At 66.2% G+C, this 54684-nt stretch carries 51 protein-coding genes, 2 tRNA genes and 1 pseudogene (1 of these 54 running past the window's edge); 7 read left to right on the top strand and 47 right to left on the bottom strand.

The window, feature by feature from the left end; all coding sequences use genetic code 11:
* The 4 genes from recC to ABC977_RS04230 form a co-directional block, all read right to left on the bottom strand.
* Positions 1-2382, bottom strand: a 2382-nt coding sequence (gene recC, locus ABC977_RS04245) for an exodeoxyribonuclease V subunit gamma (protein ID WP_369665987.1), incomplete at its 3' end; no start/stop codon positions are given.
* Positions 2383-3112: 730 nt separating this feature from the next.
* Positions 3113-4003 carry a carbon-nitrogen hydrolase gene (locus tag ABC977_RS04240; RefSeq protein WP_369665986.1) on the bottom strand — a complete coding sequence of 297 codons (891 nt, stop codon included), beginning with the start codon at positions 4001-4003 and terminating at the stop codon, positions 3113-3115.
* A gap of 139 nt (positions 4004-4142) precedes the next feature.
* On the bottom strand, positions 4143-6050 hold the full coding sequence (locus ABC977_RS04235; RefSeq protein WP_369665985.1) for an ATP-binding cassette domain-containing protein: 1908 nt from the start codon (positions 6048-6050) through the stop codon (positions 4143-4145).
* Between the two features lie 207 nt (positions 6051-6257).
* Entirely contained in the window at positions 6258-7955 is a 1698-nt protein-coding gene (locus ABC977_RS04230; RefSeq protein WP_369665984.1) for a complex I subunit 5 family protein, read from the bottom strand.
* Positions 7956-8214: 259 nt separating this feature from the next.
* Between ABC977_RS04230 and ABC977_RS04225 the strand changes: the two genes are divergently transcribed.
* Complete coding sequence (locus ABC977_RS04225; protein WP_369665983.1) at positions 8215-8856, top strand: hypothetical protein; 642 nt, start codon at positions 8215-8217, stop codon at positions 8854-8856.
* Here ABC977_RS04225 and ABC977_RS04220 read toward each other — a convergent pair whose 3' ends face one another.
* The 8 genes from ABC977_RS04220 to ABC977_RS04185 all read right to left on the bottom strand — a co-directional run bounded on the left by ABC977_RS04220 (position 8857) and on the right by ABC977_RS04185 (position 15309).
* Positions 8857-9579 (bottom strand): prolipoprotein diacylglyceryl transferase, encoded by a 723-nt coding sequence (locus ABC977_RS04220; protein WP_369665982.1) that lies wholly within the window; start codon positions 9577-9579, stop codon positions 8857-8859.
* A gap of 53 nt (positions 9580-9632) precedes the next feature.
* Complete coding sequence (locus ABC977_RS04215) at positions 9633-10367, bottom strand: S-methyl-5'-thioinosine phosphorylase (protein ID WP_369665981.1); 735 nt, start codon at positions 10365-10367, stop codon at positions 9633-9635.
* A 167-nt stretch (positions 10368-10534) separates the two neighbouring features.
* Complete coding sequence (locus ABC977_RS04210; RefSeq protein WP_369665980.1) at positions 10535-10984, bottom strand: hemerythrin domain-containing protein; 450 nt, start codon at positions 10982-10984, stop codon at positions 10535-10537.
* A 190-nt stretch (positions 10985-11174) separates the two neighbouring features.
* The gene (locus ABC977_RS04205) at positions 11175-11732 is read right to left on the bottom strand and encodes a hypoxanthine-guanine phosphoribosyltransferase (protein ID WP_369665999.1); all 558 of its coding nucleotides are present in this window, start codon (positions 11730-11732) and stop codon (positions 11175-11177) included.
* Positions 11732-12802 carry a beta-N-acetylhexosaminidase gene (gene nagZ, locus ABC977_RS04200; protein ID WP_369665998.1) on the bottom strand — a complete coding sequence of 357 codons (1071 nt, stop codon included), beginning with the start codon at positions 12800-12802 and terminating at the stop codon, positions 11732-11734. The genes ABC977_RS04205 and nagZ overlap by 1 nt, the downstream gene beginning before the upstream one ends.
* A gap of 199 nt (positions 12803-13001) precedes the next feature.
* Positions 13002-13814: an ABC transporter permease gene (locus tag ABC977_RS04195; RefSeq protein ID WP_369665979.1), complete on the bottom strand. Its 813-nt coding sequence runs from the start codon at positions 13812-13814 to the stop codon at positions 13002-13004.
* Between the two features lie 3 nt (positions 13815-13817).
* Complete coding sequence (gene nikB, locus ABC977_RS04190; RefSeq protein WP_369665978.1) at positions 13818-14738, bottom strand: nickel ABC transporter permease; 921 nt, start codon at positions 14736-14738, stop codon at positions 13818-13820.
* A complete protein-coding gene (locus ABC977_RS04185; RefSeq protein WP_369665977.1) occupies positions 14731-15309 on the bottom strand; it encodes a L,D-transpeptidase family protein in 579 nt (192 codons plus the stop codon). The genes nikB and ABC977_RS04185 overlap by 8 nt, the downstream gene beginning before the upstream one ends.
* A 411-nt stretch (positions 15310-15720) precedes the next feature.
* Here ABC977_RS04185 and ABC977_RS04180 point away from each other — a divergent pair, with 411 nt between their 5' ends.
* Together ABC977_RS04180 and dapE are read left to right on the top strand one after the other, a co-directional pair.
* Positions 15721-19011, top strand: a complete 3291-nt coding sequence (locus ABC977_RS04180; RefSeq protein WP_369665976.1) for an SNF2-related protein — start codon at positions 15721-15723, stop codon at positions 19009-19011.
* A gap of 101 nt (positions 19012-19112) precedes the next feature.
* Positions 19113-20243, top strand: a complete 1131-nt coding sequence (dapE, locus tag ABC977_RS04175; RefSeq protein WP_369665975.1) for a succinyl-diaminopimelate desuccinylase — start codon at positions 19113-19115, stop codon at positions 20241-20243.
* An 11-nt stretch (positions 20244-20254) separates the two neighbouring features.
* Here dapE and rnk read toward each other — a convergent pair whose 3' ends face one another.
* The 13 genes and pseudogenes from rnk to ABC977_RS04110 form a co-directional block, all read right to left on the bottom strand.
* Entirely contained in the window at positions 20255-20668 is a 414-nt protein-coding gene (gene rnk / locus ABC977_RS04170; protein WP_369665974.1) for a nucleoside diphosphate kinase regulator, read from the bottom strand.
* 4 nt (positions 20669-20672) lie between these two features.
* Positions 20673-20987, bottom strand: a pseudogene (locus ABC977_RS04165) (EAL domain-containing protein); the annotation flags it as partial.
* Between the two features lie 96 nt (positions 20988-21083).
* Entirely contained in the window at positions 21084-21611 is a 528-nt protein-coding gene (locus tag ABC977_RS04160; protein WP_369665973.1) for an ATP-dependent zinc protease family protein, read from the bottom strand.
* A 77-nt stretch (positions 21612-21688) separates the two neighbouring features.
* Positions 21689-23326, bottom strand: coding sequence for a L,D-transpeptidase family protein (locus ABC977_RS04155; protein ID WP_369665972.1), 1638 nt, complete (start codon positions 23324-23326; stop codon positions 21689-21691).
* Complete coding sequence (locus tag ABC977_RS04150) at positions 23327-24817, bottom strand: SpoVR family protein (RefSeq protein WP_369665971.1); 1491 nt, start codon at positions 24815-24817, stop codon at positions 23327-23329.
* Positions 24814-26082: a YeaH/YhbH family protein gene (locus tag ABC977_RS04145; protein WP_369665970.1), complete on the bottom strand. Its 1269-nt coding sequence runs from the start codon at positions 26080-26082 to the stop codon at positions 24814-24816. Before ABC977_RS04145 ends, ABC977_RS04150 begins: the two co-directional genes overlap by 4 nt.
* A gap of 18 nt (positions 26083-26100) precedes the next feature.
* A complete protein-coding gene (locus ABC977_RS04140) occupies positions 26101-28023 on the bottom strand; it encodes a PrkA family serine protein kinase (RefSeq protein ID WP_369665969.1) in 1923 nt (640 codons plus the stop codon).
* 683 nt (positions 28024-28706) lie between these two features.
* A complete protein-coding gene (gene pgi, locus ABC977_RS04135; protein WP_369665968.1) occupies positions 28707-30353 on the bottom strand; it encodes a glucose-6-phosphate isomerase in 1647 nt (548 codons plus the stop codon).
* Positions 30354-30471: 118 nt separating this feature from the next.
* Positions 30472-31953, bottom strand: a complete 1482-nt coding sequence (zwf, locus tag ABC977_RS04130; RefSeq protein WP_369665967.1) for a glucose-6-phosphate dehydrogenase — start codon at positions 31951-31953, stop codon at positions 30472-30474.
* A gap of 197 nt (positions 31954-32150) precedes the next feature.
* Entirely contained in the window at positions 32151-33725 is a 1575-nt protein-coding gene (locus ABC977_RS04125) for an AAA-like domain-containing protein (protein WP_369665966.1), read from the bottom strand.
* A 238-nt stretch (positions 33726-33963) separates the two neighbouring features.
* Positions 33964-34377 (bottom strand): type II toxin-antitoxin system VapC family toxin, encoded by a 414-nt coding sequence (locus tag ABC977_RS04120; protein WP_369665965.1) that lies wholly within the window; start codon positions 34375-34377, stop codon positions 33964-33966.
* A complete protein-coding gene (locus ABC977_RS04115) occupies positions 34374-34634 on the bottom strand; it encodes a ribbon-helix-helix domain-containing protein (protein ID WP_369665964.1) in 261 nt (86 codons plus the stop codon). Before ABC977_RS04115 ends, ABC977_RS04120 begins: the two co-directional genes overlap by 4 nt.
* 187 nt (positions 34635-34821) lie before the next feature.
* Positions 34822-35031, bottom strand: coding sequence for a hypothetical protein (locus ABC977_RS04110; protein WP_369665963.1), 210 nt, complete (start codon positions 35029-35031; stop codon positions 34822-34824).
* Between the two features lie 186 nt (positions 35032-35217).
* Between ABC977_RS04110 and ABC977_RS04105 the strand changes: the two genes are divergently transcribed.
* Together ABC977_RS04105 and ABC977_RS04100 are read left to right on the top strand one after the other, a co-directional pair.
* A complete protein-coding gene (locus ABC977_RS04105) occupies positions 35218-35499 on the top strand; it encodes a type II toxin-antitoxin system RelE/ParE family toxin (protein WP_369665962.1) in 282 nt (93 codons plus the stop codon).
* A 1-nt stretch (position 35500) separates the two neighbouring features.
* The gene (locus ABC977_RS04100; protein WP_369665961.1) at positions 35501-35761 is read left to right on the top strand and encodes a helix-turn-helix domain-containing protein; all 261 of its coding nucleotides are present in this window, start codon (positions 35501-35503) and stop codon (positions 35759-35761) included.
* Between the two features lie 62 nt (positions 35762-35823).
* Here ABC977_RS04100 and ABC977_RS04095 read toward each other — a convergent pair whose 3' ends face one another.
* From ABC977_RS04095 to ABC977_RS04080, 4 genes are all read right to left on the bottom strand, one after another.
* Positions 35824-36069: a restriction endonuclease subunit S domain-containing protein gene (locus ABC977_RS04095; RefSeq protein WP_369665960.1), complete on the bottom strand. Its 246-nt coding sequence runs from the start codon at positions 36067-36069 to the stop codon at positions 35824-35826.
* 193 nt (positions 36070-36262) lie between these two features.
* Positions 36263-36583, bottom strand: a complete 321-nt coding sequence (locus ABC977_RS04090) for a nucleotidyltransferase family protein (RefSeq protein WP_369665959.1) — start codon at positions 36581-36583, stop codon at positions 36263-36265.
* A 49-nt stretch (positions 36584-36632) separates the two neighbouring features.
* Positions 36633-37613 carry an HsdM family class I SAM-dependent methyltransferase gene (locus tag ABC977_RS04085; RefSeq protein WP_369665997.1) on the bottom strand — a complete coding sequence of 327 codons (981 nt, stop codon included), beginning with the start codon at positions 37611-37613 and terminating at the stop codon, positions 36633-36635.
* A 6-nt stretch (positions 37614-37619) separates the two neighbouring features.
* Positions 37620-37754, bottom strand: a complete 135-nt coding sequence (locus tag ABC977_RS04080) for a hypothetical protein (RefSeq protein WP_369665958.1) — start codon at positions 37752-37754, stop codon at positions 37620-37622.
* Between the two features lie 207 nt (positions 37755-37961).
* Between ABC977_RS04080 and glgA the strand changes: the two genes are divergently transcribed.
* Positions 37962-39503 (top strand): glycogen synthase GlgA, encoded by a 1542-nt coding sequence (gene glgA / locus ABC977_RS04075; RefSeq protein ID WP_369665957.1) that lies wholly within the window; start codon positions 37962-37964, stop codon positions 39501-39503.
* A 177-nt stretch (positions 39504-39680) separates the two neighbouring features.
* Here the strand turns inward: glgA and panD are convergent, their stop codons facing one another.
* From panD to pcnB, 5 genes are all read right to left on the bottom strand, one after another.
* Positions 39681-40061, bottom strand: a complete 381-nt coding sequence (gene panD / locus ABC977_RS04070; protein WP_369665956.1) for an aspartate 1-decarboxylase — start codon at positions 40059-40061, stop codon at positions 39681-39683.
* A gap of 153 nt (positions 40062-40214) precedes the next feature.
* Entirely contained in the window at positions 40215-41087 is an 873-nt protein-coding gene (panC, locus tag ABC977_RS04065; RefSeq protein WP_439849152.1) for a pantoate--beta-alanine ligase, read from the bottom strand.
* Positions 41081-41884, bottom strand: a complete 804-nt coding sequence (panB, locus tag ABC977_RS04060; protein ID WP_369665955.1) for a 3-methyl-2-oxobutanoate hydroxymethyltransferase — start codon at positions 41882-41884, stop codon at positions 41081-41083. The genes panC and panB overlap by 7 nt, the downstream gene beginning before the upstream one ends.
* Positions 41885-41910: 26 nt before the next feature.
* Positions 41911-42447, bottom strand: a complete 537-nt coding sequence (gene folK / locus ABC977_RS04055) for a 2-amino-4-hydroxy-6-hydroxymethyldihydropteridine diphosphokinase (protein WP_369665954.1) — start codon at positions 42445-42447, stop codon at positions 41911-41913.
* A 4-nt stretch (positions 42448-42451) separates the two neighbouring features.
* Positions 42452-43792 carry a polynucleotide adenylyltransferase PcnB gene (gene pcnB / locus ABC977_RS04050; protein ID WP_369665953.1) on the bottom strand — a complete coding sequence of 447 codons (1341 nt, stop codon included), beginning with the start codon at positions 43790-43792 and terminating at the stop codon, positions 42452-42454.
* 160 nt (positions 43793-43952) lie between these two features.
* On the opposite strand from pcnB, the gene ABC977_RS04045 reads away from it, so the two are divergent.
* Positions 43953-44027, top strand: a tRNA-Glu gene (locus tag ABC977_RS04045).
* A 170-nt stretch (positions 44028-44197) separates the two neighbouring features.
* On the opposite strand, the gene ABC977_RS04040 is transcribed toward ABC977_RS04045, so the two are convergent.
* The 13 genes from ABC977_RS04040 to thrS form a co-directional block, all read right to left on the bottom strand.
* The gene (locus ABC977_RS04040) at positions 44198-45115 is read right to left on the bottom strand and encodes a fatty acid desaturase family protein (protein WP_369665952.1); all 918 of its coding nucleotides are present in this window, start codon (positions 45113-45115) and stop codon (positions 44198-44200) included.
* A gap of 158 nt (positions 45116-45273) precedes the next feature.
* A tRNA-Gly gene (locus ABC977_RS04035) sits at positions 45274-45349 on the bottom strand.
* A gap of 38 nt (positions 45350-45387) precedes the next feature.
* Positions 45388-45999, bottom strand: coding sequence for a CDP-diacylglycerol--glycerol-3-phosphate 3-phosphatidyltransferase (gene pgsA / locus ABC977_RS04030; protein ID WP_369665951.1), 612 nt, complete (start codon positions 45997-45999; stop codon positions 45388-45390).
* Between the two features lie 94 nt (positions 46000-46093).
* Complete coding sequence (uvrC, locus tag ABC977_RS04025) at positions 46094-47923, bottom strand: excinuclease ABC subunit UvrC (protein WP_369665950.1); 1830 nt, start codon at positions 47921-47923, stop codon at positions 46094-46096.
* A 20-nt stretch (positions 47924-47943) separates the two neighbouring features.
* A complete protein-coding gene (locus tag ABC977_RS04020; protein ID WP_369665949.1) occupies positions 47944-48588 on the bottom strand; it encodes a response regulator in 645 nt (214 codons plus the stop codon).
* 99 nt (positions 48589-48687) lie between these two features.
* Positions 48688-49059, bottom strand: a complete 372-nt coding sequence (locus ABC977_RS04015; protein WP_369665948.1) for a MerR family transcriptional regulator — start codon at positions 49057-49059, stop codon at positions 48688-48690.
* On the bottom strand, positions 49040-49339 hold the full coding sequence (ihfA, locus tag ABC977_RS04010; protein ID WP_369665947.1) for an integration host factor subunit alpha: 300 nt from the start codon (positions 49337-49339) through the stop codon (positions 49040-49042). Before ihfA ends, ABC977_RS04015 begins: the two co-directional genes overlap by 20 nt.
* Positions 49340-49343: 4 nt before the next feature.
* A complete protein-coding gene (pheT, locus tag ABC977_RS04005; protein ID WP_369665946.1) occupies positions 49344-51722 on the bottom strand; it encodes a phenylalanine--tRNA ligase subunit beta in 2379 nt (792 codons plus the stop codon).
* A 100-nt stretch (positions 51723-51822) separates the two neighbouring features.
* Positions 51823-52854: a phenylalanine--tRNA ligase subunit alpha gene (pheS, locus tag ABC977_RS04000; RefSeq protein ID WP_369665945.1), complete on the bottom strand. Its 1032-nt coding sequence runs from the start codon at positions 52852-52854 to the stop codon at positions 51823-51825.
* 148 nt (positions 52855-53002) lie between these two features.
* Entirely contained in the window at positions 53003-53365 is a 363-nt protein-coding gene (rplT, locus tag ABC977_RS03995; protein ID WP_369665944.1) for a 50S ribosomal protein L20, read from the bottom strand.
* 29 nt (positions 53366-53394) lie between these two features.
* Positions 53395-53592 (bottom strand): 50S ribosomal protein L35, encoded by a 198-nt coding sequence (gene rpmI, locus ABC977_RS03990; RefSeq protein WP_369665943.1) that lies wholly within the window; start codon positions 53590-53592, stop codon positions 53395-53397.
* A gap of 46 nt (positions 53593-53638) precedes the next feature.
* The gene (gene infC / locus ABC977_RS03985) at positions 53639-54172 is read right to left on the bottom strand and encodes a translation initiation factor IF-3 (protein ID WP_439849155.1); all 534 of its coding nucleotides are present in this window, start codon (positions 54170-54172) and stop codon (positions 53639-53641) included.
* A gap of 68 nt (positions 54173-54240) precedes the next feature.
* Positions 54241-54684: the final stretch of a threonine--tRNA ligase gene (gene thrS, locus ABC977_RS03980; protein ID WP_369665942.1), read on the bottom strand. 1476 nt of this gene lie beyond the right edge of the window; only the last 444 of its 1920 coding nucleotides appear in the window; its start codon lies off the right edge, out of view; its stop codon occupies positions 54241-54243.

The raw sequence follows: 54684 nt of genomic DNA, 5'->3' as shown, positions 1-54684 counted from the left end.
GTGGTCGCGCAGCTGCCCGACCAGCACCGAGGGCGGGCGCTCGGCATTGTCGCGGACGCTGCGCCCGACCCAGCTGATGACCAGCTTCTCGCGGGCCGACAACAGGGCCTCGAGAAACAGATAGCGGTCGTCCTCGCGCCGCGAACGGTCGCCGGGGCGTTCATCGTCGGCCATCAGATCGAAGTCGGCCGGCCGGTGGCGGCGCGGGTAGTCGCCATCGTTCATGCCCAGAAGCCAGATCTGGCGGAACGGGATCGCGCGCATCGGCATCAGGGTCGCGAAGTTCACGGCCCCGGCCAGGAAGCGCTGGCTCAAGGTCGGCTCGTCGATCCGCGCGAGCAGCGCCTCGCGCACCACATCGAGCGGCAGGGCCTCGTGCGCCACGCCACCCTGTTCGCCGTCCTGAAGCCACTGCTCCAGGGCCTCGCGCACGCGGTAGAGAATCCGCTCGTCGGCCTCGCTCGCGGGCTCGAAGAGGTCATCGAGCAGGCCGCCGAGCCGCATCGCCCAGTCGCCCGGCGTGCCGGGGTCGCGCAGGCATCGCGCGTGCCGCGCCAGGGCCTCGAGCAGCTGCGTCAACGGACCGACCAGCGCCGCTTCCAGGCCGCCGACCTCGTCGAACGGCTCGACGTCCCGCCACGGCGCGCCGCGGCCGACGGCGAAGCCGAGCAGCATGCGCTCGAGGCCGAACCGCCAGGTGTTCTGCTCCAACCCGGGGGGCAGACCGAGACCCTGGCGCTGCTCGGCATCCAGCCCCCAGCGCACGTTGGCGCCCTCGATCCAGGCCCGCAGCGGGGCCAGATCGGCCGTGTCCAACCCGAACCGCCGGCGCAGCGCCGGGATGTCGAGCAGGTCCAGCACCTCGCTGACCGAGAACCGCGCCTGCGGCAGATCGAGCAGGCGTTCCAGACCGATGAGCAACGGCAGGCGCTGCCGCGGACTCTGGTCGGCGATGTGAAACGGGATGCGGCGCCCATCGCCGGGCGGCAGCCGATCGAACACCGCCTCGATGTGCGGGGCATAGGCGGCGATGTCCGGGACCATCACCAGGAGGTCGCGCGGGGCGAGCGGCCGTCCGGCCCGGTCGGCCTCGGCGAAGGCGTCGAGGAGCTGGTCGTGAAGGATCTCGACCTCGCGCTGCGGGCTGTGGGCGACCAGGAATTCGAGGCTCCGGTCCCGGCGCGGGTCGATCGCCGCGGCCAGCGCCCGGCGCTCGGCGAGCGGGCGCAGCTCGAGGATGTCGTCCTGCAGCTGTTGCAGCAGGGTGTCGCCGCCGGGCGATTCGAACAGGTCGATCGCGAGGTCGTGGGCCGCGAAGTGCGCCTCGTACTGCGCGCGGTCATCGCGCTCATCGAGCAGCCGGAGATAGTCCCGGCCCTGCTTGCCCCAGGCGGCCAGCAGCGGATGACCGTGAAGGTGCAGCGCGTCGTCGTCGAGCGGCTCGGGGACCTTGCGCGCCGCGGTGCGCCGATAGGGGCCGCGGAACAGCTCGCGCCCTTCGATGAGATCGCCCCAGTAGTGACGGCTCGGGTTGTGCACGAACAGCATGACCTGCGCGACCGGGGCGATGGCCTCGAGCACCTCGATGGCCTGGCGCGGCAACGAGGACAGCCCGAAGACGATGACCCGGCGCGGCACGCCGGCCGGGCGCGGGCGTCCCGCCAAGCCCACCGCCTGGGCGAGAAAACGCCGGTGGATCTCCGCGCGGTTCACCTCGCCGCCGGGCTCGTTCGCCAGATCCTGCACAAGCCGCCGCCACAGCAACGGCTGCCAGCCTTGGCCGTCGGGCAAAGGCTCGCGCCGGCCGTTCGGCCGGATCAGCCGATCCTCCCCCTGCTGCCAGGCGATCAGCCAATCGGCACGATAGACCTGGTACTGGTCGTACAGGTCCGCGACGCGCGTGGCGAGCTGATAACGGCGGCGCGGGTCGCCATCGCTGGCGAGAAAATCGCGCAGGGGCACAAGCCAACCGGCCTCGGCGGGCGTCGCGGCCAGCGCGTCGAGATCCCCGAGCAGGCGGTACAGGCGCCAGCCGAGCGGCACCTTGTCATACGCGGAGGTCTCCGGCAGGTCGCTGAGCAACCCCCGATAGGCCCGCCACAGGAAGCGACCCGGCAACATCAGGTCGATCGCCGCCGCGATCCCACACCCGCCACCGGGCGCCAGATCGGACCCCGCCTCCCCGGGCGGCGCCGCCAACCCGAGCTTGAGCCACTGACCAATGCCGTTGCTCTGAACCAGCACCACCTCGCTTTCCAACGGCCGCAACGGATAGCGCTGCAACCAGGTCCCAAGCAACCCGCTCAGCACCTCCAGACGATTGCCCTGAATCAGCATGAAGCCGGTGGGCCAACCCTCGATGTCGTCGGTATCCTGATCCATGCGCAGGCTCCAGGTGCTGATTTGTCGGCTATTTCTCCTGGCCTCGACCGGGAAAGGGCACCTGCGTAACGAATTCGGAGGTATCAATCGTCCCGAAAGTAATCGGAGGCGGCTCGCGGCGACCGTCGGTGGGAGGGATCCCGCCGTCGAGCTGACACGGATGTCCTTGCAGCGTGTCGCAGCGAGCCGTCTGCGATGACTTTTGCAAGCCTCGATAGCCCCAAGACCGAGGGGGCATTGCCAATAGTAATAACATATCACTGAAAGCGATTTCGGGATCGCAGGTCGCGACGCTGCGCGGCGCCGCCCGCCACAGGTTGCAACCAGTCGGGCCAGCCCCGGTTCAGGCAAGAAAGGTTGGCTAAAACGGACTTAAGGACAACCGCGGATCGGAGGGCCATTTTCGCCGTTTCGTGGCGGTCGATGCGACCGCATCGGGATGTTGGTTTAGGCAACTCCCGCGAGATGAGATACCACGTCAATCGCACAATCAGTTTCCAGCCGTCTGCCTCCAGCGCAGGCCAGCCAGCGCCCTCACGACAGGCTGCCAAGCGGCAGCTCAATCAGCGGTGAAAGGCGCACTAGGTGCGGCTTCGTCCGCAACGCGATTTGCCCAGACGGGCACGGCCATGGTCGCCTTCGTGCGGCCGAAGCCGCACCTACAGGGCGTCAACCGAAAGCCCCGTAAGCCTGGTTCGTTGTTGTACGGGAGTTGCATTAGCCGATCCGATCAATCGCGATAGCGCTTGACGAGGTCGCCGTAGGCGTCGATGCGCCGGTCGCGCAGAAAAGGCCAGTAGCGACGGACGGCCTCGGTGCGGGTCCGATCGATCTCGGCCAGCAACAACTGCGGGGCCTGATCCTGCGCCTCGACAAGGATCTCGCCCTGCGGCCCACAGACGAACGAATGGCCCCAGAAGCGGGCACCGGCCGTCGCACCGCTCGGGTCCGGTTCGAAACCGACGCGATTGCAGACCGCGACCGGCAGTGCGTTGGCGACCGCATGGCCGCGCTGGACCAGGATCCAGGCATCGCGCTGCCGCGTCCGTTCATCCGGCGCGTCGTCCGGGTTCCACCCGATGGCCGTTGGATAGAGCAGGATCTCGGCACCGGCCAGGGCCATCAGCCGCGCCGCCTCGGGATACCACTGATCCCAGCAGACCAGAACGCCGAGCCGCCCGACCGCGGTCGGGATCGGCTCGAACCCCAGATCACCGGGCGTGAAATAGAACTTCTCGTAGTAGCCCGGGTCGTCGGGGATATGCATCTTGCGGTAGGTCCCGGCGAGCCGCCCGTCGGCGTCGAGCACGATCGCGGTGTTGTGATAGAGGCCCGCCGCGCGGCGCTCGAACAGGGATCCGACGATGACGACGCCGAGCTCGCCGGCCAGCCGGCCGAGCCGCGCCGTCGTCGGACCAGGGATCGGCTCGGCCAGGTCGAAACAGGCCGGATCCTCGGTCTGGCAGAAATAGCGGGTATTGTGCAATTCCTGGAGCAGCACCAGTCGCGCCCCGCCGCGGGCGGCCTCGCGGATCGCCACCTCGCAGGCATCGAGGTTCGCGTTCGGATCGCCGCGGTCGGATTCCTGTACCAACGCGAGGGTCAAGCTGTTCTCGGCCATGATTCCAGATCTCTTGGGGAAACGCTGATCTATTGGCCGTCCTGGCCCAAGATCAGCACGGCTCCTGCCTCGCACCGGAAGCGCTGAATCCTTCAGCGCTTCCCTCGACGGAGCGAAGCGCACGGACAGAGCCCATCGGTCACGGATCAGCGGCCGAGCCGCGCGCCTCGAGATCCTCCCAGCGCGCGTAGGCCTCGGACAGTTCGGTTTCGAGTGTGGCCAGACGTTCGTTGAGCTCGACGATCGCCTCGCCACCCTGCTGATAAACGGCCGGATCCGCGAGGCGGCCCTGCAACGCGGCCTGCTCGGTCTCCAGGGCCTCGATGCGCGCCGGCAACGCGGCCAGCTCGCGGCCTTCTTTATAGGTCAGCCGAGCCGACGCCCGGTTCGGCGCCTGTGTTCGGCGCACAGCGGCGGCCTTCGGCTTCGGAGGCACGTGCACGGCCTCGTCGCGTGGGCGTTGCGCGAGCCAATCCGTATAGCCACCGACATATTCGACGACCCGGCCATTCCCTTCGAACACCAGCGTGCTGGTGACCAGGTTATCGAGCAGCGCGCGGTCGTGACTGACCAACAGCAGGGTCCCCTGGAATCGGTCGAGCAGTTCCTCGAGCAACTCCAGGGTCTCGGCATCGAGATCGTTGGTCGGTTCGTCGAGGACCAGCAGATTGGCCGGCTGCGTGAAGAGCTTCGCCAACAGGAGCCGGTTGCGCTCGCCGCCGGACAGGGCCGTGACCGGCTGCCGGGCGCGGTCCGGCGTGAACAGGAAGTCCTTCAGGTAGGACAGGACGTGGCGGTCCTGGCCGTCGATGGTGACCCGGTCGCGGCCGCCGGCGACGTTGTCCAGCACGCTCGCGGCATCGTCGATCTGGGCGCGCCGTTGATCGAAATAGGCGACCTGCAGGTTGGTGCCGAGCCGGATCCGGCCTTGATCGGGCTCGAGGTCGCCGAGCAGCAGGCGTAACAGGGTGCTCTTGCCGGCGCCGTTCGGGCCGATGATCCCGACCCGATCGCCGCGCAGGATCAGTGTGTCGAGATCGCGCACCACCGGCTTGTCGCCCCATGCGAACCCGACACCCTCGGCCTCGACGACCAGCTTGCCGCTGCGCTGCGCCTCGCCGAGCCGCAGCCGGACCTGACCCAATTGCTCGCGGCGTTCATGCCGTTCGCGGCGCAGCGCCTCCAACGCCCGGACCCGGCCCTCGTTGCGCGTGCGCCGGGCCTTGATCCCCTGCCGGATCCAGACCTCCTCTTCCGACAGTCGCCGATCGAAGCGGGCACGGGCCAGGGCCTCGGCATGCTGTCGCTCGTCGCGTCGGCGCAGGTAGTTGTCATAATCACCGGGCCAGTCCGTCAGCACCCCGCGATCCAGTTCGAGGATCCGGGTCGCCAGCCGACGCAGAAAGAACCGGTCGTGGGTGATGAACAACAGAGATCCACGGTACCCGAGCAGGAACTCCTCGAGCCAGTCGATCGCCGCGATATCCAGATGGTTCGTCGGCTCGTCGAGCAGCAGGAGGTCGGGCTCGCGCACCAAGGCCTGCGCGAGCAGGACGCGCCTCTGCAAACCACCCGACAGCTCGGCAAACGAGGCCTCGGGATCGAGACCGAGACGCGAGATCACGCGCTCGGTGCGTTGCTCGATGGCCCAGCCGCCGCGCGCCTCCAGTTCGTGCTGAACGTCGGCGAGCCGCTGCCAATCGGTCTCCGTCGGGGCCTGGGCCACGCGTTGGCTGACGGCGAAGTAGTCCCGCACCAGGGTCCCGATCTCGCCCAAACCGGCGGCCACTAAATCGAAAACCAGCCGCTCCTCACCGGAGGGTATCTCTTGGGCAAGTCGTGCGATCTCGGCGCCCGGGGCGCGCCGCACCTCGCCGCCATCGGGCGCCAACTCGCCGGTCAGGACCTTCAGCAAGGTCGACTTTCCAACGCCATTGCGGCCGATCAGGCAGACGCGCTCGCCTGGCTCGATCGTCAGATCGATGCCATCCAACAGGGGCGGCGCGCCATAGGAGAGTGTGACATTCTTCAGACTGATCAGGGGCATCGGAACCTACAACAGGTGTTCGTGAGCCGGTATGGGATCGGCATCGACCAAGGCTGGGACCTCGCTGTGGTCCCTATGCTAACCCACCGAGCGCGCCACGGACCCAAAACATGAGGTGTCGCCCCGCGCGACCGGTGGTCGCCGCGCCGGCAGCCCTCGAATGCAGCGGACGATCCCGCCAGCCGGTGGCAGGTCCAACACCGGAGATCAGGAGCCGGCAAGCAAACCGAAGAGTCCCAGCATTACGAGGAGCACGACCGCACCCTGAACCTCCCAGCGTCTCAAGCCGATTTCGACCCGCTCGCCGCCCTCCCCGAACGCACGCAGCCCCAGCACTCGATCCACGAACGACCGAGGCTCGAAACCGCCCTGCCATCCTGGCACCCAGCCGTGCAGGACCCGCACCAGTTTGACACTCCCGCGTTCGAGCGGCTCCAGCAGGTCCCCCTCGGGGATCGTCGGGATCCGGGGCACGCGCGGCGATCGAGCAAGCAGCATCGCCGCGAAACCCACAAGCAGACCGAGACCGATCGGCCATGACAGCGACCAAACCTTGTCCAGCGCCAGCGGCGCCCGAGCCGATTCCGGATCCCAAGCCCAAGGCAGCGCGAAGGCCGCCAACGACAACAGCAACCAGGGGCCGACCATCCACCAGGACAAGAGTTTTCTGGGCCCGGCGGAGCGGCCGATGACCATGAAGAAACGTACCATCAGCAGTGTGGTCCCAGCCGCCGCGAGCGTCAGCAACAGGAGCACCAAGGCTGTATCCGGGCGGGACGGATCCTCCAGCGGGGCCTTGAGCGCCAGCTTCGCGACTGCACCGCTGGTCAACGGCAAGCCGGCCAGCGCCAGGGCCGGCCAAAGCGTGACCAGCAACGACCAGCGGCCCGGCGGGCGTTCCGCGATGCCGACACCGAGGAACAGGGCGCCCTTCGCCAACCCATGGTGCAGCGCGTAGAACACCAGGGATGCGATCAGGGCAGGGGCGAGCTCCGGCCACCTCAGCGCCAGGCCGAGCCCGGCCGTCATCAGCCCCATCTGACTGATGCTCGAATAGGCCAGTACGGTCTTGGGTCGCCTCTGCGTCACGCCGACGATGACCCCGAAATAGGCGCCAAGCAGACCGAGCACCAACAAGAGATCACCGACGATGACGAGCGGCTCGCCGGACGGCAACAGGCGCAACCAACCGAGCAGCCCGGCCTTGATCATCGCGCCGGACAATACCGCGCTGGCCGGCGTGGGTGCCGCCGGATGGGCCAACGGCAACCAAACATGAAGCGGCAGCAAACCGGCCTTGATCCCGAAACCCACGATCAGCAGGGCCAGCACGGCCGCCGACGGCGGGACGACCGCAAGATCGGCCAGCGCAAGGCGACCAGCCGCCGCGCCGACCTGCCAGGCCAACGCGCTGAAGAGCGCAACCTCGCCGATGACGGCCAATGCCAGGTAGACCCAACCAGCGCGCCAGCATTCGGGGCGGCCCTCGTGGACGACGAGCCCGAACGATGCCACGCTCATCAACGCGAAGTAGACGAAAAAGCTCACGACATCGTAGGCCAGCACCAGACCGAGGTTGCCGGCCATCGCGAGCAGGAAGAAAACATGGAAACGCACGACCTTCGAGTCGTCGCGATGATAGCCCTGTGCATAGAGGGCCGCAGCGCCCCACAACAAGGCGGACAACACGAGAAAGCCGCGCCCGATCGGATCGAGCGCCAACTCGGTTCCGAGCAGGAACCAGTCATAGCGCGCGTGGGCGCCATCCGGTGCGGCGAAGGCCACCACGAGCGCCGGCAGCACCGCGAGCGGGGTCAATCGCCAGAGTCGCCGAGCCCTCGGTATCGCCAGCATACAAGCCAGCAGAAAGGGCACCGCCGGCACCAGGGCCAGCCATCCAGCCATCGATGTCATCGTTACCCTCGCGCGTCACGAGCCCCTATTGGGGCTGCTTCCTTTCCGTGTACGCCTCGTCGTGCCACTCGGGAAAGGGCGATTGAAGACTTGCGCTGGCGCCCCACCTTCGTCGTGCGACAGGCGAATACCGGACGAAAACCGATCGAAAAAGCCACGTCCCCGCGTCGCTTGATCGGTTACCGCACGCCCCGACGTTCGGCACCCTGATAGAATCGCGAGTCCGTTAAGCACGATGAGGCCGATCCCGATGAGACTCAATGCCATCGTTGGCGACCTGGTCTACACGCTGGAAGTACCCGACACCTTGATCGCCGAGGCCGACGACTTCTTTGCCCGGCTGGATCGCGATATGGACCACGGCTGGCAAATGAGCCGTGAATGGGTGCCACGGCCGACGCGGCTCGAACGCTGCCAGATCGTCGCCGACAAATTATTGACGACTCTCGAGAACGAGGACGACCAACTCGGTCGCTTGATGGCCGGCTATATCCTGAGCCGGCTGCCCGACGTCGCCGCCGTCGAGCCGGACCTCGAAGGCGAGATCCAGAACACTCGCTTCCAGTTCAACGCGCCGCAGACCGACCCTGCGCCCGCACAACAGGCAGCGACCGACCGAACGCCGCGGCCGCGCACGGCGGGACCGGGGCTCGACAAGTTCGCGGCGATGGCCCAAGCGGGCCAGGAGGTGACCCAGGTCTTCAAGGTCGGCAAAGGATATCGCTTTTCGGTCTACGATCCTGCCTCGGGGCGCTGGCTCGAATCACCACAGTTCGTCGATCGAAACGAGGCGGAACGACTTCGGCAGATGGCCTTCAAGGATCGGTTCGAATCCTTGCAACAGGGTTCGGCCCCGGCCGACCAGCCGAGGCCCCGGTCACACCTCGGGTAATCAGGGACCGGGCCAATGATGACCCGGCACCCGGCCTGGCGGCCCGCCGAACCACGGCGGGGCCGGATAGGGATAAGGCCAGTCGGCCCCTCCGAGTCGGTTCATCTCTTCCCAGATCTGGCGCCGCTCCGCTTCGACCGACAGCAGCAGTCGCTCGTAGTCGGCCAGCAGCCGAGCGCGACGCTCGGCCAGCGACAGGTCGCCCGGATCCGCGCGCGGCGCGCTCCGCTCTGCATCGTCCGCGACCGCTGCTCCCGTCACGGCAGGCTCAGTCATGGGCGCCGGATCGGCAGGGATGGAGCGACCCGGTGCCTCGGCCTCGCGCGATGCGCTGCTCGTGGCGTCAGGATCGGCCACCGGCCGCACGTCGGCCCCGGCCTGTTCCGAATCAAGGCGCTCCGGTTCGGCCAACGCACGTTCAGCCACCTCGTCCGCCTGGGGTCCCGCCGGGGCCGGCGACTCGGCGATGGGGTCGAATGACGCGAGCGCCGGCGCCGCGGCGTCGCGATCCGTCACCACGTCAACGGCGTCTGCGCCCTTGTCGTCAGCCCGACTCCCGGTCATCGCGACCAGGTCCGGATCCGGAGGCACGAGGGCCTCGTCGCGACCACCGGCCCCGCGATCGCGCATCGCATTCAGGTACAGGAGGCCGAAGATGATGACCAGCACCCACAAGACGACCTTCGGCCAGGTCGCCCGCGAACCCGATTTCGCTTCCGCCATCGAATAACGCCCCCAGCGGCTGTCGTAACCCAAACCTCGAATCGGCCTTTCGCTCAAGCCTCGGCGAAGGCGGTCAAGAGGCGTTCCACGCGAGCCGCGCAGGCCTTCAGGTTGGACTCGATCTCCGACATCTGGATCTCACCTGCGCCTTTCCCGGCCGCCCAATTGACGACGAAGGCCAGGGCTGCGTACTCCAGGCCGAGCTCGCGCGCCAATGCCGCCTCCGGCATGCCCGTCATACCGACCAGGTCGCAACCATCGCGCTCGAGCCGCCGCACCTCGGCCGCCGTCTCGAGTCGTGGACCCTGGGTCGCGCCGTACACGCCGTGCCCAACCACCGGCATCCCGGTGCGCAAGCCGGCCTCGATCAACCGATCTCGCAAGCTATCGGTGTAAGGTCGCGTGAAGTCGACGTGGACGACCTCCCCCTCTCCGCCATCGTAGAAGGTTTGCGTCCGGTCGTAGGTATAGTCGATGATCTGATGCGGCACCGCCAGCACCCCGGGGGCGAAAGGCTCGGTGACCCCGCCGACCGCGGCGAGCGCGACGATCTGCTCGGCCCCTGCCTCACGTAGCGCCCAGATGTTGGCTCGATAATTGATTCGATGCGGGGGGATCCGATGCGGCGACCCATGGCGCGGCAGGAACAAGACCTCGCGCGACGCCATGGTGCCGCGAGCCACCGGCGCCGATGCCGCCCCATAGGGCGTCTCCGCCGACGACGAGGCCACTTCGAGCCCGGCGATCGCCGAGAACCCCGAACCACCGATTATCGCGAGTCGTCCCATCTACCTGATCGCCCCCTGGGTAAAAGACCTGGTTCAAACCGCGCGGAACGGTTCACCAAAGGGCCGATTGTAGCGATTCAGAGGAACCAAAACCAACGGTGCCCTGGATGGGGCCCGGGACGCCGGCACCGGACCCCGCTGCTCAGCCGCCGGCCGGCGTCGCGCAGTCAGGCGGCGCTCGCGGTCTCGCGGAACAGACCGATTTCGACCAGTTTCGGAAACAGGACCTGCTCCTCGCGGTCGATCCGTTGCGAGATCATCTCGAAGACCTCGTGGCTCTCCGTCAGAAACTCGTCGGTGAAGTTGAAATCGCAGTTCTTGAGCCAGCGTTTGTAGTAGTCGTCGAAGGTCTTGCGCAACGGCTTTTCGCCGCTGATGAAGCCCCACGCGATCGTCTTGACACGGGCGTCCTCGTGGATCAGCAGGCTCGGATAAAGCTCCTGGTCCTCCTGCGCGAGATGGCGCTTCATCTTCTCGCCGAGATCACACAGCAACCCGTAGGCGGTCTTGGCATTGGGGCGGATCTTCAGCTGTTCCCGCGACATGATCGATCTCAAGTCATCGATCATCTGACGAAGTTCTACATGATTATGCCGATAGCCTTCAAGGGATCGCATCACAAGTATCCTCCTATTCCAATCCTGGGCCTGCCGGCCCACGCCGGTCCGCGGCTGTTGCCTCGGAGCTGGCTCCGAAATCAAAGGCCGGGCCTTTTTTTGTTTATATCTACGGCAAACGAGCGGGATAGTCAAAAAGCCTTTGGTTATATTAGCTTATGCGCACATACCGATGCCATCGCGAATCTGGTCAGATATCGACGTCGGCAACCGCGTAGATGCCGCGGGCATTGCGGAAGTAGTGCTTGTAATCGAGACCGTAGCCATACAGGTACCGATTCGGCAGCCGGACGCCGACGAAATCGGCGCGACAGGATACCGGACGCTCGCGCTCCTTTTCCACCAGGACCAGACTGCGAACACTCGCCGCGCCATCCTCTCGACATGCCTCGATCAACGTGTGCAGCGTGATGCCTTCATCGAGGATATCGTCGACCAACAGCAGATGCTGGCCGCGGATCGCGTCCGACGGACGGTGCCGCCATTCGAGGATCCCGCCGCTGGTGGCACCCAGGTACCGAGTCGCATGCGCATAGTCGAGCCGCAGCGGAAAGTCGAGCCGCGGCAGCAGTTGTCCAGCGGCGATGATGCCGCCGGTCATGACGCAGAGCACGAGGGGATCCTGGTCGGCCAACGCGGCCGTCACCTCGGTTGCGAGGCGGTCGAGTGCCCGGTCCATCTCCTCGCCGGTGACCAGGCATTCGGCCCGCGCGGCGACGCCGCGATAGCAATCTGGTGGCAATGTCATCATCGTCTCCGTGTCGTTGGATCGTCCAGATCAAGCATCGGCTCGTCCACGTCCTCCAGCTCGCCGAGAACGCGCACCGCCTGCGGCCAACGGGGATCGGCATGCAACGCCGACCGGTCGATCGGGTGCCGACCGTGCATCCGCAGCAGCCGCAACGCCGCGGTCGGATCCGGCGGCATCGACAGCGTCGCCGCGGTCTCGATCGCCGCCACGCGATTATTGCAGATCAACAGCATATCGCAGCCCGCCGCCAGGGCCGCCGCGACCCGCGCGCGATATTCGCCGAGACTGGCTGCGGCGCCCATCGTCAAGTCGTCACTGAAGATGGCCCCTTGAAAACCCAGTTGCCCTCGCAGCAGGTCTTGCAGCCAGACAGCCGAGAAGCCAGCCGGGCGCGAATCGATGCGCGGATAGGTCACGTGGGCCGGCATGATGGCCTCGAGGCCATCGCCGATCAACCGCTCGAACGGCACCAGATCCTCCGCGCGCAGGCTCTCGAACGGGCGTTCGTCACAAGGCAGCTCGGTATGGGAGTCCGCCGCAACCCCGCCATGCCCCGGGAAATGCTTGCCGACTGCCGCCATGCCGGCGGCATGGACACCCCGCATCCAGGCCGCTGCGAGGACCCCGACCGGCTCGGCGCGATCGGCGAAGGCTCGATCTCCGATCACGCTGCCAAGGCCGCGGTCGAGGTCCAGCACCGGCGCGAAACTGAAGTCGACACCGACCAGGCGCAACTCAGCGGCCATCAACCAGCCCAGGAGTTCGGCCGCGCGCCGCCCGCGGAGCGGATGGTCACGATAGAGGGCACCGATCCGTCCGGCCGGCGGCAAGCGCGAAAACCCGGTGCGAAACCGCTGGACCCGGCCCCCCTCCTGATCCACGGCGATCAGCAGACGCGGTTCGCGCAGGCCGTGGATCGCCTCGGTCAGCGCCGTCACCTGGTCCGGATCGACGAAATTGCGGCTGAACAGGATCACGCCGCCGACCGCCGGATCACGCAGGAGATCCCGCTCCTCGGCCGTCAGTTCCGGGCCTTCGAGGTCCACCATCAGAGGTCCAAGCAACACCTTCAGTACCCCCTGTTCGGATACCCGCGAACAGGCCATTCGCGGAGAACTATTCGATCTGTCAAGGTTCGCTCGGAACCCGCATCCAAGCCATCAATCGCAATATCGCCGGTCGCTGTTTCCGATCCTTGGCAGGGCGTGGTCGCGACAGGCTGCGGGCACGAGACCGACATCAGGCCACATTCAGGCCCCCTGCGCGTCACACGCGATCCCTGGTGCGCACATCGAGCCGATCGCGCAATGCATCGCCGAGCCAGTTGATCGCCAGCACGACGAACAGGATCGCAAGACCGGGGGCCAGCACCAGATGCGGCGCCACCAGCATATAACCGACGCCGTCACGGATCATACTGCCCCAGGAGGCCGCCGGCGGCTGCACTCCAAGCCCCAGGAACGACAGGCCGGCCTCGGCGATCACGGCCACGGCGACGCCGAAGGTCGCCTCGATGATCAGCGGGGCCAGCGCCAGCGGGATCAGATGGCGGCCCAGGATACGCGCGTGCCCGGCGCCGAGCGCACGCGCCGCCCGGACGTGATCGCGCTGCTTCAACGACAAGACCTGCGCGCGGACCAGGCGCGCATAACCGACCCACCCGACCGCCGACAGCGCGATGATGACATTACCGATCCCGGGGCCCAGGATGCCGGCCAACGCGATCGCGAGCAGGATGCCCGGAAAGGCCAGGAAGACGTCGATGATACGCACCAGCACCAGATCGACCCAGCCCCCGAGATAGCCGGCAATCCCGCCGATCAGGGTCCCGACGACCGCCGAGACCAGCACGACCCCGAGTCCTACGACGAACGCGGTCCGCGCACCCATCAGCAGCCGGTCCAGGACTGGCCGGCCGAGATCGTCATAGCCGAGCCAGGCATCGGGGCCGGGCGGGGCCAGGATCCGCGGCAGGTCGATGCTGTACGGCGATAGCGGCAGCCAGGGTGCGGCCAGCGCGGCCACGGCCCAGAGCCCCAGCAGGGTCAACGGCAGCACCATGGGTCCAAGGCCGCGCATGGCTCAACCCAACCGGATCCGTGGGTCGACCCAGGTATAGACCAGGTCGGTCAGCGTGTTGATCAGCAAGTACGACAGGCTGATCAGGAGCACGCAGGCCTGCACGACCGGGTAATCGCGGCCCTGGATCGCCTCGATCAGCAGGCTGCCGACACCGGGCCAGCCGAAGACGGTCTCGGTGATCACGGCCCCGCCGAGCAGGCCGCCGAGCTGCAGTCCGATCAGCGTCAAGACCGGCAGCCAGGCATTGCGCAGCGCGTGCCGCCACAGGACCGCCGCACCGCTGAGGCCCTTGGCCCGGGCCGTGCGGATATAGTCCTCGCCGAGCACCTCCAACAGGCTGCTGCGGACCATCCGCGCCAGCACCGCCGCGAGGCCGGTCCCAAGGGTCACCGCCGGCAGGATCAGGCTCGCGAGGCCATCGCGACCGCTGACCGGGGTCCAGCCGAGCCATAGGGAAAAGACCAGGATCAGCAAGGGGCCGAGCCAGAAGTTCGGGATCGCGACGCCGAGCAGCGACAGGCCCATGGCCCCGGTGTCGATCGGCCCGCCACGATACGAGGCGGCCAACACCCCGAGCGGGATCGCCAACACCAATGCCAGCAGCAGCGCCACCGCGGCGAGCTCCAAGGTCGCCGGGAAACGCTCGCGCAGCAGGTCGATGACCGGACGCTGCTCCTGAAACGAAACCCCGAGATCCAGGCGTGCGAGCCGGCTCAGATAGGTCAGGTACTGTTCCATCACCGGCCGATCCAGGCCCAGGGCCTCGCGCAGCGCGGCGCGGTCGGCCGGCCGCGCGCCCTCGCCGAGCATCGCCTCGACCGGGTCGCCCGGGACCAGGTGGATCAGCAGGAAGACCAGCGTGCAGACCCCGAGCACCACGACCGCGGCCGAGACCAGGCGCGCGGCGACCGCCTCAAGCATTACGTCCGTCCTCGATCTCGACCAGGGTTCCCGCGCGGACCTGCGCGAACAGATCGAGCAGATCGACGTTGCGCATCCGGATACAGCCATGCGAGCGCGGCACGCCCATCGGCTCGCTGTCGGGACAGCCATGGATATAGATGAAGCGGCGCAGGGTATCGACATCGCCACCGCGGTTGCGGCCCGACTCCAGCCCGGTCAACCACAGAATACGAGTCAGGATCCAGTCTCGCTCGGGCCAGCGCACGGCGAGCTCCGAGTCATAGACTTCACCGGTCGGTCGCCGGCCGCGAAAGACGGCTCCGATCGGACAACCGTCCCCGATCCGGATGCGTATCCGGTGCCGCCCTCGCGGCGTACCGCCGCTGCCGAGGCGTTCATCCGGACCCTTCGCCGCCGTCGAGACCGGATAACAGGCGACCGGCCGCCCCTGCGATAGGAGCACCAGCGTCTGGCTAGCCAGCTCGACACGGATCGCATGGCGTTGCACGACCGGGCGAACCCGCCCTCGTGGCGCCACGGCAGCCGGTTGGCGCGCCCGGGGCGCCGGCGCGACATCTTCGACGATCATGCTGATTCGGGGTTCGACCAAGAGAAACCATAGGATCAAAGGGGGCGCGAGGGCCCGGCACACGATGATACATGAACCCCTAGCCGACCGGCGATCGGCGCGAGGCCGGCGGGTCGCTAGGCCGAAAAGCCGCGCCCACAGGGCGGCCAGCCCAACCCCCCAGAACTGCCGACACCCGCCCCGCGGTGTCATGTCTGGGCCCTGGCCTTACGCGCCAGGCACCGCACTCGCCACCGTCACGACCGAAGCCGGCCGCGATGTCCCCCGCGCCCTCACCCGACGGCCGACCCGCTTCAGCCGATATGGCCAATCGGCCGATGGGTCCGCTAACATCCCGATGATGATCTACGAAGCCGGCCATCGGCCCTTTTGTCGCGCGGTGCAACCTGGCCCTGGGATAACGAACCCCGCATGAGGATCCTCCATACCTTCTGGCAACCCGCATCGGGCGACGATTTCGCCCGCGCCGGTGCCTTGCATTTGTGGGCCGAGACCGCCGTACCCGCGCGTCAAGCCCGAAGACGCGTCGATCCGTCGCATCCGTTCGCGCTGGCTAAGACGGATTGGCCGGCGTTCCTCGAACTGCTAGGGGTACCGCGGGTACCGCCCGGCGCCATCGAGACTTGCCGGCTACGGCTGCCGAGCGTGGGCGCGGCGCCATTGCCTTCGCCGCAACTCGCGCGCTTTCAGGCCGCGGACCCCGTCACGGACGGAGCGCAGCTCTGCGAGTGGCAAGTCGACAGCTATCGATTGGATAGCCCAGTGCGCCAGTTGCGCGACATCCACTATCAATCCTTCCATCACGCCGATAGCCTGCAACCCGGCGCCGATTTCCTGTTCTGGTTCTGGTTCACGCAGGAACTCAAGCACCTGCTGCTGCGGGATCAGTACCTGCCGAGGCTGGTCTGGCATCGACTACCGAAGGCCAAGGGACAACGCAAACCGCCGCCCGGCGAGGTCCTATGCGGCTGGCAGTGGACCTCGGATTCTTTCGACGAGCTGATCGCGCGCGCGCTGCCCAGTTGGCCAGCCGCAGCGGCCACCGGCCTCGATGGCCCGGTCGACCCGGAGAGCCTGTTGCGGCACTGTTCCGAGGTGTTGCTCGACCAGACGCTGCGCCAGGTTCGCTGGCCGGCGACCTTCACGAGGCGCATCGAGGGCACGCTGCTCGCCGGGGGATTGGATCCGGCTCGCGCCGCGATCCAGACCGGCGATGCGGCGATGGATCTCTACCGGAGATGGCGCGGCTGGCGCCGATGCCTCGTCGGAGCCGATCGCGGCGCGGCTTTCAGCCTGGGTCTGAGGCTGGTCGAGGCGCCGCCCGAGAGGCCGGACGACTGGCGGCTCGACTTGATCGCGGTGCCGAAGGACGACCCATCGCATCGACTCGACCTCGCCGACTACTGGGCCGAGCCGGCAGCCGGTCGGCAAGCGATCCAGCAGCGCTTCGGCGCCGACTTCGAGCGCGACCTGCTGTTCGATCTGGGCCTGGCCGCTCGGATCTACCCGAGGCTCTGGGCCGGCCTCGAAACCGCGACCCCGCAGGCCGTGCCGCTGGACCTGGACGGGGCCTTCGACTTTCTGAAGGAAACCGCCTGGGTACTCGAGGATGCCGGATTCAAGGTCGTCGTACCGGCCTGGTGGACGCCCCAAGGGCGGCGACGGATCAAGATCCGGCTGCGCCCGACCGGCCAGCGCGGCAAGCTCTCCGCTGCTCCGACTCAGGGCGGGCTGAGTCTCGACCATCTGATCCAGTACCGCTATGAGCTCGCGATCGGCGATCAGACGGTCACCGAGGACGAATGGCGACAACTGGTCGAGGCCAAGACACCCCTGGTCCAATTCCGGGGCCAGTGGGTCGAACTCGATCGGGACAAGATGCGGGAGATGCTTGCCTTCTGGCGCGAGCACGGACAGGAGTTGCCGGCGATCGCACTGCCCGATCTGCTCCGAAAGGTCGCGACAGACGACAGCTTCGAGATCGACCGCGACGCGGCCTTGGCCGAGATGCTCGAGCGGCTGCGTGACCACCGCCAGCTCGAGCCGGTCCCCAACCCCGCCGGCCTCGCGTGCACGCTGCGCGACTATCAACGCCGCGGCGTCGCCTGGCTAGGATTCCTCGAGGGATTGGGTCTCCACGGCTGCCTGGCCGACGACATGGGACTCGGCAAGACGATGCAGGTGATCGCGCGGCTCCTGAGCGAACGGGAGCCGGGCACGAGCTTGCCGCCGACGCTGCTGATCGCGCCGACCTCCGTGCTCGGCAACTGGGCGAAAGAGATCCAGACCTTCGCGCCTCGGCTGCGCACCCTGATCCACCACGGGCCGGATCGGGCTCAGGCGACCGAGGCCTTCCACGCCCAGGTCGACGGCTGCGACATGGTGATCACCTCCTACGCGTTGGTGCGCCGCGACCTGAAGCTGCTCGGCGCGCTCACATGGCATCGGGTGGTCCTTGACGAGGCACAGAACATCAAGAACCCGAAGGCCGAGCAGACCAAGGCGATCCTGAAACTCGAGGCGCGCCATCGTCTGGCGTTGACTGGTACCCCGGTCGAAAACCGGCTGACGGACCTCTGGTCGATCTTTCATTTCGTGCAGCCCGGTTACCTCGACACCCAGGCGCGTTTTCGCAAGCAGTTCGAGATCCCGATCCAGCGCGACAAGGATCCGGGGCGCACGATGACGCTCAAACGCCTCGTCGAGCCCTTCATCCTGCGCCGGGTCAAGACCGACAAGTCGATCATCGCGGACCTGCCAGACAAGGTCGAGGGCCGCCAATACTGCAACCTGAGCAAGGAACAGGCAGCCCTCTACGAGTCGGTGGTACGCGATGTCGAGCGGCGGTTGGACGAGAAGGAGGGCATCGAACGGCAAGGCTTGATGCTCTCGACCCTGATGCGGCTGAAACAGATCTGCAATCACCCGGCCCAGTTCCTCAAGGACGGCAGTCCCTTCACGCCGGAGCGTTCGCACAAGTTGCAACGCCTCGACGCGATGCTCGACGAGGTCATGGCCACCGGCGACAGCGTGCTGGTCTTCTCCCAGTTCACCGAGATCGGAGCGGAGCTGGAGCAGTTCCTACGCCGCTCGCGTCACTACCGGACCTACTACCTTCATGGCGGTACACCGCGGACCCGCCGCGAGGCGATGATCGAGGCCTTCCAGGACCCCGAGACCGAACCGGCCGTCTTCGTCTTGTCGCTGAAGGCCGGCGGTGTCGGCATCACGCTGACCAAGGCCAACCACGTCTTCCACTTCGATCGTTGGTGGAACCCGGCCGTCGAGAATCAGGCGAGCGACCGTGCCTTCCGCATCGGCCAGGTCAAGCAGGATCCCTTCCTGCTGTTCGAACTGCGCGGCCTGCCGCGCAAGCGTCTCCACGAAGCCCTGTGCCGCACCCCGCTCGGCGCCGCCCTGTCCGGCCTGCTCGTCGAGGACGCCGCCGAACCGATCGAACCGGCTGCGTCCTTCTTCACCCAGCCACGGCCGGCTACGACGTCCCCCGACTACCAAGCATTCTGGTCCGGTCGGCATCGGCTACCCGGCGAGATCGCGCCCGCGGCGCCCGCAGCGGTGCCGGCGATCCTGATCAAGAAGGGCGGCGACTTCCCGCCCTTCTGGGACAAGGGCGGATCCTTTATCGAGCTGATGGAGGAACTGTACCTGCGCACACGAACCAAGAACAAGGCACTCGAATGAACCCTGTGATGTTCGCGACATGCCTACCCAGTCGCCAGCATCGCCGGGGACGTGCCGTCGCCCTCGACCAACTCGCTCACTGAACCCGGAGAACCCGCCCGATGTCCGCTACCCTCGATCTCGCGATGGACCTGATCCGCCGCCCATCGGTCACCCCGCGTGACGAGGGCTGCCAGGCGCTGCTGGCCGAGCGGCTGGCCGCGCTCGGCTTTCGGATAGAGCCGATGCCATTCGGCGACGTGACCAACCTTTGGGCCCGCCGCGGCGAGACCGGCCCGCTCGTCTGCCTCGCCGGTCACACCGACGTGGTCCCGCCCGGCCCGCTCGATCAGTGGCACTCGGATCCCTTCGTTCCCGAGGTCCGCGATGGCCAGCTTTACGGGCGCGGGGCCTGCGATATGAAAGGTGCGATCGCGGCGATGGTCACCGCGGTCGCCGATTTCCTCGACGGCCGCCCCGAGCCGCCCGGCTCGCTCGCATTCCTGATCACCAGTGACGAGGAAGGCCCGGCCGTCGACGGCACCGTCAAAGTCATCGAGACACTCGCGGCGCGCAGCGAGCGCATCGATTATTGCCTCGTCGGCGAACCTTCATGCCAGCGACAGCTCGGGGATACCATCAAGATCGGCCGCCGCGGCAGCCTCAGCGGGTACTTGACCGTCCATGGTCGGCAAGGCCACGTCGCCTATCCGCACCGCGCGAAGAACCCGCTCCATGCCTGTGTCGAACAGCTGGCCGTCCTATGCGCCGAGATCTGGGATCAGGGCAATGCCCACTTCCCGCCGACCAGCTTCCAGATCGCGAACCTGAACATGGGTACCGGCGCCGAAAACGTGATCCCGGATCGGCTCGCGGCCCAATTCAACCTCCGTTTCTCGACCGAACTCGACGCCACGACCATCCAGCGTCGCGTCGCCGAGATCCTCGATCGCGGCGACTTCCGCTACGATCTGCGCTGGGTCCTGTCCGGGCAGCCGTTCCTGACCCATGCGGGCGAGCTGGTCGCCGCCACCTGCGCCGCGATCGCGGCGGTCACCGGCCTCGAGGCCGAACGCTCGACCTCTGGCGGCACCTCGGACGGCCGCTTCATCGCGCCGACCGGGGCCCAGGTCGTCGAATTCGGACCCGTCAATGCGACCATCCATCAAGCCAACGAGTGCGTTGGGGTCGCCGAATTGGATCAGTTGACCAGCATCTACCGCGGGCTGCTCGAACGGTTGCTGCCGCGCTGACAGGGCTCGACTCAGGTCCGCCCCCCGCCCGCGCGTTCTGGCTGGTGGATGACCTCTTCGATACGGACCCGCAGTGTCCCGCCGCCGGGCTTCGGCCACTCGATCTCGTCCTGTTCGGAAAGGCCGAGCAGCGCACTGCCGACCGGTGCCAGCACCGAGATGGTCCCGCCACCGGGCTCCACGTCCTTCGGATAAACCAGCGTCAGGCAAAAGGCTTCCGCCGAGGGTTCGACGCGGAAGCGGACCTGGGAATTCATCGTCACGACGGACGCCGGCATGTCCGCCGGGTCGACCACATCGGCTCGATACAACTCCGCCTCCAGTTCGGCCCGGCCCGGGAAGGCGTTGTCTGGCAGCGTTGCGAGCAACTGTTCCAGTCGTTCCATATCGACGGCGGAAATCAGGATCTTCGGCCTCTGTTTCATCGGCTCACCTTGGTTCTTCATGTTGGGTATGGGCCAGTGCGCTCGGACGATCCGGCGCCGTGGCAGTGGAGATCATCAACGTCTCGATCAGTCCCGGATGACCGAACCGGGACCCCTGAAAGACGCAACAACCGTGTCGGGCCAGGTCATCGCGTTGGGCATCGGTCTCGACCCCTTCGACCATGATGCGCGAACCGAGGCCCTCGGCCAACGCGACAAAACGATCGGCGATCCGATCATCGCCGGAGTAACCGGACAGGGCCTCGCTGACGAAGGATCGCGCGATCTTCCACTGATCCGGTGGCGACCGCTTCGGATAGGCCCACGGGCAACCGCCGACACCGAGAGGGTCGAGCGTGACCCCGACGCCGAGCGATCTTCATTCGGCGATCTCGAGCAGGGCGTCCGATGAAAATCAGCGGTCTGCGTCGCCGCCGTAACAGGCGGCGGGATCAGGCCGCCCGGTCAGAAAGGAACGGGCCGGGTCGACGAGCACACGACCGACCATCGCGGTGCGACCGACCAGCATCCGAAAGAGCATGGTCTCGCGGTTCGTCAGCGTGACCTCGATCGGCCAGCTGAGCCCGGCAATGCGCAGCGGGGTCTTGATCACGTAACGCTGCTCGCGGTGCCCACCCGAATCGGTGACGAGACGTCGATCCCGGATGCGCGCCTCGCAGTGGATCAAGATATCGGTGCGTCGCTGCAGCGGATGCACGCCGAACCGCACGAGATCGGCACCCTTGCTCCGAAAGGGTTCGACATAAAAGGCATGCAGCGTCGAGGTCCGCGCACCAGTATCGACCTTCGCCTTGATCGCAGGCAAGCCCAATTCCGGGAGCGCGACCCATTCCCGCCACCCGAGCCACAGTCCGATCCCGAGACCGGCAGCATCCGCGGCGTCTCGCGATGCCCCCCTGCTCAAATCGGCTGGCGTCGGCATGGCTTGTCCCTCGGGCATCGTTCGACCAGGCACCTCAGGCGCCAGATCGCCGGCACAGCGGAACGACGGCCGATGCACTAGCCCGGCCCCGTGGATTCGTCGACGACGATCCGGGGTCGAGCTCGGCCCCCATCGAGGGCCTCGAGGACTTGTTGGTCGCGTGCGTAGATGTCCGGGCGAAAACGCACCTGTCCCGGTTCGCCGGCCTCGGCGGTCCAGTAGGACAAGAGAACCGGCAGGGGCTCCTTCAAACGGACGACCCGGGTCTGTCCGGATGCGACGATCTCCTGAAAGCTCTCGGCATTCCAACGCGCAGGTTCATCGAGCACGAGCTCGGCGAGCCGCATCGGATCCTCGACGCGAACACAGCCAGAGCTGAGCGCCCGATCGCTCCGGTCGAACAGGTCGCGATACGGCGTATCGTGCAAATACACCGAAAAGAGATTCGGGAACATGAACTTGACACGCCCAAGGGCGTTATCGTCGCTTGGATCTTGCCGCAGCATGTAGGGGAAGGCCCGCGGTGGGACATGCCAGTCGACGGTCTCCGGCGGGATGTTTCGACCCCTCTGATCAATGACCCGCAGCCCCCGAGCCTGTAAATAACTCGGATCTTCCTGCATTTTCGGCAGGATGTCCTCGGCGAGGATCGTCGGCGGGATCGTCCAGGTCGGATTGAACTCGAGGTAGGCGAGTCGGTCGCGGAAGACCGGCGTCTGGCGCTCCGCGGTGCCGACGATCGCCCGCGTCGTCCAGACGACCCGACCGCTGCGGACCAGATCGATCCGGTAGCCTGGGATATCGACCAACACGAAGTCGTCCGGCAGGTGATGGTAGATCCAGCGCATGCGCTCCAGATTGACGCGGATCTGATTGATCCGGTCCTCGACCGAAACGTTCATCGCCCCGCGCGTTTGCGGACCGACGATGCCGTCACGCACCAGACCGTGGCGTTCCTGGAAATCCTCGACCGAGGCCTTCAAACCCTCGTCGAACAGGGTCGGGTCGGCCGCCGGCGGACCACGCAGATCACCGGTGACCGCGAGCCGGGCACGAATCGAGGCAACCTGTTCATCCTGGTCACCGAGACGCACGGTGCGGCCCTCGGGCACCGTCGGCCAGCCGCCGTCGGCGGCGATTGCCCGGTAATCGGCAAGGCCGTCGCGCAGACGCGAGTAGAAGCCCGGCTGGCGGATCGTGCGCCGGACATGGGCTTCCAGATTCGGCGCCGCAAGGGCCTGCCCAAGATCCTCGCGCAGTGCCGCGAACGTCGGCGGGCTCGAGTGGTTCCAGTGCGCATCGAGTGCAACTGGATCCACCTTGCCGTAACGATGGTGATGCAGATAGCGCAGCAGGCTATCGCTGAGCAGCAATTCGAACTCGACCCGGTCGCCGGATGACAAAGTCGCCAGATCACCGCGTTCGATCCAGGCCATGATCTCGCGGAAATGGAAATCGCTGCGTTGAAACCCATCCCGCCGCGTCGCCTCGAGCAGCCGCCGGTGCGCCGCGATCCTGGCCGGATCCCAGGCCAACCGATAATCCCTGGCGCGATAGACCTCGGCAAGCAGTGGCCCGGAGGCCAACTCCAGGGTCCCAAGCCGGGCGGGCTCGCCCAAGGTTGCCAGACCTTGGCGCAAGGTCTCGTTGGACGCGGCGGGGAAGGCGATCGGCAGCGATGCGAGCAGCAACAACAGGACGCGGGTCAACCGCATTCAGACCTCTCCGATCAAATGGACCCGCCCTTGCTCGTCGACGGACTCGAGCCGGACCTCGAAGCCCCAGAGCCGGCGCATGTGGCGAAGCATCTCCTCGGCATTCTCGGCCAAGGGCCGGCGATTGTAGCGGAAATGCCGTAACGTCAGCGAGCGATCGCCGCGCCGGTCGACGTTGAAGACCTGGATGTTGGGCTCACGGCTGCCGAGATTGTATTGATCGGCCAGGGCCTGCCGCAAGGCGCGATAGCCGGCCTCTTCGTGGATCGCGGTGATTTCCAGCGTCTCCTCGCGATCATCATCGTTGACCGCGAACAGCCGTAGATCGCGCATGACCTTCGGTGACAGGAACTGCGCGATGAAGCTTTCGTCCTTGAAGTTGCGCATCGCGAAATCGAGCACCTTGAGCCATTCACGGCCGGCGATCTCCGGGAACCAATAGCGATCCTCGGCGGTCGGCTCCTCGCAGATCCGGCGGAGGTCGCGCATCATCGCGAAGCCGAGTGCGTAAGGATTGATGCCGCTGTAATAGGGTGCATCGAACGGCGGCTGGAACACGACACCGGTATGGGACTGGAGGAACTCCATCATGAACCCATCACCGACCAACCCCTCGTCGTAGAGGTGGTTCAGCAGCGTGTAGTGCCAGAAGGTCGCCCACCCTTCGTTCATCACCTGGGTCTGGCGCTGTGGGTAGAAGTACTGGCTGACCTTGCGCACGATGCGCAGGATCTCACGCTGCCAGGGCTCGAGCAGCGGTGCGTTCTTCTCGATGAAATAGAGGATGTTCTCCTGCGGCTCCTCGGGCCAGCGTTCTTCGACCTCGACGGCGTCCTCGCCGACCGCCCGCGGCAGGGTTCGCCACAGATCGTTGATTTGCGCCTGCAGATAGGTCTCCCGTTCCTGCTGACGCCGCTGCTCCTCGGCAGCCGACAACGGTGACGGCCTCTTGTAGCGATCCACGCCGTGATTCATCAACGCATGACAGGAATCGAGCAGCAGCTCCACCTCCTCCTGGCCGTAGCGTTCCTCGCACTGGGCGATATAGGCCCGCGCGAAGACCAGGTAGTCGATGATCGCATCGGCGCTGGTCCAGGTGCGAAACAGGTAGTTGCCCTTGAAGAAACTGTTGTGGCCGTAGCAGGCATGGGCCATGACCAAGGCCTGCATCGGCAGCGTGTTCTCTTCCATCAGGTAGGCGATGCAGGGATCGGAGTTGATCACGATCTCGTAGGCCAACCCCATCTGGCCGCGTCGATAGGTCTGCTCGGTCGCGACGAATTGCTTGCCGAACGACCAATGGTGGTAGTTGATCGGCAGGCCCACCGACGAGTAGGCGTCGATCATCTGTTCGGAGGCGATGACCTCGATCTGGTTGGCATAGGTATCCAGGCCATAGACCTCGTGCGCGACCCGGCCGATCTCGCGATCGAAGCGTTCGAGCAACGGGAAGGTCCACTCGGATGAATCGGAGATGACGCGCTGGCTCATGCCTCCTGCCTCCTGAACAACTCGCGGAAGACGGGGTAGATATCCTCGGCACCGCCGATCTCCTGCATCGCGAAATGCCGATGCTGCGCCCGTACCTCCTGGTACGCGTACCAGAGACTCTGGTGCTGGCGCGGGGTGATCTCAACATAGGCGTAGTAGCGCATCAAGGGCATCAGGCGCTCGTTCAGGATGTCGCGACAGATCGCCGAGTCCGAGTCCCAGTTGTCGCCATCCGAGGCCTGAGCCGTGTAGATGTTCCAGACGCTGCTGTCGTAGCGCTCCTTGAGGATGTCGTAGGCGAGATTCAACGCGCTCGACACGACCGTGCCGCCGGTCTCGCGCGAATAGAAGAACTCCTGTTCATCGACTTCCTGGGCGATCGTGTGATGGCGGATGAAGACCAGATCGATCCGGTCGTAATTGCGCTGCAAGAACAGATAGAGCAGGATGAAGAAGCGCTTGGCAAGATTCTTGCGCAGCTGGTCCATCGAGCCGGACACGTCCATGATGCAGACCATCACGGCCTTGCTCGTCGGTTCGGGCCGCTTGACGAAGCTCTGATAACGCAGGTCGAAGGTGTCGATGAAGGGCAGCCTGGCCAAGCGCGTCTTCAGCGCATCGATCTCCTCGCGCAGCTCGCGCACGCGCGGGTCGTCGTCGCCGGCCCCCGACTCGAGGCGCGCGGCCAACTCCTCTTCCAATTCCCGCAGCCGGCCGCGATAGGGCGCGCCGAGCGCGGTGCGCCGCGCGATCGCGCCCTTCAACGAGCGAACCACGTCGATGTTGCTCGGTGCCCCGTCGCTGACGAAACCGGCGCGTTCGTACTTGAACTCGGTCGTACCGATCAGCTGATTGCGCACCAGATTCGGCAACGCCAAGTCCTCGAACATCAGGTCGAGGAACTCGTCGCGGGACAAGTTGAACACGAAATCGTCCTCGCCCTGCCCACCACGACCGGCCCGTCCCTGGCCGGAGCCGCCGCCGCCCTCGGGCGGCCGCTGGACGCGATCGCCGCTCAGGAAGTCCTTGTTGCCCGGGTGCACCATCTCGCGGGTCCCCCCGGGACCATGACGAAAGACCGGCTCGGAAATGTCCTTCGACGGGATGCCGACCTGCTCGCCCGAAGCGACGTCGGTGATGCTGCGCCGATTGACGGCATCGGCCACGGCCCGCTTGAGCTGCGACTTGTAACGGCGCAGGAAGCGCTGCCGGTTGACGGCGCTCTTGTTCTTGCCGTTGAGCCGTCGATCGATGAAGTGCGACATAGGCTTGCGATTTCCTGGTTACTGCGCCTTGCGGACCCGGAGGTACCACTCCGACAGGAGCCGCACCTGTTTCGGCGTATAGCCCTTGCCGACCATCCGATCGACGAACTGCTCATGCTTCTTCTGTTCGTCCATCGAGACCTTGGCGTTGAACGAGATCACCGGCAGCAGATCCTCGGTATTCGAGAACATCTTCTTCTCGATGACGACCCGCAGCTTCTCGTAGCTGGTCCACTTCGGATTCGCACCGCCATTGCTCGCGCGGGCGCGCAGCACGAAGTTGACGATCTCGTTGCGGAAATCCTTCGGGTTCGAGATCCCGGCCGGCTTCTCGATCTTCTCGAGTTCCTCGTTCAACGCTCCACGATCCATCATCTCGCCGGTGTCCGGATCGCGGTATTCCTGATCTTGGATCCAGAAATCGGCATAGGTCACGTAGCGATCGAAGATGTTCTGACCGTATTCGGCATAGGACTCGAGGTAGGCGGTCTGCAACTCCTTGCCGATGAACTCGGCATAGCGCGGCGCGAGGAACTGCTTCAGGAAACCCAGGTAACGCTCCTGGACCTCCGGCGGCAATTGTTCGCGCGCGATCTGCTTCTCCAGCACATAGAGCAGATGCACGGGATTGGCCGCGACCTCGGTGTGATCGAAGTTGAAGACCTGGGACAAGATCTTGAACGCGAAGCGCGTCGAGATCCCGGTCATGCCCTCGTCGACGCCCGCGTAATCGCGGTATTCCTGGATCGACTTGGCCTTCGGGTCGGTGTCCTTCAGGTTCTCGCCGTTGTAGACGCGCATCTTCGAGAAGATGCTCGAATTCTCCGGCTCCTTGAGGCGCGTCAGCACCGAAAACCGGGCCATCATCTCGAGCGTGCCGGGTGCGCACGGCGCCGTCGCGAGCGAGCTGTTGCGCAGAAGCTTGTCGTAGATCTGGACCTCTTCGTTGACACGCAGGCAGTAGGGCACCTTGACGATGTAGACGCGGTCGAGGAAGGCCTCGTTGTTCTTGTTGTTGCGGAACGACTGCCACTCGGACTCGTTCGAGTGGGCCAGGATGATCCCCTGGAACGGGATCGCCGACAGCCCCTCGGTGGCGTTGTAGTTGCCTTCCTGCGTCGCCGTCAGCAATGGATGCAGCACCTTGATCGGCGCTTTGAACATCTCGACGAACTCCATGAGCCCCTGGTTCGCTCGGCACAGGGCACCGGAGTAGCTGTAGGCGTCGGCATCGTGTTGCGCGAACCGCTCGAGCTGGCGGATATCGACCTTTCCGACCAACGACGAGATGTCCTGGTTGTTCTCGTCGCCCGGCTCGGTCTTCGCGATCGCGATCTGCTCGAGGATCGACGGATACAGCTTGACGACACGGAACCGCGTGATGTCACCGTTGTATTCCTGGAGCCGTTTCACGGCCCAAGGCGACATGATGGTGCGCAGGTAGCGGCTGGGGATCCCGTAATCGTCCTCGAGGATCGGACCGTCCTCCTCCGGCGAGAAAAGGCCCAACGGCGACTCGAACACCGGCGACCCCTCGATCGCGTAGAAGGGCACCTCCTCCATCAGTTCCTTGAGCTTCTCGGCGAGCGACGACTTGCCGCCACCGACCGGACCGAGCAGATACAGGATCTGCTTCTTCTCCTCGAGACCCTGCGCGGCGTGCTTCAGATAGGAGACCAGGTGCTCGATCGGCTCCTCCATGCCGTAGAACTCGGAGAAGGCCGGATAACGGCGCAACATCTTGTTCTGAAAGATGCGGCTGAGCCGGGGATCGGTCCGGGTATCGATGTGTTCCGGATCACCGATCGCCTGGAGCAGGCGCTCGGCGGCCCCGGCGTAGGCCATCGGGTCCGCTTTGCACAGCTCGAGATATTCATCCAGGCTCATGACCTCATGGCGCGAGGCTTCGTAGCGGGCCTGGTAGCGTTCGAAGATCGACATTTGTACACCTCACACGAAGTCGAATATGGATCGAGGGCCGCGCGGCGGCCAGCCGAAGAATCGGGCGGTCCGGTCGCAATGCACCGCTGGCCAGGCTCCGGCACCGACCGATCACCATTGCAGCAAAGTATGGGCCACCTGGAAGCGAGGGTCCGAGACCCGTCTCGATCCCCGTTACGACCATGGGGCCTTGAATCGGCGTCGCAAAGCCAGAAGACGCATCATGTTGGTGCATCGGGATCGGCGGCGCGATCCACCGGACGACAGGCCCTGTTACCCCGATTTGTTGGGCGTCTCCCCGGGATTTGCAACGGGCCGTCGCCGGATCGGGTTAGGATCGCGGAGACTCTGGACGCCCCCCGCGCCCTGTTTCGCCCCCCGACCCGCCCGCAGATCAGCGGCTTGGTGGCACACGGCGGCCACCCGATCACCCGATCACCCGATCACCGACGTAAAGGATAGCCCGGCCGCGACCACCGGCAACCGTCGCTTCGATCGTCTGGCATCCGAGACTGAGACCGCCAAACAGACATAAAGATCACCCACCGCGACAGGTGCCACAGGCGCCCGCAGCGGCCCAGGCGGCCGACACCGAGGCCGTGGGTAGCGCAGGCCCGAAGCCCACGCCGGCGCCAGAGATGCCCGATCAGGCCCACCGGCGTTCGGGAGCCGGCCCTAGCGGATCACGCCCGACGGTGGTGCACGACATGCTCGATCAGGGCCCGCGTCGACCCGTCGTGCTCCGCCGCGACCGCACCGGCCTTCAGCTCGTCGAGGATCACGCCGGCGAGCTGTTTGCCGAGCTCGACGCCCCATTGGTCGAACGAGTTGACGCCCCACACGAGGCCTTGGCAAAAGATCCGGTGTTCGTACAGCGCGATCAGCGCACCAAGGGTCTCGGGCGTCAGCCGCTCCATCAGGATCGTCGTGGTCGGGCGATTGCCGTCGAACTGACGATGCGGTGCCAGGGCCTCGGCGCGAGCCGGGTCCATGCCCGCCGCGAGCAGTTCCGCGCGCGCCTCGGCGAGTGTCCGCCCGCGCATCAGGGCCTCGGTTTGCGCTAGGCAGTTCGCGAGCAGCTTCGGATGATGGTCGTCGGTCTCGTTGTGACTGTGGATCGGCACGATGAAATCGGCTGGGATCAAGCGGGTCCCTTGGTGGATCAACTGGTAAAATGCATGTTGGCCGTCGGTGCCCGGCTCGCCCCAGATGACCGGTCCGGTCTGATAGTCGACGACGACGCCATCGCGGGTCACGTGCTTGCCGTTGCTCTCCATGTCGCCCTGCTGAAGGTAAGCCGGGAAGGACTTCAGATACTGATCATAGGGCAGCACGGCATGGCTATGGGCGTCGGCAAAGTTGGTGTACCAGACCCCGAGCAGACCCAGGATCACCGGCAGATTCTCGGCGAGCGGCGCGGTACGGACATGCTTGTCGACGGCGTGGGCGCCATTCAGGAGTTCGGCGAAGCGCTCGAACCCGACCGCGAGCGCGATCGGCAGCCCGATCGCCGACCACAGCGAATACCGGCCACCGACCCAATCCCAGAAGACGAACATATTGGCCGGATCGATGCCGAACTCGGCGACTGCCGGTGCGTTGGTCGAGACCGCGACGAAGTGGTCGGCCACGGCCGCCGGATCGCCGAGCGCCTCGAGCAGCCAACGCCGAGCCGTGCGCGCGTTGGTCATCGTCTCCTGGGTCGTGAAGGTCTTGGATGCGACGACGAACAGCGTGCGCGCCGGGTCGAGCGTTTTAAGCGTCTCGGTGATGTGGGTCGCATCGACATTGGACACGAAGTGCACGCGCAAGCCGGGCCGGTGGTACGGGGTCAGCGCCTCGCAGACCATCTTGGGCCCGAGATTCGACCCGCCGATTCCGATGTTGACGACATCGCGGATCGGCTCACCGGTGAACCCGCGCCACTGACCCTCGTGGACGCGGCCAACGAAGTCGCGCATCTGCGCCAGCACGGCTTCGACCTGCGGCATCACGTCTTCGCCGTCGACCCGGATCGGCCGCTGCGACCGGTTGCGTAACGCGACATGGAGCACGGCGCGATGCTCGGTCGTGTTGATCCGCTCGCCGGCGAACATTCGCTCGATCCAGGCCGGCAGTTCGACGGCATGGGCCACCGCGAGCAGGAGCTCGAGCGTCTCGGCGGTGACACGGTGTTTCGAGAAGTCGATCCGCAGCCCCGCGAGCTCGCGCGTCATCGACTGCGCCCGTTGCGGGTCGGCCGCGAACAGGTCCCGCATCGAGACCGCGCGCATCCGGTCCCAGTGCCGCTCCAGCGCCGCCCATTGCGGCGTGCGATTCACCAATGGCATCGCTCGTGTCTCCGATTGTCGTGGTTGACGAAAACGCGAAAGGCGTCGACGTCTGTGACGCGGAATCTGACAGCCCGCGCTTGTTCTTGCTCGTCCATCGGTCCTGGCGACGACGGCCTCACCCGTCCTCATCGAGCCCGTTACGCCAGTCTTGATCGTCGCGGTCGAACAGCCGGTTGGCTTCGGCCGGCCCCCAGGTCCCCGCGGCATAGGTCGGGATGAAATCACGCTCGGTGGCCCAGGCCTGCACGATCGGATCGACGATGCGCCACGCCCAATCGACCTCGTCGTAGCGCAGGAACAGCGTATGATCGCCGCCGATGACATCGAGGATCAGGGCCTCGTAGGCATCGATCTGACCCGGCGCCGTAGTGCAGGTGAAGGCATCGAGCGATTCGGTCTGGGTGCGCATCTCGAGGCCCGGCCGCTTGGTCTGGATCTCGATCCTCAGGCATTCTCGCGGCTGGATGTTGACCAGCAACCAATTGGGCACCAGCCGTTCGATGCGCGTGGTCCGAAACAGTTGCTGCGGCGGGTGTTTGAAGCGGATCGCGATCAGCGAATTGGTCTCGCGCAAACGCTTGCCGGTGCGCAGATAGAAGGGGATGTTGCGCCATCGCCAGTTGTCGATGTAGAGCTTGAGCGCGGCGAAGGTCTCGGTCGTGCTGTCACGGGGCACATCGGGCTCATCGAGATAGCCCGGGCACTGGCCTCCGTCGCCGGACCCCGCTCGGTACTGGGCGCGAAAGGCCTGCGCTGGCACCGCCTGGCGCGTGATCGGCCGGATCGAGCGCAAGACCTTGACCTTCTCGTCGCGCAGCGCCTCGGCATCGAGGCTCGGCGGCGGCTCCATCGCGACCAGCGTCAGCATCTGCAACAGGTGGCTCTGGATCATGTCGCGCAAGGCGCCGACACCGTCGTAATAGCCGGCCCGACCCTCGATCCCCCGCGCCTCGGCGTGGAGGATCTGCACATGATCGATGTGATGGCGATTCCAGATCGGCTCGAACAGCAGGTTCGCGAAGCGAAAGACGAGCACGTTCTGAACCGTGTTCTTGCCCAGGTAGTGATCGATGCGGAAGATCTGCTGCTCGCGGAAATGGCGCCGCAACCGTTCATCGAGCCGACGGGCGCTGTCGAGATCGAAGCCGAACGGCTTTTCGACGACCAGCCGCGACCAGCCGCTCGTCTCCTCGTGCAGGCCCTGCGCCGCGAGCCGATCGGCGACCTCGCCGTAGTGGCGCGGTGCGACCGCCAGATAGCAGACCAGGTTGTGCGGCCGCTCGACCCCGTCGCGCAGACGCCGCGCCAGGCCCTCGTATGCCGCGGCCTCGGTCAGATCGCCCGACTGGAACAGCAGGCGATCACCGAGCCGCGCGGCCACCTCGAGATCGAGGTGCTCCCCGATCCGGCCCCGCAGGCCGTCGATGACCTGCTCGCGCCAGTCGCGATCCGACCAGTCGCGCCGACCGAAGCCGAGGATCCGGGTGGCCGGATGCAGATGGCCGCATCGCTCGAGATGATAGAGCGCCGGCAAGAGCTTGTGACGGGCGAGATTGCCGGTCGCACCGAAGATCACCAACGTGCAAGGTTCGATCATCACAAGCCCCCCGAATCTCGTTTTTCGCAGATGGACACTAGGCAAGCCGGCCGTTCGACGATCGAAGAATCGCGAAGTTGGAGCTTGGCATCATCGCGCCACGGCACGACGGTGACAATGCCACCAGGCCGCGGCGGTGCGGCCGCTCCAGCCATCGCGGTCGGCAGGGACGGCATCCTCATGAATAAGCTGCGGCTTCAGGCGCGAATGACCCGAATCGCGCGCCCCTGCGGGCTGATCTGGGTCGTGCTCGCGGTGCGTTCGGCGAGCGGTGGCTGTCCCGAACGCCGGTCGAAGAGCACCAGCCAACCGCTGTTCAAACCCAGCCCAGCGAGGTAGCCGTCCAGTTGCCCCAGCCCCTCGGCGAGCGGGTCCGTGGCGCCGTCGCGCCAGACCTTGAGTTCCATGCCCAAGGTGACCCGGCCGTAGCGCAGACACAGATCCATGCGGCCCCTCCCGATCGCGTATTCGCGCTCCAGGGTGCCACCGCCGTCGACCACTCGGTGCAGGAAGGCCATGAGCACCAGATGGGGGGCGATCTCATGATAGGGGGCGCTACAGAGCAAGGGTTCGCCGTGCTGGCGCCAGAAGGCGAGGAAGGCGTCGAGCAAGGCGTCGGGGTTCAGCGTGCCATCCGGATCCAGCCAGGTCGGGGCGATCTGGGGCAGCGAGTCCTGCGGCCCACCGGCGAGGGCACGCGGCAGCACCTCGCGATAGATCGGGTTGGCCACCACGAGTCCGCCCGCGCCGTCGCGGCGCAGCAGCCCCAGGTCGACCAGATACTGACGGTCATCCTCGCTGGCCTCGCCCGGCACGGTACCGGCCAGCATGGGTTCGATGACCCGCCGCACCCGCGGCTCCTGCAATTTGTGGGCAAGCTGATCGAGATGGGTCACGCGCTCGAGGATCATCGCCTCCTGGGCCTGGTCGATCAGCTCCACGGTGATCGGCTGGGTGCGGTCGCGGCCGGCGGGCAGCTCGAAACAGGCGCGGTAGGCCAGCGCATTGACGAGCCAGGGTTGGCCCTGCGTCAGTGCCCAGACGCGCTCGAGCGCTTCCGCCGTGAAGCGCTGTCCGGTCTCTTCGGTATGCTCCAGCAACAGGGTGCGAGTCTCCTCGGCCGTGAAGTCGCCGAGGCGCAGCGACTTGGCCTTGATGTTGAAAGCGCTGCCACCGGTGATGACCGCGCGTTCGGAGCTGGCGTGAATCCGGTAGTCGCGCAGGTCGCGCACCCCGCACAGCACGACGGTCTGCGGAAAGGCCTGGGGGCGCTGCGGATAGCCGGCGCGCAATTGGCGCAGCAGCGAAATCAGGGTGTCGCCGATCAGGGCATCGACCTCGTCGAGGAGCAGCACGGCCGGGCGCGGATCGGCGCCGGACCAGAACTCCAACAGGCGCGCGAGGCGGTCCTCGGGCGCAAAGATCGCTCCCTCTCGGTGCTGCCAGTCATCGGGACGCGCGTCGTTCAGATAGAGCCGGATCGAACGCCCCAGGACGCTACAGATCGCCGCCATGCCGCGGGCGACATCCTCGCGCGCGGTCTGCGCGGCCTCGATGTTGGCATAGACGGCGCGATAGCGTCCGTCCCGATTCAGATGCCCCATCAGCGCCAGCAGGCAGGTGGTCTTGCCGGTCTGGCGCGGGGCATGGAGCAGGAAGTACTTCTTCTGGTCGATCAGGCGAAGCACTTCCTCCAGATCCCAGCGCGACAGCGGCGGCAGGTTGTAGTGGTCGTCCGGTCGCACCGGGCCTTCGGTGTTGAAGAAACGCATGGGTTCTCCTGGCACGGAGTCAGCACGACATCAGCCTAGCACGGCCGGCCGGCACCCGCGCGGCAGCGGCCGGAGGATCGCCAGGTCCAGGCCGCAAAACCCACCTGGGTCGCGTGCCTGCGAGGGCGCCGGGAATCCCGCCAGCGGTCCGCCCATTCCCCGGCACGCACTCCCGGTGTCTATCGAGGTGTTGAGCCCGATCGTTCTCGGGCTTGCCGTTCCGACGCGGCAGGGATGATCAGGACAGGATCTCGAAGGCGAGCTGGCGGTGTCCCTGCTGGATCCGATAGGTGGCGAAGTCGCTGCGGTCGATCGTGAAGACCTTGCGGAAACGGAGCGTTTCGGCCAGCACGACCAGGGAGGCGTCCGCCAAGTCCATCGGGTGATCCGCATAGCGCCCCATCAAGGCAAAGGCGCGGGTCAGCGTGCGATCGTCCAGGTAGCGGACCTCGAGTCCGCGCGCCGCGACGAAGTCCATCAGGCGCCGCGCGCCGATGCTGGCTGGGCTCAGTAGATGAAAGGCCTCGGTCAGTACCGGAACCGTGGTGCACAGCGGCTCGGTGACTTTGGCCAATATCTCCTTGCAGTGGGTGTGACTGCCGTCGGCGGGATCGAACAAGGCCACCAGGGGACCCGTGTCGGTCAGGATCACCGCTGGTGCTTCCGGCGGATCGCCTCCCGGACGGCGTGTTTGGCCTCGCTCGCCGGAGCGATCGCGTAACCGCCCTCACCGAGATCGAGCTCGGAGTAAATGTCGTAGGGGGTGCGCCTGGTCTGCTTCATGGCCTCGCTCTCGTAGGCGCTCAAACCCCGCTTCAGGACCTCGGAGATCGAGAGTCCGGTCAGATTGCGCAGGCGTTCCAATGTCTTCTCGGCTTCCTCGTCGAGACGGACTGTTCTCGTTCCCATGACGGCACTCCGGTCGCAGGTGAATACGTAAAGTAATACAGGGGTACCGGCCAGGCAACGAGGGATCGCCGACTCGTTCCCACACTCTGTGTAGCAGCGAGACTCGGCCGCGGGGTAGGAGCCCGCTTGCGGGCGATTGGGCGAGCGAACGGCGGTGGGCGGCCCGCGGTCGACCGCGCTGCCCCGCTTAGGCCACCACCTCCTCGGCGGGGCCAGCGGCGGGGGCGAGGGCCTCGTGGAGGACGGCTTCGAGGAGTCGGGCGCGGGTGGCGTCGGCCTGCGCGAGCGCGGCCTCCAGCCGGTCGCAGGCCGTAGGGCGGGAAAGCGAAGCGCATCCCGCCGCGCACGATGCCACGAAGCGCAGCGCATCCTGCCGCTCGCGATGCCACGATGTCACGGTCGCGCATCCCGACATCCTCTGCGGCGCCCTCACGGCCGATGAAGAGAGCTCGTCGCGTTACGATCCCGGCCGGTTCCCCATGCGGCGCCTGGCTGCGCGAGCGTCGCCATCAGAGGTTGGCGACCCGTCGAAGGCGGGACGTCGCTTCGTTGACATGATAAATATGGTATAGATAATCGCCTGATGTGGGCGATTTTCGAGCACAAGCGCACGGTGCGGCAGTTGAAGAAGCTGCCGGTCGAGATCCTCAAGCGCTACGAGAAATGGAAAGACATCGTGTCGATCTCGGGGCCGGCGGGGCTGCGAATGATCCGCGGCTTCAACGACGAGGCCCTGAGCGGGGATTGGCAGGGGCATCGATCGTCCCGGTTGAACGAGCAATATCGGGTCATCTACCGGATCGAGCGCGACCAGGTGTATATCGAGGTTGTGAGCGTGACCGCTCACGATGACCGGAGGAAGTGAGATGAGCGACTATCGTCGAGCCGAACGCCTGGTCGAGGTGTCTCCTGGAGAATCTGTGCGGGTCCTTCGTGAGCTTCAAGGGCTGAGTCAGAACCAACTGGCGGCCCTATCGGGAATCCCGCAGTCGACGATCTCCGCAATCGAGCATGACCGCGTCCGATTGGGTGTCGAGCGTGCCAAGCAACTTGCCCGAGCGCTGAAGTGTCATCCTGCCGTGTTGGTCTTCCCTGGTTGGGATCTCGAGCAGGAGTCGGCCGCGTAAGAAGGTGTTTTCGCGTGGACGGCCCGGTGCCCTCACCAGACATGCGAGGCGGGCCTCGTCGCTCAGCAGGCCGCCGCGTCTGCGACGGGCTCGGCGGCGGGGGCGAGGGCCTCGTGGAGCAGGGCTTCGAGGAGGCGGGCGCGGGTGGCGTCGGCCCGCGCGAGGGCGGCCTCCAGCCGGTCCAGCAGTGCCATCAGTTCCCCCACCTTCGCCACGATCCGCTGCTGTTCGGCGAGGGGCGCGAGGGGGAAGGGGGAGCTTGTGAAATAGTCGGTCGGCACGCGCTTCTGGCCTGCCGTGCCGGTCATCCAGGGGTTGCGCAGGGCCGTGGGCGCGACGAGGTCGACGGGGCGGCCGAGCCGTAGGTCGGGTTAGCCCCTCGGGGCGGAACCCGACGGCCGGCGACGCGGCGCCCGCCAAGGCCGCTGTCGGGTTACGGCGCGTGTAAAGCTCATCTTCGAAGCGACCGCCGTACCGGCGCGCCTAACCCGACCTACGCGCTCAGCCATAGATCGACTCTGCTCCTCGCAGGATCGAGCGCCGGCGGATGTCGTTGCGGCTGTTTTCGAGCGCGCGGCGCTCGATCAGACCCACCGGCCGCGGCAACAACTGCTCCAGATCCTGCTCGAGGCCGAGGATGCGTCGCAGTGGCGACGACGCGCCCCCGTCATCCTCGAACTCGACCAGGAAGTCTGCATCGCTGCTGTCGGGGTCGAAGTCACTCCCACGCGCGGCCGAGCCGAAGAGGTCCAGACGCCGCACGCGGTAACGGCGGCAGAGGGCCGCGATCTCGGGTGCCTTTTGCGCAATGCTCGGGTGCATGGTTCGTTTCGAACGGATCGGGTGGGGCCGGGTCCAGTCGTGGGTGGGGTTATCGCAGCAGGGCCTCGGACAGGATCGCCTTCAGCTCGTCGCGAATGGCTACCACCTCCGCCTCGGCGCTGTTCAACTCCGTCAAAAGCGTCTCGGGGTCGCCGTGGTCCTCGGCCACCGTGTGGGGGTTCTTGATGTCGAGGTTGTAGCCGCGGGCCTTGACCTCGGAGGCCGTCACTTTCCAGGCGCGCTCGCCCTCCTCCCGCCCCTCGCGCCGTGGCCCGCCCCACCAGGCGGCGCAGTCGGCGAGATGCGCGAGCCGGATCGGCCGGGTCATCGAATAGGCCTTCTGTCCCTCGGGCACCCGGTGTTCCCAGAACCAGATGTCCTGCGTCGGCGCGCCCTTCTCGAAGAAGAGCAGGTTCGTGCCGATCGAGGCATAGGGCCGGAAGACGGAGTTCGGCAGGCGCACGATGGTGTGCAGGTTGCACTCTGCCATCAGGTGCTCCTTGAGGCGCGTCTTGACGCCCTCGCCGAACAGCGAGCCGTCAGGCAGGACCACCGCCGCCCGGCCGCCGGGTTTCAGCAGGCGGACGATCAGCGCGAGGAAGAGGTCGGCGGTCTCCCGGGTGCGAAAATGCTGGGGGAAGTTCGACTCGATGCCGTCCTCCTCGCGCCCGCCGAAGGGCGGGTTGGTCAGCACCATGCCCACCCGCTCGTCCTTGCCCCAGGAGATGCAGGGGCGCGCAAGCGTGTCGTCGTGGCGCAGGAACGAGGGATCCTCGATCCCGTGCAGCAGCATGTTGGTGACGGCGAGCATGTGCGGGAGCTGTTTCTTCTCCACCGCGCGAAGGCTCGACTGCATACTGGCCTCGTCCTCGGGGCGTTTCACGGCGTGCTCGCGCATGTGGCAGACGGCGCAGGTCAGGAAGCCGCCGGTGCCGCAGGCGGGGTCGAACAGGATCTCGCCCGGTTGCGGGTCGATCATCTGGACCATGACGTAGACCTTCCTGCGCGGCCCGCCGGTCGGCGGCGGCAGGTCCGCCTAGTCGACGCCCGGTCGGCCGACGATGGTCTCGTCGTCACTGGGCGCCTCGGGCAGCGGCAGGCCGTCTTCGTCGGTCGGCGGGACGTCGGGCGGGTCGATGGGCTGACCCTCCTGCGGCGCGCAGATCTGCACCGGCTCGCCGTCGAAGTCCGGGTCGGCGAAGTGGCTCGTCGCACCGCGGCGGTCGATTGACTTTCGGGACGATTGATAAGGCTCAGGTGTTGTTCATGGACGGCCTATTTCCACACCAATTATGTTAACCTGTCGCGCTTCTCCGCCCGCGAGCGTTGCGCGCCGTCATCGACCGGGCCTTCCATCTTCGGACATCCGCGGCTCGTCATGGAGCAGTCTCTCACAGATCCGATCCCCGACCTGCCGGGCGGGCGCATCCTGATGGCCAGCAGCGAGGCCCACCCGCTGGTCAAGACCGGCGGGCTCGGCGATGTCGCGGCGAGCCTGCCGGCTGCGCTGCGCGAACTCGGTCAGGATGCGCGGCTGATCATCCCAGCCTATCCGGCGGCCGTGAAAGGGCTCTTGGAGACGCGGGTCCTGTGCGAGCTCGAGATCCCCGGTGTCCGTCCGCCGGTGCGCCTGCTCGGCGGCCGGCATCCGGATCATCCGATCCCCGTCTATCTGGTCGAGGCGCCGGATTATTTCAGCCGCGAAGGCAACCCCTACATCGATGTCAGCGGCCGTGACTGGGGCGACAACCCGGAGCGTTTCCTGCTGTTCTGCCGAGCGATCGCGCGCATCGCGCTGGGCGTACCGGAACTCGACTGGCGGCCGGACGTCGTCCACTGCAACGACTGGCAGACGGGCCTCGCGCCGGTGCTGCTCGCCGATGAGCCGAATCGGCCGGCACTGGTCTTCACGATACACAACCTCGCGTACCAGGGGCTGTTCGACCGCTCCGCGTTCGACCGCCTCAAGCTCCCGACGCGGCTCTGGTCGCTCTCCGGGCTCGAGTTCCATCAGCGGATGTCCTTCATCAAGGGCGGCCTGATCTTCGCCGATCGCGTCAACACCGTGAGCCCGACCTATGCCGAAGAGGTCAAGACGCCGCGTTTCGGCTGTGGATTCGATGGGCTCCTGCGCCAGCTCGGGTCGCGGTTCACGGGGATCCTGAATGGGATCGATTACCGAGTGTGGGATCCGGTCACGGATCTGCGCATCGCCCGCAACTTTGGCCCGGACAGCCTCGACGGCAAGGCCGCGAACAAGGTCGCGCTGCAAGCCGAGTTCGGACTGCCGCCGAAGGAACAGGCGATCGTGCTGGGCTATATCGGACGGCTCGTCGAGCAGAAGGGCGTCGATCTGATCCTGGCGGTCCTGCCGCGACTCATGGCCCAGCCGGACGTCCAACTGATCATGCAGGGCAGCGGCGATGCCCAGCTCGAACAGGCGATCATCGAGGCCGCCCGCGCCTATCCGGGGCAGATCGGCGTCTACATCGGCTATGACGAACACCGCGCCCACCGGATCGAGGCCGGCAGCGACGCCTTCCTGATGCCGTCGCGTTTCGAGCCGTGCGGCTTGAATCAGATGTACAGCCTGCGCTACGGGACCGTGCCCATCGTGCACCGCACCGGGGGGCTGGCCGACACCATCGTCAACGCGACGCCGGAACGCTTGGCCGAGGGCTTGGCGACCGGTTTCGTGTTCGACCAGTCGAACGCCGACAGCCTGTGGCACGCGATCCGCTTCGCGCTGCGGATCCATCGCGACCAACCGGAGCAATGGCAGGCCCTCGCGCTCGCGGGCATGAGGCAAGATCTAAGCTGGGAGCACAGCGCCCGCCGCTATGTAGAGCTCTATGCAGCGGCGCGCGCCGATCGCACACGACCCTTGGTCTCGGTACAAGAACCAACGGCGCGCTCGTAGGTCGGGAAAGCGCAGCGCATCCCGACATCAGCGCTCGTTGATCGGGTTAGCCGCGTCGGGTCTGTTGAGGAACGAACCGCACCAACCCCGGGCATGCCTTCTCGCGACCGCACGCGGTTCGCCAGCTCACCACCGCGCTCACACTCAGGGCTGGCAGCTCGCCATCGACGGTAGCACTCAGGCCGCCTGCGCCGGGATCGCATCCCCGGTGCGCAGCACGCGGTTGTGTTCGTCGAGGTAAACCAAGGAGGGCTTGAAGACATTGGCCTCGGCCTCGGTCATCGCGGCATAAGCGCAGATGATCACGCGATCGCCGGGCGAGGCCTTGTGCGCGGCGGCGCCGTTGACCGAGATCACGCGCGAACCGGCGGCGGCGCGAATCGCGTAGGTCGTGAAGCGCTCGCCATTGGCGACATTGTAGATCTGGATCTGCTCGTACTCGCGGATGCCCGCCTGTCGAAGCAGGTCCTCGTCGATCGCGCAAGACCCCTCGTAATCGAGTTCCGCATGCGTGACGCAAGCACGATGCAGCTTGCATTTGAGCAACGTCAGTTGCATGAACACCACCTCCGAATCGATCGCCGGCCCCCGCCCGGGCGCACCCAGCGGGACTCAAAAGCGCGGATTATCACAGAAATGGGCGCCGCGCGCCGCAAAAAAATGCTGCAACGCAGCATTTCATCAGGAGCCGTGCCAGACCCCCTCGACCCGTCAATCGAGACCACCCCGCCGGACGCGGTAGTTATCGATCAGCCGAGTCCCCCCGACGAAGGCCGCGGCCAGGATCACCAGATCGCGATCCTCTCCACTCGCCTCGGCCAGGTCCTCGGCGCGGCGCACCGCGAAATAGTCCGGCTTGAAGCCGGCTGCGCGCAAGGCGGCCAGGCCGCCTCGCTCGACCTCATGCGGGGGGTCGCCATCGAGCAGCGCGTCGGCGCCGCGCCGCAGGGCCTGGTACAGGGCCGGCGCCAAGGCCCGCTCGTCAGCGGTCAGATAGCCGTTGCGCGAACTCATCGCCAATCCGTCCGGCTCGCGCACGGTCGCGACCCCGATGATCTCGATCGGCAGGCTCAAGTCCTCGGTCATGCGCCCGATGACCAGGAGCTGCTGAAAATCCTTCTCGCCGAACAGCGCGACGTCCGGCTGGACCATGTTGAACAGCTTGCAGACGACGGTCGCGACGCCGACGAAGTGGCCCGGCCGGCTCGCGCCGCACAAGGTATCGGACAGGCCCGGGACCTCGACCCGCGTCTGCTCGGCGAGCCCGCGCGGATAGACGGCCGCGGCACTGGGCACGAAGAGGAGATCGGCCCCGAGCTGCGCCAAGGCCTGACGGTCCTGCTCGAGGGTCCGCGGATAGGTCGCAAGGTCTTCGCGCGGCCCGAACTGCATCGGATTGACGAAGATGCTGACCAGCACCCGCTGCGCATTGGCGCGTGCGGCACGCACGAGCGCCAGATGGCCCTCGTGCAGGTTGCCCATCGTCGGCACGAAGGCGAGGCGTTCTCCAGCGGCGCGCCAGCGCGCGACCTGCCGACGCAGCGCGCCGATCTCATCGATGACCAACATCGTCTCGTTCACCATTGGGTCTGCTCCGCGGCCGGGAAGGCCCGCGTCTTGACCGCCTGCACATAGGCCGCGAGCGCCGCCGGGACCCCATCCTGCCCAACCAGGAAGTCGCGGCTGAAACGTGGCGGCGTGCCCGGATTCAGGCCGAGCATGTCATACAGGACCAACACCTGGCCGTCCGTCTCGACCCCAGCGCCGATGCCGATGACCGGGATCTCGAGCATCAGGCTGATCTCCTGGGCCAGGGCCGCTGGCACGCATTCCAGTACCAGCAGGCCCGCGCCGGCCTCCTGAAGCGCCAGCGCATCATGACGGATCGCATCGGCGGAAGTGTGGTCACGACCCTGGTAGCGGTAGCCGCCGAGCCGATGGATCGATTGCGGCAGCAGCCCCAGGTGGCCGCACACGGGGACGCCCTGGGAGACCAGCCGCCGCACCGTCTCGAGCACCGCCGCACCGCCCTCGAGCTTGACCATCTGGGCGCCGCCCTGCTGCATCAACTGGCCCGCGGCCGCGAGTGCGCGTTCCGGCGTCGCGTAGGACAGAAAGGGCATGTCCGCGATCAGCAGCGCCCGACGGCGGCCGCGCGCGACGCAGGCGGAATGGTAGGCCAGCTGCTCGACCGTCACCGGCAGTGTCGTATCGTGCCCTTGCAGGACCATGCCGAGCGAATCCCCGACCAGCAGCACCTCGACGCCGGCCCGTTCGAGCAGCCGCGCGAAGGCCGCGTCATAACAGGTCAGGCAGACGATGGGTTCGCGGCGCGCCTTCATCGCGGCCAGGGTCGTGATGCTGATCGGGGCCAAAGCCATGGTCATTCCTCGTCGGACGGCGGTGGTCAGCAACAGGATAGTGGCCGAGCGGCCCGGGTGCCAACCGCAGCGGCCGGGGAGTCGAGCGGGCGCACACCCTCGGTCGAGACGGCGCGCAGCAGATCGCCGAGCCGGCCCTGCCCGGGGATCGACAGATCGCGCGGCGCGATATCGGCCAGCGGGATCAGCACGAAGGCTCGGTGGCGGATCTCCGGGTGCGGTACCTCGAGCCCCGGGAGCGCGACGCACGCCTGGTCGTAGAGCAGTAGATCCAGATCGAGCGTGCGCGGCCCCCAGCGCCGCCCGTCGCGGACACGCCCATGCCAAGCCTCGATCGTCTGGAGCCGATCGAGCAGATCGAGCGGCGCGCGCGGCGTCCAGAGCGCGATCACGGCATTGACATAGTCCGGCTGATCGACCGGGCCGACCGGTGTCGTCGCATAGAGCCGCGAACAGGCCAGCAGCCGCTCGGGTCCGGGCCCGGCCAGTGTCGCGATGGCCCGTTCCACCTGATCGCGCGGCTCGGCGAGATTGCTGCCCAAGCCGATATAGGCCGTCGCCATCGACTCAGGCCCCGTCGCCGGCGGCATCGACGGTCGGCGCCTTGCGCCGTCGCCGCCGCGACCGGCGGCGCTTGCTGGGGCCGCTCGTCATCTGGGTCCGGCCGTCCTCGTCGACCCCCTGGAAGCGCGTCCACCAGTCGGCCAACGCCGGATCCGCCTCGCCGGCCTCGGCCCGCAGCAGCAGAAAGTCGTAGGCGGCACGAAAGCGCGGGTGGGTCATCAGCCGATGCGGCCGCTTGCCGTCGCGCTGTTCGAAGCGCGGCTGCAAGGACCAGATCTCGCGCATCGGCAGCCCGAAGCGCTTCGGCACCGCGACCAGCGAGCGCGTCCCGGCACCGACCTCGTCGATCGCGAGCAGCATCGCCTCGCTGGCCGCGAGGCCCTTGTCCAGCAACGTCTGGAACCGCTTGCGCACCGGCTCCCAAAGCAGGATCGCGAACAGGAAGGCCGGTGTGACCGGCTTGACCTCCTGGATCCGCCGATCCGTGTTGGCCAGGCCGCGCGCGACGAAGGTCAACGGGAAGGCCTGCTCCTCGCGCGCGAGCGCCGCCTCGGTCGCCGGCAGCAGGTGCGCGAAGAGCCCGTAATGGCGCAGCTTCTCGAAGGCATCGAGACTCGTGCCGGCCAGAAACAGCTTCAAAAGCTCCTCGAACAGCCGCGCCACGGGGATGTCCCCAAGCAGGTGGGGAAGATCGAACAGCGGCTGCTCGCACGCGGGATCGATCGAAAAGCCGAGCTTGCACGCGAAGCGCACCGCGCGCAGCATCCGCACCGGGTCCTCGCGGTAGCGCCGCTCCGGGTCGCCGCCGATCAGCCGCAGACGGCCCGCCCGCAGGTCTTCGAGCCCCCCGGCGTAGTCGATGACCGAGAAGTCGGCGATGTTGTAGTAGAGGGCGTTGACCGTGAAGTCGCGGCGCAGCGCGTCCTCCTCGATCGTGCCGTAGACGTTGTCGCGGATGATCCGGCCGTTCTCGATCAGATGGCCGTCGTCATCCTCGTCGACCTGACCGCCGCGAAAGGTCGCGACCTCGATGATCTCGCCGCCGAAATGCACGTGCGCGAGGCGAAAGCGCCGACCGATCAATCGGCAGTTGCGAAACACCTGCCGCACCTCTTCGGGCCGCGCGTCGGTCGCGACGTCGAAGTCCTTCGGCTCGCGCCCGAGCAATAGGTCGCGCACGCCGCCGCCGACCAGATGGGCCTGAAAACCGGCTTGCTTGAGCCGATACAGCACCTTGAGCGCGCTCGCGCTGATATTGGCCCGCGACAGCTGGTGCTCCGAGCGCGGAACGATCAGCGGCGGGTTGGACGAGAAAGGGATGGGTGTCTGGTCTTGATCCGGCATGGCGTTATCGATGGGAATCCTGGTGCCGGCACAGTCGGACGGGTGGCAGGGCCTATCCCTGCGGCCGAGGCGAAGGCCCCGATGGGTCCTTCGAAAAGGGCTGAGCGACTTGTTAAAAGCCGGCGTCCCAGTATAATACTCGCTTTCCGGTTTCCAATCTGCTCCCTTCGTCTAGTGGTTAGGACGCTGGCCTCTCACGCCGGTAACAGGGGTTCGAATCCCCTAGGGAGCGCCAAACACAAAAAGGGCTTGCGCCAACGCGCAAGCCCTTTTTTCGTCGTGGCACTCGACCGCCTGATCTCGGGCGGATTGAGCAGCTCGTCTTCGAGCATCGACAAACCCGGCAGGATGCGTTCCATGACCTCAATGGCTGTTGAAATAGAAAGTTACGCGATCGATCCGGCATCAGGCCGAGGGCTTCAGAAGCTGCTCGAGCGCGGCCTCGAAAAATGCCCGGTCGAAATCCGGGCGGGATGGATCCTCGGCGTGCGGTAGCGCAATCCACGGAAGACCGGGGTCACGATGATGCACTGCGTGCCGGTTGGCGTGCAGGATCCCGGCCGAGGCCCACGCGGGCAACCTCAGGTTCAAGGTTCGCCTCGGCACCCCAACCGGCCGATGGTGGTAGATGTTATCCATGAAGGAGACCAGGACGGCGCGGCCGAGCAGTGCCGCCAGCAGCATCCAGGCATCGGCGCCGTAGAGCCAGAATCCCGCGCCGAAGAGCACCAGGATCAGCAGGCTATCGAGGCGAAAGCGCGCAAGGCCAGCCGGCGCCAGCAGCGTGCGGTCGAGGCGCTCGAGATGCTCGCCCGCGCGATCCGCATAGCGGCTGACGGCCTGGCGGGCGACCCACCGAAGGGCGCGCCGCGGCAGCCAGACCGCCACCAGCGTCGCGACCTCGGCGAGGTAGAGGCCACCCATGATCCGCGCATAGTGAAAGGACACGGCGACGAACCGCGGCCGCGACGCACCGGTGCGCGTATCCGGCAGGACATAGGCCCGATGATGCTCGATGTGGCCGAAGCGCAGCACATGGAAGGGGGCACCGAAGGCGATCGCGAGCACGCGGCCGAACGCGTCGTTCGTGCGGCGCGACGGATGCAGCGAGTGGTGAATCGCCTCATGGATCAAGACCCACAGCGTCGGTGTCGTGACGACGAACAAGGCGAGCAACAGACCCCAGGCCGGGTTCGTTGCCACGAGCCATGGCAACAGCAGGACCGAGCCCAGCCCGATCCCGATCAGCAAGCCGGCCAACCCCAGATTCAGCCGGACCGGGATGCCTCGGTTCGCGAGCCTCGCGGCCTGTTTCGTCGTCATCGCCATGCCTCAATCCGCCAGGGCTGCGTGCCTCGAATGACTCCGGATGGCGTTGGCGCGGAAATGGCCGATACACGGCTTTCGAGGCACAAAAAAAGGGCCAAAGGCCCTTTCTTCGATGGCTACGGGATTCCGTCGAAACCCCGTCGCTGTGCGTTTGGAGCGGGAAACGAGACTCGAACTCGCGACCCCAACCTTGGCAAGGTTGTGCTCTACCAACTGAGCTATTCCCGCTGGGTGAAGCGGATATTCTAGTGCTTCGCGATCCGCTGTCAAGCCTCATCTGGCGATGCGGCACCGTCTTCCGCACGCCGGCCGGTCGGCGGCTCGCCCGGTGCGCTGAGAATCGGCCAGGCGGCCCGCAAGTAGACGAGCATCGACCAGAGCGTCAAGGCCGCCGCGATGTACAACAGCACCATCCCGATCGAATGGGTCGGGACCCCGCCGATCGAGTCGCGCAGCAGCAACAGCGTGATGGCGACCATCTGGGCAGTGGTCTTGAACTTGCCGATCAAGGACACGGCGACCTTGGCCCGTTCGCCGATCTCGGCCATCCATTCCCGAACGGCCGACACGGTGATCTCGCGACCGATGATGATGGCCGCCGCGATCGCCAGGGCTGGTGTCGGCTCCGCTTGGACGAGCAGGACCAGCGCGATGGCCACCATCAGCTTGTCGGCCACCGGATCCAGGAAGGCCCCGAGTGCCGAGGTCTGGCCCAATTTGCGAGCCAGATACCCATCGAGCAGGTCGGTCAGGGCCGCGACCGCAAACACCAGCGCGCTGGCGATGGCCGCCCACTCGGCCGGCCAATAGAAGACCACGACGAGCACGGGGATCAGCCCGATGCGCGCCAATGTCAGGATATTGGGCGTATTCCACATGTGCGCGAACTGGCCTGGTTCTGATTGACACGGCGGCGCGGCCACCGGACGAAAAGGGCTCGGGCCACGCCCGAGGAGGCTTCCGGCGTGCGTTTCATGACCCGGAAACCCCTGAATCCTGTCGGCACGCCTCGTAGATCTGCCGCGCCAAGTCGCGACTGATGCCATTGACTTGAGCGATATCGTCGATACCGGCCCGGGCGAGCCCGTGCAGACCACCGAATTGCCGCAATAGCCGCTGCCGACGTTTGGGGCCGACGCCGCGGATGCCTTCGAGGGCGGACCCGGTACGAGCCTTGCCGCGCCGCTGCCGATGGCCTGTGATGGCGAACCGGTGCGCCTCGTCTCGGATTTGCTGGATCAGATGCATGGCGGGGGAATCAGGCGCGAGTATAACGGGAGCCTCCCGGCCGAACAACCACAGCCGCTCCTGGCCGGGACGGCGATCGGCGCCCTTGCTGACACCGACCAGCATGAGCCCCCCGATCCCGAGCTCCTGCAAGACCTCGGAGACCGCACTCAACTGGCCCCGACCACCATCGATCAAGAGGACGTCCGGCAGCGGGGCTTCACCGCGACTGACCCGCGTATAACGCCGCCGCAAGGCCTGACGCATCGCGTCATAGTCATCGCCCGGGGCCACCCCGTCGATGTTGAACCGCCGATAATCGGATTTCCGCGGGCCTTCACCATCGAACACGACGCACGCCGCGACCGTCTGTTCGCCGCCGGTGTGACTGACATCGAAGCATTCCAGGCGTTGCGGTCGTTCGCCGAGCCGCAGGGCCAAGCGCAGGGCATCGAGCCGACGTCCATAACCGGCCTGACTGCCGAGCCGTGACTTGAGCGCCACCTCCGCGTTCGAACGCGCCAGCGCCAGCCAGCGCGCGCGTTCGGCGCGCACGCGCGCTTGGATTCGCACACGCCTTCCGACCCGTTGCGACAGGGCCTCCGCGAGCAACGCCGCCTCATCGGGCAACGCACTCGTCAGGATCTCGGGCGGTACCGGTTTGTCGTGGTAGAACTGCGCGATGAAGCCAGCGAGCAACGCAGCCTCGTCGGTGTCCGGCGGGGCCTGCGGAAAGAAGGTCTTGCTGCCGAGATTGCGGCCGGAACGAACGAAGAAGACGACCACGCAATGGGTGCCCCCCTGCTGCGCACCCGCGATGATATCCAGGTCGCCACCCTCGCCGCTCACGGCTTGATGCTGCTGTATCCGTCGCAGCGTCTGAATCTGATCGCGCAGCGTCGCCGCCCGTTCGAAGGCCAGTTCCGTGCTCGCCCGTTCCATCGCCGCGACCAGCTCGTCGATCACCTCGCTGGTCCGCCCCTCGAGGAACTTCGCGGTGCGGGCGACATCGTCGGCATAGTCGGCCGGCTCGACCAGCCCGACACAGGGACCGCTGCAGCGTTTGATCTGATACTGCAAGCACGGACGCGAACGATTGCGAAAGAAGCCATCCTCGCACTGGCGCACCGGAAAGAGCTTCTGCAGGAGCTGCAAGGTCTCGCGCACCGCCGATGCACTCGGGTAGGGGCCGAAGAAACGCCCCGGGCCTTTGCGTGAACCCCGATAGAAGGCCAGCCGCGGAAACGGATCCTGCGTCGACATGTAGAGATACGGATAGCTCTTGTCGTCGCGCAGCAGGACATTGAATCTCGGGCGCAACGATTTGATCAGGTTGCTCTCGAGCAGCAGTGCCTCACCCTCGGTGCCGGTCACCGTGAACTCGAGGTCCGCGACCTGAGCCATCATGACCTGCATGCGACGGTTCAACGATCGGCGGAAATAGCTGGCGACCCGTCGTTTGAGGTCCTTGGCCTTGCCGACGTACAGCACCGTGCCGTCGCGATCGAGCAGGCGATACACACCGGGACGGCCGGGGAGCTGCCGCAGCGAATCGCGGAGGGGGTCGGAGGTCATCGCGGGACGACGAGGCGGGTTCAGAGCTGGTCGCGGATCAGGCCGAATCGGTAGGCCGCCCGCGTCAGCTCCGCATCGGTCTTGATATGCAGCTTGTCGTGAATCCTTTTGCGATAGGTGCTGACCGTCTTGGGGCTGAGAGAGAGGGTCTCGCAGATCGTTTCGGTGCGACAGCCATCGACGATCATCATCGCCACCTGCATCTCACGCGCCGACAAGGCAGCGAACGGGGTGACTGCCGAGCCGGACCAATCGGCCAACATGCGCTTCTGGGCCAGCGCCGATTCGACGTAAGCCCCCCCTCGGGCGACGCTGCGCACCGCGTCGACCAACTCGGCCGCCGGACATCCCTTGGTCAGATAGCCCAAGGCGCCGACCTCGCGCAGGCGATCGGGGAAAGGATCTTCGTCCATCACCGTCAGTGCGATGACCCGGACACCCGGCACCAAACGCACGAGTCGTCGGGTCGCCTCGATGCCTCCCATACCGGCCGGCATACTGAGATCCATCAGCACCACATCGGGCCGGGTCTGCTTGGCCAGTCTCAGGGCACTCGCGCCATCCTCCGCTTCGCCGACCACCTCGATACCACCGGCCTGCTCGAGGATGCGCCGCAGTCCCGTGCGCACCAACCCATGGTCGTCGACGAGCAGGATGCGTATCATTGCCTAGGTTGCCCGCGCAGTCACATCACCCGATCCTTCGCCCGTGTCGCGGCCGGCCGGCGTCCGGGGTGGGACGACATCGGGCCGGATCAGGCGGTTTCATCGTTTCAGAAGGCTCAAGATCTCCTCGAGTTCGACCCGCAACTGACGGACGATCTGATGGCTCTGGGTGACGTCATGACGGGCTGCGTCGCCGGATAGCTGGAGACGCGCTCCGCCGATCGTAAACCCCTGATCGTAGAGAAGGTTGCGGATCTGGCGCACCATCAGCACATCGTGATGCTGATAATAGCGGCGGTTTCCGCGTCGTTTCGCGGGCTTCAGCTGCGGGAATTCCTGCTCCCAGTAGCGCAGCACATGCGGCTTGACCGCGCACAGCTCGCTGACTTCCCCAATCGTGAAATAGCGTTTGCCGGGGATCGGCGGCAGCTCGGTGCCGCCCCCATCGTCGCTATGACTTGGTTCCGGCATAGGCCTCGACCCGCGATTTGAGCTTTTGTCCCGGGCGGAAGGTCACGACGCGCCGGGCGGTGATCGGGATCTCCTCACCGGTCTTCGGGTTGCGCCCGGGACGCTCCTTCTTGGCGCGGAGATCGAAATTGCCGAAACCGGACAACTTCACCTGCTCACCGCGTTCGAGCGCCGAGCGGATCTCCTCGAAGAACATCTCGACCACCTCCTTGGCCTCGCGCTTGTTCAAACCCAGCACGTCAAACAGGTGTTCGGCCATGTCGGCTTTCGTCAGTGCCATCGTTTCAGCTCCTCAACCTGGCCCCGAGATCCTCTTCGAGTCGCGTCAGCACTCGGGTGATGACCTCTTCCACGTCCCGGTCAGTAAGTGTCTGGTAAAAGGATTGTAAAATCAATCCTAACGCAATACTTCGGCAACCCTCGGCGACCTTGTCTCCGCGGTAGACATCGAACAGGATCAGGTCGCGGAGCCACTCTCCGGCAGCCGCCGTCACCGTGTCCCGAACCTGCTGGAACGAGACCGCGTCATCGAGCACCAGGGCCAGATCACGCCGGATCGCCGGGTATTTCGAGATCGCCTCGAACGCCGGCCGGTGCCCAGCCGCCAGCGGCTCGATCCGCAATTCGAACAGGTAGACCTGCTCCGGGAGTTCGAGGCGAGCGGCGAGCCGCGGATGCAGACGCCCGAGGACACCAATGGGCTCGCCATCGCGTTCGACGCGGGCGCACTGTCCCGGCTGCAAGGCTGGGTGGCCGTCCGCGACGAAGCGCAGGTCCCCGCCGATACCCGTCTGCCGCATCAGGGCCTCCAGGTCGCCTTTGAGATCGAAGAAATCGCAGGGCCGCCCCGGTTGCCCCCACTGCTCGGGATCGACGAGGCCGAGGATCAGACCTCCGATCACCGGCTCCTGCCGCAAACCCTCTTCGCGTTGAAGAAACCGCAGACCGCTTTCGAAAATCCGCACGCGCGGCTGTTGCCGCGCCAGATTCGCGCGCGCCGTCTGCAACAGGGCCGGCCATAGACTGGTACGCATCACGGCCAGGTCCGCTGAGATCGGATTGGCGAGCGTCAGCGCCGTCTCACGGGGGTCGATCAAGGCCTGCAGCTCCGGACTGACGAAGCTGTAGGTGATGACCTCGTGATAACCGCGCTCGACCAGGGTCAGCTTGGCCCGCTCCAGGTCGAACGCGGCCTCGGCCGGCGCCGCGACGGCCGCCGCCGAACAGGTCCGGGCGATCGGGATCCGATCGTACCCATGCAGGCGCCCGAGATCGGCGATCAGGTCGACCTCGAGCGCGACATCGAAACGGTGCGTCGGCGGCTGTACGGACCACCCATCGGCAACCCGTTCGATCGCCATCCCCAAGCGCGGCAGTAGATCCTCGACGACGTCATCGGCGAGCTCCAGGCCCAGGACCTGGCGGATCCGGTGCCGGCGCAACGGTAGCGTCGAGGTCGGCGGCAAGCGATCGGCCATCACGCAATCGACGACCGGCCCCGGCGCGCCTCCGGCGATCGCCACCAGCAGCTCGGTCGCCCGCTCGAGCGCACGGACCTGGAGTCCCGGGTCGACGCCGCGTTCGAACCTGTGTGACGAATCCGTATGCAGCCCGTAGCTGCGCGCCTTGCCGCTGATATCGACCGGCGCGAAGAAGGCGCTCTCGAACAGGATGTCGCGCGTCTCGGCGACGACCCCCGAGGCCGACCCGCCCATGATACCGGCCAGCGCGACGGGCCGAACCTCATCGGCGATGACCAGGGTGTCCTCGCGCAGCTCGACCTCTTCGCCATTGAGCAACCCGAGACGTTCGCCCGACCGTGCCCGACGCACGACGATGCCCCCGTCGATCCGATCCAGGTCGAACCCATGCATCGGCTGGCCCAGCTCCAGCATCACGTAGTTCGTGACATCGACGACCGGATGGATGGCGCGCAGACCACTGCGCCGCAACCGTTCCAACATCCAGAGCGGCGTTCGGGCGGCCACATCGATCCCGCGCACCACGCGGCAGGCATAACGCGGACAGGCCTCCGGGGCCTCGAGCCGGACCGCGATCCGATCATCGCCGCGCGGCGCCACGGGATCCAGCGCCGGCACCCGCCACGGTAGACGATTGATCGCGGCCACCTCGCGGGCGAGGCCGGCCAAGCTCAGACAATCGCCGCGATCCGGGGTCAGATCGACCTCGATCGAGACGTCATCGAGGCCCAGATAGTCGCGCAGGTCGGCGCCGATCGGTGCATCGCCGGGCAGGACCCAGATGCCATCCGACGATTCGGCGAGCCCCAGCTCGGCGGCCGAACAGATCATCCCGAACGACTCGACACCACGCAGCTTGGCGCGCTTGATCTTGAGGCCTCCCGGGAGGGTAGCGCCGATCTGAGCGACCGCGACCCGCTGCCCGGCACCGACATTTGGTGCCCCACAGATGATCGAGGCCGGTTCGCCGGCGCCCAAGTCGAGGGTACACAGACGCAGCTTCTCGGCGTTCGGATGGGGTGCGACGGCCTGCACCGCGCCGACGACAACACCGTCGAAGGCCGGGGCCACCGCCGTGATCGCATCGACCTCAAGGCCCGCCATGCTGAGTTGATCGGCGAGGGTCTTCGCGTCGATCGGTGGATCGACCCATTCGCGCAGCCATGCCACACTGAATTGCATCGACTAAGTCCAGAGAGTTGCTCGTGAATGTTGGAAACGGCCGGTCGCTGCCTCGACGCCAGCCGGCCGACGCGCTACCGGCGGCGACCGAACCGGACCGCTACGCGAACTGACGCAAAAAGCGCAGGTCGTTCTCGAAGAACAGACGAAGGTCGTCGACCCCATAACGCAGCATGGCCAGCCGTTCCACCCCCATACCGAAGGCGTAACCGAGATACCGCTCCGAATCGATGCCGACCTGGCGAAACACCTCGGGATAGACCAGGCCGCACCCGAGCACCTCGAGCCAGCCGGTCTGTTTGCATACCCGACAGCCACTACCGCCGCAGATCACGCACTGGATGTCGACCTCGGCCGACGGCTCGGTGAACGGAAAGTAGGACGGGCGGAAACGCAACGCCAGGTCGCGCTCGAAGAAGCAGGTCAGAAAGTCGTAAAGGACCCCCTTGAGATCGGCGAAACTGACCTCTTCGTCGACCAGTAGGCCTTCGACCTGATGGAACATCGGCGTATGGGTCAGATCCGAGTCGCAACGGTACACGCGTCCCGGCGCAATGACTTTGATCGGCGGCGCCTGGCGCTCCATGACCCGGATCTGCACCGGCGAGGTGTGGGTCCGCAACAGCCGATGGGCATCGAAATAGAAGGTATCGTGCATCGCCCGCGCCGGGTGGTGCTCGGGGATATTGAGGGCGGCGAAGTTGTGATAGTCGTCTTCGACCTCGGGACCCTCGACGATGCCGAACCCGGCCTGCGAGAAGTGTCGCTGGATCCGCTGCATCGTGCGGGTGATCGGGTGCAAACCGCCCGGCGCTTGACCCCGCCCCGGCAGGGACGGATCGATCGCGGCCGCGGCCAGGCGCGCGGCCAACGCTTGATCCGTCAGGTGTTCGCGGCGCCGCTCGACCGCCTCCTGCACCGCCTGCTTGGCCTGATTGATCGCCTGCCCCGCACTTGGACGCTGATCCGGGGGCAAGGCCCCAAGTGCCTTGAGGCGGGCCGTCAAGAGACCGTTCTTGCCCAGGTAACGGATTCTTACCTGGTCGAGGCCGACCAGATCGGCGACCGCGGCGACTTCCTCTTCGGCCGCGGCACACAATTGGTCAAGGGTGAGTCCAGTGTCATCGGCCATGCTGGTCCGTATCGGTGCTTCGGTTGCGATGGGAGTGGATCGGGATCCGGTCTGCGGACCACCGCCGAGCGAAAGAAAAAAGGGAAAGACCGAGGCCTTTCCCTTGCTGCGCCGGGCCGGCGGGCACGCAGGGCGTCATGCCCCGGCCTCAGGCCGCGGCCAACGCGGCCTTGGCCTGGTCGGCGATGGCTCGGAAGCCAGCCTCATCGTGGTAAGCGACCTCGGCGAGCACCTTGCGGTCGACCTCGACACCGGCCTTCTTCAGGCCCTCGATCAAGCGGCTATACGACAAGCCGTTCTCTCGCGCCGCGGCGTTGATGCGGACGATCCACAGTGCACGGAACTGGCGTTTCTTCTGGCGACGATCGCGGTAGGCGTACTGCCCCGCCTTGATGACCGCCTGCTTGGCCACGCGATAGACCTTGCTGCGGGCACCGTAATAGCCTTTCGCCTCGGCGAGGACCTTCTTGTGGCGGGCGCGCGCGGTGACGCCGCGTTTCACTCTAGGCATGATGACACTCCGGTCTTATTCGATCTGGATCAGCAGTAGGGGATCATCCTGAGCGCGGCCCGGACATCCGACGGATGCACCATGGCCGGCGAACGCAAGTGACGTTTGCGCTTGGTGCTCTTCTTGGTCAGGATGTGCCGCCGGTGGGACGAACCCCGTTTGATCGCGCCGGAGGCGGTGCGCACGAAGCGTTTCGCCGCTCCGCGATTGGTCTTGAGCTTGGGCATTTGGTACTCCGCTATTGGCTCTGTTCAGCGCGACGGCACCTCGCCGTCATTTCTTCTTGGGACCCAGCACCATGACCATCTGGCGCCCCTCCATCAGGGGCTGCTGTTCGACGATACTGATTTCGGCTAGGTCCTGCTCGATACGCCGGAGCAGATCAAGCCCGAGTTCACGATGGGCATGCTCCCGCCCCCGGAAACGCATCGTGACCTTGGCCTTGTCCCCGTCGTTGAGGAAACGTGTCAGGTTGCGCAGTTTGACCTGATAGTCTCCCTCGTCCGTCCCGGGACGAAACTTCATCTCCTTGAGTTGAATCTGTTTTTGCTTCTTCCTGGCCTCGGATTTCTTCTTTTTCTGATCGAAGAGAAACTTACCGAAGTCCATGATGCGACAGACCGGGGGCTCCGACGTCGGCACGATCTCGACGAGATCGAGCCCCTCTTGTTCGGCCCGTTCGATCGCATCCCGGGTCTTTACGACACCGACCTGATTTCCATCAGCGCCAATCAGTCGGACCTCGGGGACAGTGATCTCCCTGTTGACGCGGTTTCTCTTTGTTGCAGCGATCGCCAGTTCCTCCAAATAAATGACACAGACCCAGCTCGGTGGCCAAGGGGCCACCGAAGGCCGCCCCGCATCGGGGCACGGATTCAGTGAGACCGATTCGCGACCTCGTCTTGTAGACGGGCAACGAGGGTGGCGACATCCATGACCCCCAGGTCCTGACCCTGGCGATCCCGGACGGCCAGCGTCTGTTGCTCGACTTCGCGATCTCCGGCCACGAGCAGGTACGGCACCCTCTGCAGGGTGTGCTCGCGGATTTTATAGCCGATCTTCTCGTTTCTCAAGTCCGGCTCGACACGGAACCCCTTGTCGCGCAACGCCTTAGTTACCTGACTAACGTATTCGCCCTGCCGATCGGTGATATTGAGCACGACCGCTTGTACGGGGGCCAGCCACAGCGGCAAGGCTCCGGCATAGTGCTCGATCAGGATCCCGATGAAGCGCTCCATCGAGCCCAGGATCGCTCGGTGGATCATGACCGGAACCTGACGGCTGTTGTCCTCGGCGATGTATTGCGCGCCGAGCCGCCC

This window comes from Thioalkalicoccus limnaeus, assembly GCF_041197575.1.
GTDB classification, from domain to species: Bacteria; Pseudomonadota; Gammaproteobacteria; order Chromatiales; family Chromatiaceae; genus Thioalkalicoccus; species Thioalkalicoccus limnaeus.
Note: the sequence above shows the minus strand (reverse complement) of the source record. Positions and strands in the feature narration are given on the sequence as shown.

Coding starts and splice junctions, on each gene's coding strand:
- rplT (WP_369665944.1), bottom strand. CDS start 53,365: ATGCCTAGAGTGAAACGCGGCGTCACCGCGCGCGCCCGCCACAAGAAG.
- nikB (WP_369665978.1), bottom strand. CDS start 14,738: ATGCTTGAGGCGGTCGCCGCGCGCCTGGTCTCGGCCGCGGTCGTGGTG.
- ABC977_RS04040 (WP_369665952.1), bottom strand. CDS start 45,115: ATGACGACGAAACAGGCCGCGAGGCTCGCGAACCGAGGCATCCCGGTC.
- ihfA (WP_369665947.1), bottom strand. CDS start 49,339: ATGGCACTGACGAAAGCCGACATGGCCGAACACCTGTTTGACGTGCTG.
- pgi (WP_369665968.1), bottom strand. CDS start 30,353: ATGCCATTGGTGAATCGCACGCCGCAATGGGCGGCGCTGGAGCGGCAC.
- ABC977_RS04020 (WP_369665949.1), bottom strand. CDS start 48,588: ATGATACGCATCCTGCTCGTCGACGACCATGGGTTGGTGCGCACGGGA.
- pcnB (WP_369665953.1), bottom strand. CDS start 43,792: ATGCCGGATCAAGACCAGACACCCATCCCTTTCTCGTCCAACCCGCCG.
- ABC977_RS04155 (WP_369665972.1), bottom strand. CDS start 23,326: ATGCGGTTGACCCGCGTCCTGTTGTTGCTGCTCGCATCGCTGCCGATC.
- ABC977_RS04220 (WP_369665982.1), bottom strand. CDS start 9,579: ATGGCGGAAGCGAAATCGGGTTCGCGGGCGACCTGGCCGAAGGTCGTC.
- zwf (WP_369665967.1), bottom strand. CDS start 31,953: ATGATCGAACCTTGCACGTTGGTGATCTTCGGTGCGACCGGCAATCTC.
- ABC977_RS04095 (WP_369665960.1), bottom strand. CDS start 36,069: ATGACCGGCACGGCAGGCCAGAAGCGCGTGCCGACCGACTATTTCACA.
- rpmI (WP_369665943.1), bottom strand. CDS start 53,592: ATGCCCAAGCTCAAGACCAATCGCGGAGCGGCGAAACGCTTCGTGCGC.
- ABC977_RS04115 (WP_369665964.1), bottom strand. CDS start 34,634: ATGGGAACGAGAACAGTCCGTCTCGACGAGGAAGCCGAGAAGACATTG.
- dapE (WP_369665975.1), top strand. CDS start 19,113: ATGTCCGCTACCCTCGATCTCGCGATGGACCTGATCCGCCGCCCATCG.
- ABC977_RS04235 (WP_369665985.1), bottom strand. CDS start 6,050: ATGCCCCTGATCAGTCTGAAGAATGTCACACTCTCCTATGGCGCGCCG.
- glgA (WP_369665957.1), top strand. CDS start 37,962: ATGGAGCAGTCTCTCACAGATCCGATCCCCGACCTGCCGGGCGGGCGC.
- ABC977_RS04160 (WP_369665973.1), bottom strand. CDS start 21,611: ATGCCGACGCCAGCCGATTTGAGCAGGGGGGCATCGCGAGACGCCGCG.
- panC (WP_439849152.1), bottom strand. CDS start 41,087: ATGGTGAACGAGACGATGTTGGTCATCGATGAGATCGGCGCGCTGCGT.
- ABC977_RS04210 (WP_369665980.1), bottom strand. CDS start 10,984: ATGCGATCCCTTGAAGGCTATCGGCATAATCATGTAGAACTTCGTCAG.
- ABC977_RS04125 (WP_369665966.1), bottom strand. CDS start 33,725: ATGCGTTTCTTCAACACCGAAGGCCCGGTGCGACCGGACGACCACTAC.
- ABC977_RS04015 (WP_369665948.1), bottom strand. CDS start 49,059: ATGCCGGAACCAAGTCATAGCGACGATGGGGGCGGCACCGAGCTGCCG.
- folK (WP_369665954.1), bottom strand. CDS start 42,447: ATGGCGACGGCCTATATCGGCTTGGGCAGCAATCTCGCCGAGCCGCGC.
- panB (WP_369665955.1), bottom strand. CDS start 41,884: ATGGCTTTGGCCCCGATCAGCATCACGACCCTGGCCGCGATGAAGGCG.
- ABC977_RS04100 (WP_369665961.1), top strand. CDS start 35,501: ATGAGCGACTATCGTCGAGCCGAACGCCTGGTCGAGGTGTCTCCTGGA.
- ABC977_RS04205 (WP_369665999.1), bottom strand. CDS start 11,732: ATGACATTGCCACCAGATTGCTATCGCGGCGTCGCCGCGCGGGCCGAA.
- pheT (WP_369665946.1), bottom strand. CDS start 51,722: ATGCAATTCAGTGTGGCATGGCTGCGCGAATGGGTCGATCCACCGATC.
- uvrC (WP_369665950.1), bottom strand. CDS start 47,923: ATGACCTCCGACCCCCTCCGCGATTCGCTGCGGCAGCTCCCCGGCCGT.
- ABC977_RS04185 (WP_369665977.1), bottom strand. CDS start 15,309: ATGATCGTCGAAGATGTCGCGCCGGCGCCCCGGGCGCGCCAACCGGCT.
- ABC977_RS04180 (WP_369665976.1), top strand. CDS start 15,721: ATGAGGATCCTCCATACCTTCTGGCAACCCGCATCGGGCGACGATTTC.
- ABC977_RS04105 (WP_369665962.1), top strand. CDS start 35,218: ATGTGGGCGATTTTCGAGCACAAGCGCACGGTGCGGCAGTTGAAGAAG.
- rnk (WP_369665974.1), bottom strand. CDS start 20,668: ATGAAACAGAGGCCGAAGATCCTGATTTCCGCCGTCGATATGGAACGA.
- ABC977_RS04090 (WP_369665959.1), bottom strand. CDS start 36,583: ATGCACCCGAGCATTGCGCAAAAGGCACCCGAGATCGCGGCCCTCTGC.
- ABC977_RS04230 (WP_369665984.1), bottom strand. CDS start 7,955: ATGGCTGGATGGCTGGCCCTGGTGCCGGCGGTGCCCTTTCTGCTGGCT.
- ABC977_RS04225 (WP_369665983.1), top strand. CDS start 8,215: ATGAGACTCAATGCCATCGTTGGCGACCTGGTCTACACGCTGGAAGTA.
- ABC977_RS04150 (WP_369665971.1), bottom strand. CDS start 24,817: ATGAGCCAGCGCGTCATCTCCGATTCATCCGAGTGGACCTTCCCGTTG.
- panD (WP_369665956.1), bottom strand. CDS start 40,061: ATGCAACTGACGTTGCTCAAATGCAAGCTGCATCGTGCTTGCGTCACG.
- ABC977_RS04240 (WP_369665986.1), bottom strand. CDS start 4,003: ATGGCCGAGAACAGCTTGACCCTCGCGTTGGTACAGGAATCCGACCGC.
- ABC977_RS04195 (WP_369665979.1), bottom strand. CDS start 13,814: ATGCGCGGCCTTGGACCCATGGTGCTGCCGTTGACCCTGCTGGGGCTC.
- pheS (WP_369665945.1), bottom strand. CDS start 52,854: ATGGCCGATGACACTGGACTCACCCTTGACCAATTGTGTGCCGCGGCC.
- ABC977_RS04140 (WP_369665969.1), bottom strand. CDS start 28,023: ATGTCGATCTTCGAACGCTACCAGGCCCGCTACGAAGCCTCGCGCCAT.
- ABC977_RS04145 (WP_369665970.1), bottom strand. CDS start 26,082: ATGTCGCACTTCATCGATCGACGGCTCAACGGCAAGAACAAGAGCGCC.
- pgsA (WP_369665951.1), bottom strand. CDS start 45,999: ATGTGGAATACGCCCAATATCCTGACATTGGCGCGCATCGGGCTGATC.
- ABC977_RS04215 (WP_369665981.1), bottom strand. CDS start 10,367: ATGGGACGACTCGCGATAATCGGTGGTTCGGGGTTCTCGGCGATCGCC.